Here is a 51,617-nt window from a genome sequence, read left to right on the forward strand (position 1 = left end):
ATCCGTAAGCTTCTAGCCCACAAGATTTGTATTCAGCCACTGCTTTATCTAGAGCTTCTTGCGAAAGATCGTTTACTACAATTTTTGCTCCTGCTTGTCCAAGACCTTTGGCCATTGCCATTCCAAGTCCATGAACTCCACCTGTAATTAGTGCTGTTTTACCTGTTAAATCAAAAAGGTTAATTGACATAATTTTATTTTTTTATTAATTATCTTAAATCTGTTATTTTTGCCACATCCATATCGTTGTAATCCAAGTTTTCTCCTGCCATACCCCAAATAAAAGTATAGTTTGAAGTTCCTGATCCTGAGTGAATTGACCAAGGTGGTGAGATTACTGCCTGATCATTGTTCATCCAAATATGACGTGTTTCTTGTGGTTCTCCCATAAAATGACAAACCGCTTGATTTTCTGGAATATCCATATAAAAATAGATTTCCATTCTACGATCGTGCACGTGTGCTGGCATCGTGTTCCAAACACTACCTGTTTTTAATTCGGTCATCCCCATTTGTAACTGACAAGTTGTTACAATACCTCCAATAATCATTTGGTTTACAGTACGGTGATTTGCAGTTTCTAAAGAACCCAATTCAATTTTATTAGCTTCTGCCTTGCTTACTTTTTTTGTTGGAAAGTTTTTATGTGCTGGTGCAGCATTTAAATAAAATTTTGCAGGATTTTTAGCATCGTTACTTTTAAAAATAACTTGTTTATTGCCACTTCCAATGTACAAAGCATCTTTTAAGCCTAGCTCGTAAACTTCGCCTTCTACTTCAACAGTTCCGTTTCCTCCAACATTGATAATTCCAATTTCTCTTCTTTCTAAAAAATATTCAGCTTTTAAAGGATCAATAGTTTCTAGCGTTAAAGGCTCTAATGGCACTGCCGACCCAGCAATATACCTGTCGTAATGTGAATAAGTAAGGTTAATTTTACCTACTTCCATTAAGTTGTCAATTAAAAATTCGTCTCTTAATTGCTGTGTGTCGTATAATTTTACAGCTTTTGGACTTGATGCGTAGCGTGATTCGTATGTTGTTGACATAATGTTGTTTTTTTAAATTTTCTAATTTTATGGTGGTTTAGCCTAAACTTAGCCACCATTTTTAGTTTTTATTTTGAGAATTTGATTTCGGCCATCAGCCTCAGGTATTCAGTCTTTCGACTTTATACCTAAGACTTTAGACTTCTCCTAATCCCCAATTCAAGGCCACGTAACTCAGCGAGACCTCTTAATCTTCCTATTCCAGAGTAACCTGGATTTGTTTTTTTACGTAAATCGTCTAACATTTTATGACCGTGATCTGGTCTCATTGGCATTCTTAAATCAGTTCTGCCAGATGCTTTTCTTTTTTCTTGTTCTAAAACCAATGCTTTCATAACGCTAAACATGTCAACGTTACCTTCTAAATGATTGGCTTCATGGAAATTACCCAACTCATCTCTTTGTGTGCTGCGTAAATGGATAAAGTGTATTCTACTTCCCAAACGCTCTACCATTCCTGGCAAATCGTTATCAGCTCTTACACCAAATGAACCTGTACAAAAAGTCAATCCGTTATTAGGACTGTCAACTGCATTGTACAAATCAACAATATCTTGCTCTGTACTTACAACTCTTGGCAAACCTAAGATTGGAAAAGGTGGATCATCAGGATGTATACACATTAAAATTCCAGCTTTTTCTGCTGCAGGAATAATTTGTGATAAAAATGAAAATAAATTAGCTTTTAGTTCTTTAGGACCTATATTATTATAAGTAGCTAAAATAGTATTAAACTCCTCTAAAGTATAACCTTCTTCAGCACCAGGAAGTCCAGCAATAATATTTTTAACTAACAAGTCTTTATCAGCTTGAGTCATTGTTTCAAACATTGCTTTAGCTGCAGCTAATTGCTTTTCAGTATAAGTCGCTTCAGCACCTGGTCTTTTTAATAATAATACTTCAAAAACAGTAAAAGCAGTAATATCAAAACGCAAAGCTGTAGAACCATCTTCAACTTCATAATCTAAATTAGTACGTGTCCAATCTAATACAGGCATAAAATTATAACACACCGTATCTATGCCACAAGCACCTAAATTTAAAAGTGTTTGTTTGTAATTTTCAATATATTTTTGAAAATCACCTGTTTTTGTTTTAATATTTTCATGAATAGGCACACTTTCAACTACAGACCAAGTAAGACCTACTTCTTCAATTGTATTTTTTCTTTTTTGAATTTCTTCAACTGACCAAACTTCTCCGTTTGGAATATGATGCAATGCAGAAACAACACCAGTTGCACCAGCTTGTTTTACATCTAAAAGAGAAACTGGGTCATTAGGACCATACCATCTCCACGTATTTTCAAGATTTAAATTCATATCTAAATTTATTATATTTTAAACACCACTAAAAGCACTAAAACCACCATCAATTGGCACAACTACACCTGTTACAAAAGAAGAAGCATCGTCACACAACCACAAAGTTGTACTAATTAAATCTTCAGGCTCACCAAATTTACCCATTGGCGTTTGAGCAATAATTGTATTTCCTCTTGGCGTTAAACTACCATCACTATTAGTTAATAAGGCACGATTTTGATCTGTAAGAAAAAATCCTGGCGCCAAAGCGTTTACCCTAATACCTACTTTTGAAAAATGAACTGCCAACCATTGTGTAAAATTTGACACAGCAGCTTTTGCACCACTGTATGCCGGAATTTTAGTTAAAGGTGTAAAAGCATTCATTGATGAAATATTTAAAATACTACACCCTTTTTTACCCACCATGTCTTGAGCAAACACTTGCGTAGGCAATAAAGTTCCTATAAAATTTAAATTAAATGTAAATTCAATTCCTTTAGGATCTAAGTCGAAAAAAGTTTTAAAACCTTCGGTTGTATTTTCTAAATCAGCTGTTTCTAAATAAGGATTAGAAGTAGTTCCCAAAGGATGATTTCCTCCTGCTCCGTTTACCAAAATATCACAAGGACCCAATTGCTCGTTCACTTCTTTTTTAGCAGCTTCTAATGAAGCTTTCTCCAAAACATTGGCAGCAACTCCTATAGCCACACCACCATCTGCATTAATTTCTTCAGCAACCTTGTTTGCTGCTTCAATTCTTAAATCTAAAACGGCAATTTTGTTACCTTGCTTAGCCAATGCTTTTGCTAAAGTGCTACATAAAACACCTCCTGCTCCTGTTAATACAATTACTTTACTCATTTTTTATATAATTTTCGCTTACAAATTTCTTTAAAAAATATAATTTATTTGTCCTGTTCTATCCTGCTTTCAGACTTCAAATCAGAACTTTTAAACATGTTTATTTATTTTCTCATTCTAAAATCAACTATAAACTTATAACAAAGAATCAACATCTTTACATACGTAAGTTCAAGTACATTAGATTTGAACAATTGATACCCTTGTTTTGTATTCTTAACATCCTACAACTTCAATTTAATAAAATTGCTTTTGCTTAAAAACAAACTTCAAACTCAATTTTATCACCACATTTCAACTTCACCTTCACTTAGATATTTCATAAAACTTTAAGAAATACATTTTCCGTGTACGCACACAAAAGTAACAATTATTTTTAAAAATAGCTTTTTTTTAAAATATTTTTTTAATATTTGTCTTGATTCTAAATAAATTATGATAACAATAAAAGAAATTGCTGAGATTGCTAATGTTTCTGTTGGAACTGTTGACAGGGTTATTCATGGTAGAGATGGGGTTTCAAAAAAGACCAAAGAAAGAGTTCAAAAAATTTTAACAGAAAAGAATTTTAAAATCAACAACATTGCAAGATCATTGGCAATGAAAAAAAAGTATAACTTATCTGTATTAATGCCAGATTTTGATGCCGATAATTTATTTTGGAAATCACCATTGTTAGGAGTTTCAAAAGCTGCAGAGGAAGTTTTAAGCTTCGGAATTGAAGTTAAGACATTTACTTTTAACCAATTAGACAAGAAGTCTTATTTAAATAGTTTTCAAAAATTAATTGATGGATCACCTGAAGCTGTGATTCTTACGCCTTTATTTTTGAATGAAACTAAAACAATAATTTCTCAATTAGACAAAAAAAAGATTCCTTATATTTTTTTAAATATCGAAATAAACGGTTTTAACAATATTTCATTTATAGGTCAAGACTCGTACAAAGGCGGTTATTTATCAGGGAAATTAATGCATTTATGCACACAAAAAAACACCAATTACTTAATTACAGATATTGAATCTAAATTATACAACAACAATGCAATAGAAGGCCGAATAAAAGGGTTTTACTCATATTTTAATAAAAATAAGATTCCGTTTAATGCTGTTTCATTAAGTTTTGAAGATTTAAACAATTTAGACCACGTTAAACAACAACTAAAACAACTATTGGATACCCATAAAAATATATCAGGAGTTTTAGTTCCTTCAAGTCGAATTTCAATAATTTCTAATTGTATTGATTCAAAAAAATTAAAAAAATTAAGTTTAATCGGTTTTGACACAACAGAACAAAATGTTGCTTGTTTAAAAAATGATAAAATTACCTTTTTAATCTCTCAAAAATCATTTAACCAAGGATTAAAATCGGTCAAAATAATGGCTGAATATTTAATTCAGAATAATTTACCACATCAAAAAATATATTCACCTCTTGAAATAATTACCAAAGAAAATTTAGAATTTAGCCAACAAGAAAAGTGGCATTATATTGATGAGATAAAATCATAATTTTAAAATTTAGCCAATATTTTAAAGTTGTAGAATCTTATTTTTGCACTATTAGCACCCTCTTTTTGGACTCTTTGCATTCTGTAACTTCTTATATTTACTATAATTATATTAGGTATAAATCACAAAACTTTTCAAATTAATTATGAACCAAATTCATACATTGAACTTTTAAACACTCAACTTAAAAATACACCTTCATTATATGACTTTCAGTTAAATAAAAGATTACAAAAGAATTAATTCGAAGATTTATCGTCTATTTTATAAAAATAAATTAATTTCACTTTTTAATATTTTTTTTATTTTGACGAAATATCAATAAACTAAATGCTGCATAACTTTAAATTATTTTTACTTTTAATTGTTGTTTGTTTAAAAGGTTTTTCACAAACTAATGAGTATCGGTTTAAAAATCTTTCAACATCAAACGGACTGTCACAAAGTTCTGTAATTACCATTCATCAAGACAAATTAGGTGTAATGTGGTTTGGAACCCGAGACGGGCTTAATAAGTATGATGGCAGCAATTTTAAAATTTATAAAAACAATCCAAAAGATACTTCAACCATAAGCAATAGCGACATTTTAGTTATTGAAGAGGATGCTTCAGGCAACCTTTGGATTGGAACTTATAATGGCTTAAACCTATACAACCATAAAACAAATACTTTTAAAAAATATTTCCACACAAACAACCCTAACTCATTAAGTAACAATACTATATGGAGTATTCAGGAAATTAAAGACGAAATATGGATTGCAACTTCAAACGGAATTAGTATTTACAATAAAAAATCAGACACATTTCAGTGGGTTTATCACGATCCAGAAAATCCTCAAAGCATTCCAAGTAATTTTGTTTTAAAAATTAAAGAAACCAGCAAAGGTGAAATTTGGGTTGGAACCTCAAAAGGCTTATGTAAGTTGATCAATAGAGCAAACAACAACTATAAATTTCAACATTATAAAGAAGCATCATCTAACAATAAAAATAGTGATTATTTATATGTTCAAAATATTTTAGAAGATGAAAATAACGATTTATGGATTGCAACAAAAACAAGTGGATTATACAAATACAATTATAAATCATCATCTTTAATATCCATTTTAAGCAAAGAAAAAAACAATAGTTTTGACAACGATTTTAGAACTATAAGTATTGACAAATTGGGTAATTTGTGGGCTGGAACTTATAGTGGCGTTTATGTGTTAAAAAATAAAATAGCAAAAACTACACCTTCTGAAAACTATATAGACAATAACAATTTAAGTAAAGTAAAATCTATTTACACCGATAAAAAAGGATCTGTTTGGATTGGTACTTATTACGGTGGTATAAATATTTGGGACGAAACAAATTCAAACTTCACCAATTTAAACCAAAACATTAGCAAAACTGGCTTAAGTTACAATGTAGTTGGTTCTATAGTATCAGACCATATTGAAAACATTTATTTTGGAACCGAAGGTGGTGGTATTACAGTACTCAACAAAAAAACAAATACTACCAATTTTTTAAATCTAAACAACCCTAAAAAACCACTTAGCAACATAAAAACGCTTTTATTGACCAATGAAGAAGATTTATGGATTGGTACTTTTGCGAACGGATTGGGGATTTACAATGTTAAAAGTCGTAAAATTTCAACAAACATTTTAAACCCTGAACTGGAAAAACTACTTGAAAACACAGGAGTTTACGCAATTAAAAAAGATAAAGACGAAACTATTTGGATTGGCACTTTTGGTCTTGGATTGATAAAGTACCACCCTAAAAACAAAACTTTTGAAATATTTCAAAATGAAAAAGACAACAAAAATTCGTTAACAAATAGTAGAGTTCGCTCTTTATTAATCGATTCAAAAAAACAAATTTGGGTTGGTACACAAAGTGGTTTAAATTTAATTTCAACCAACAAATCCAGTAATAAAAAAATTATAAAACACTACTTTTTTGATGAAGAAGCCCTTTCGGGCGATGACATTTCAACAATTTTTGAAGATAGCAAAGGCACCATTTGGATTGGCTTAAAAGCTAAAGGATTTTTTAAATTGAAGGGTGAAAATTTTGAAAAAATCACACTTAACAATGGAGATTTTGAAATTAACACCATTCACTCAGTTATTGAAGATAAAAACGGCAATTTGTGGTTAAGTTCTAACAGTGGTATTGTAAAATACAACCCGCTAAATAACAAAACAGCGATTTTTGGTGAAATTGACGGATTGATTAGCAATGAATTCAACGACAACTCAAGCCTAAAAATTAATGAAAATGAATTTTATTTTGGTGGCCCTTATGGCGTTTCTTATTTCAACCCCGAAAATATTATTGCTAACAACTATGCGCCGCAAGTTATTTTAACAAATCTTAAAATTAAAAATAACATTGTAGAACCTTCAACAGAAAAAAACAGCATTTTAACTAAAAGTATTTGGGATACCCAAAAAATTACATTGGACTATGACATGGCAAATTTCTCAATCACTTTTGCCATTCCAAATTTTATCAACTCAAGCAACAATCAATACCAATATCGTTTGGTAGGATTAGAAAATCAATGGATTAACACTTCAAACACCGAAGCTACTTTCACCATTCAAAACCCAGGAACCTATATTTTTGAAGTAAAAGGCGCCAATAATAATGGGGTTTGGAATACCACTGCCACCACTTTACAAATTAAAGTAAACCCAGCACCTTGGAGAAGTTGGTGGGCATTTTTACTCTATGCACTTATTATTGCAACAGCCTTATTTAGTTTAATTCAATTTTTAAAATCTAAAACTATTTTAAAACATGAGTTAGAGTTAGAGCATCTGGAAAATATAAGAAACGAAGAAATCAACCAAGCTAAATTACAGTTTTTTACCAATATTTCTCACGAGTTTAGAACACCTTTAACGCTAATACTTGGACCTTTACAACAATTGCTAAGCGATTATAAAGGCAGCAATAAAATGTTTAAAAAATTACTGGTTATAGAAAGTAATGCCAATCATTTATTGCAATTAATTAATAGATTGATGGATTTTAGAAAATTGGAAAACAACCAATTTAAACTACAATCTGCAGAAGGAAACATTGTCAAATTTTTAAAAGAAATTTATTTTTCATTTAGCGAATATGCAAAAGACGGCAATTACCAATATACATTTGAAGCCCTAGAAGACCCAATTTCTGTCTATTACGACCGTTCAAAATTAGAACGTGTATTTTATAATTTAATATCAAATGCTTTTAGATTTACACCAAAAGGCGGTAATATTGCTATTAAAGTTTGGAGTAATGAACAGTCTATTTTTATAACTGTTGAAGACAATGGTGTTGGAATTGCTGAAGAATATTTCGACAAAATTTTTGATCGCTTTTTTGAAATTGCCATTCATAACAATCCTAAAGAAGGCTATAATAAAGGTACAGGCATTGGTTTATCTATTGCAAAAAATATTGTAACACTTCATAAAGGAACCATTACTGTTAAAAATAACCAACCACAAGGAACCATTTTTGAAGTTGCTTTGCCCTTAGGTAGAGCGCACCTTTTAGACGAAGAAATATTAAAAGATTTCAAAACAAGTAACGACCTTACACAATACATAACACAATTAGAAACAGTACCTGTTGATTTTGAAGATGACGTTGAAGATTTGGTAACAAATGAAACCCTACCTACTATTTTAATAGTTGAAGACAACAAACCTTTGCGTTCATTTATTAAAAATTTATTAAAAAAGAAATACAATATTATTGAAGCTGAAAATGGAAAAGTTGGACTTCAAAAAGCATTAGACAATATTCCAGATTTAATTATTAGCGACATTATTATGCCCGAAATGGTTGGGACTGAAATGTGTTCAAAAATTAAAGAAAACTTAAAAACCAGCCACATACCTATTATATTGCTTACCTCCCGCTCTTCATTAATTTACAAATTTGAAGGTTTAGAAAGTGGTGCCGACGAATACATTAGCAAACCTTTTAATGTAAAGGAATTTACTTTAAAAATTAAAAATATGCTTGAAGGCATGCAGCGATTAAAAAATAAATTCAAAAGTGAAAACACCCTTTCACCAAGTGAAATTACAGTTTCATCGGTTGATGAGCAATTGCTTAAAAAAGCTTTTAAAATTGTTGAAGACAATATTTCTAACGAGCAATTTGACATTCCTTTCTTTTGTTCAGAATTAGGTGTAAGCAGAACGATGTTATTTACAAAAATAAAAGCCTGGACTAATTTTACACCAAACGATTTTATTCAAGAAATTAGATTGAAACGTGCTGCACAATTGTTAGAACAAAATAAAATTAATATCTCCCAAATTAGCTACAAAGTTGGGTTTAACAATCCGAAATATTTCAGCAAATGTTTTCAAAAAAAATATGGAGAAACACCTTCTCAATATCAAAACAAATTTTCCAACCATTTTTCAGAAGAATAACAACAATCCCCTAAAACAAAGGGGATTTTTTACTTGTACTGGATATTTGACTACCCTATTTTGAATTTTTATTTCAAATTACCTCTCTATATTTGTTGAAATGAAATCAAACAAAACTAAAATTAAGGTAACAGAAATCTCATTGATAATACTAATTATCGCTGTGAGTTTATTGATTATCTATTTTAGTTAAATTAACTTAAAACAATTTATATGATGCCAAACAAAATGAAATCAAACAGAGCTTATTTGCTACTGTTCCTATTACTTATAGGAACTTTTGGTTACGCTCAAGAAAGAAGTATTTCTGGAAAGGTAGTTTCAGGTGATGATTCACTTGGACTTCCTGGAGTAAATATTTCTATCAAAGGAACCTCCAACGGAGGATCAACAGACATGGATGGAAATTACACTGTCAATGTTAAAAACAAAAATGCCGTATTGGTATTTAGTTATTTGGGTTTTGTAACTAAAGAAGTTACTGTAGGAACCAGCAATACAATTAATGTAACTTTACAAACTGATGCAGATGAATTAGAAACTGTAGTAGTTGTTGGTTATGGTACCGTTAAAAAAAGTGATATTACAGGATCTGTTTCATCTGTAAAAAGTGACGACTTAAATGCGTTTCCTGTTTTAAATGCAGAACAAGCTTTACAAGGTCGTGCAGCAGGTGTTATGGTACAATCAAATAATGGTGGTGAACCAGGAGCTCCAATTAAAGTTAGAGTACGTGGTGGTACATCAATCAACGCTAGTAGTGATGCACTTATTGTAGTTGATGGATTTGTAGGCGCATCAATGCCTGCTCCAGAAGACATTGCTTCTATGGAAATTTTAAAAGATGCATCTTCAACAGCTATTTATGGTTCTAGAGCAGCTAACGGTGTAATTTTAGTTACCACTAAAAAAGGTAAAACAGGTAAATCTACTGTTGAGTTAAATACATCATACTCTTCTCAAACTGTAAACAATACACTTGATATGTTAAATGCAGATCAGTTTGCAGCTTATAGAAACTCTTTTGCTCCTGGCTATGTACAAGGAACTGCTAATACCGATTGGCAAGATGAGATTTACAGAAATGGTGGAATTTCAAATACACAATTGTCATTTTCTGGAGGTTCAGACAATATCAAATATTATGTGTCTGGTAATTTTTTCGACCAAAAAGGGGTTATTATAAATTCAGACCTTAACAGATTTACTATTTTAAGTAATATTGATGCTAACATTAGCGATAAAGTAAGTGTAGGTTTAAGTGTTGCTGGAGGATCATTTAATAAAAATGGTATTTTAACTCAAACACAATCTGGTGGTACAGGAACTGCCGATGTGGTTTCTTCAACATATCGTTTTGCGCCAGATTTAGGCATTTACAATCCTGATGGTAGTTTTGTTGTAAACTCAATAGGAGATGATATTGACAACCCTTATGCAACTGCTACACAAAACATAAATGAAACTAAAACTAACAATTACAGAGCCAATTTCTTTTTTAATTGGGAAATTATTAGTGGTTTAGATTTTAAAACTGCTTTTGGTTATAGCGCAGACAACAGACAAACTGGTAAATTTAAACCAACTACGTTAATAGCTGGTGCTGGAGTTGGTGGTGAGGCTACAATTTTAGATGTAAAATCAACATCTATTATAACTGAAAATTACTTGACTTATAAAAAAGATGAGTTATGGAAAGGTAATTTAACTGCTATGGCTGGTTACTCTTATCAAAAAAATACCAGAAATGAAGTTTTTGCAGGTGCAAGAGGATTTGTTACAAACTCAGTTTCTTACCGTAATTTAGGTGGTGGATCTGTTTACCTACAACCACAATCTTCATTAGAAGAAACAGAATTGGTTTCTGTTTTTGGTAGATTAAACTACACCATTAGTGACAAATACTTATTTACTTTTACAGGTAGATATGATGGTTCTTCAAACTTTAGTAAAAATCACAAATATGCATTTTTCCCTTCAGGAGCATTTGGATGGAATATGTCTAAAGAAGATTTCTTAGCTGATAGCGAAACTATTTCTAACTGGAAATGGAGAGTTAGTTACGGTGCTACTGGTAACCCATCAATTCCTCCTTATGGTACTTTGGCTCGTTTTTCTGAAATATACTCAGTAATTGGAGACAATATCACAAATGCTGTTGCTGTAACTCAATTGGCTAATGACAACTTAAAATGGGAAACTTCATACCAATTCAATTTAGGTCTTGACTTAGGATTTTTTAACAACAGACTAAGTGCTACTATGGATTACTATAATATCGACACAAAAGATTTATTGTTTCAACGTCCATTACCAGAATATATTGGATTGGCAAACCCTTTCCAAATGCAAAATATTGGAGAATTACAAAATAGAGGTTTTGAATTTAGCGTTAACGGAAGAATCTTTGCCAATGATAATTTCTCTTGGTCAAGTAGTTTAAACTATTCAACAAACAAAACTAAAATATTGGCTTTACCTAATAATGAGGATATTTTAATAGCATCTGCTCCAGGGCATTTCTTACAAAGTGAATCTCAAATATTAAGAGTTGGTGAATCTGTTGGATCATTCTACGGATATATTTATGAAGGTGTTATCCAAGATGGACAAACAGCTCCTACTGGAGGTGAAACATTACCTGGTGGTCAATTATTGGCAGACATCAATGGTCGTGATGCTGATGGTAACTTAACTGGTGAACCTGATGGAAAATTAAACTCTGACGATAAAACCATTATTGGTGATCCAACTCCAGATTTTATTCTTGGTTTTAACAACGATTTCAAATTCAAAAACTTTGATGCTAACTTATTTTTCCAAGCATCTGTTGGTAATGATATTTTAAATTACAGTTTACTTGAAATGGGTTCTGGTGATGCAAATACAACTACTGATATGTTAAACTATTGGACACCAACCAACACCAATACAGACATTCCTGCTCCAGCAATTAGAGCAAAACTAATCACATCTAGATACGTGTATGATGGTAGTTATTTACGTATGAAAAACATTTCAATAGGTTACAGCCTTCCTAAAGAAATATTGGACAAAACCTTTATTGAAAATATTAGAGTTTATGTAAGTGGTCAAAACTTAATTACTTGGACTAAATATCCTGGTGCTGATCCTGAGGCGAATTATAGAAATGACAATAATGAAAGAAGTAATACAAACCTTGGTTTAGATTACGGTAGTTATCCAAACGTAAAAACATTTACTATGGGTGTTAACTTTAAATTTTAATCTAAAGAATCTAAAACATGAAAAAAATTATAACATTGATTTGTATCGCATACCTAGCTATAGGATGCTCTGATCTTGAAGAAAATCCAGTTGGGTTATTAGCCCCTGAATCTTTCTTCCAAACAACTGATGACCTTCAAGCTGCTGTAAACGGAAGTTTTGCGTATATGGCTTCTGAAAAATATTGGGGTAGAAAATTATCATTGGCTCTTTTATTAAGAGGTGATATGGCCGATATTGGAGACCAAACTACTTCAGCATATAGAATAGACGTTAATAATTTCACTATGAATGATGACAATGCAATGGTAACAAATTTTTGGCCACAATCGTATGCCATTATTGGTGCTGCCAATCAGGCAATTGACGGTGCAGAATTATTAAGTGGAGACCAAGACAAAATAAATGCAGTTGCAGCACAAGCCTATTTTGCACGTGCCTTTGCTTACTATAATTTAGTACGTTTGTTTGGAGAAATTCCATACATTGATTTTGCAGTATCTGATATTTCAACTGTTGAAAGTATTTCTAAATCATCTGTTGATGCGGTATATGCTGGAATTGTTGCAGATTTAGAATTTGCTAAAAAATGGTTACCAGATACACAACCTACTCGTTCTTTACCTTCTAAAGCTACTGCTGCTGCTTACTTGGCATCTGTTTATTTAACTTTAGGTGAACATGCTAAATCTTATACTGAAGCAAAATATGTAATTACAAACAAAGGTAAATTTAATGTAGGTCTTGATCCAGATTATCAAAACTTATTCAATGCTGATAAAGTTGGTAGTTCTAATGAGCCATTATTTACAATAGACTTTATTGGTCAATCAAGAGATGGCGATTTAGGTCAAGATTACTTAGCTTCTGTTACAGGAATTAGAGGTAACATCACTTTTTCTTATGGTGAAGGATGGTCTGTTGCTGTTCCTAGTTTAAAAGTTTACAATGATTGGGATGGTAGAGATTACAGAAAAGCTGTAAGCTTAGATACTGTTGCTACTTTTAAAAATGTAGGTTTACAACCATATACAGTATTTAAAAATTACAACGGTAGAGCTGTAAACAGACCACATATTGCAAAATATTACCGTATGATTGGTATTGCAGGTAATAATGGTCGTGAATCAAGTTCTAACTATATTACAATGCGTTATGCTGAAGTATTATTAACTGCTGCTGAAGCTTTAAACGAAACCACTCCAGGTTCTAGTGAAGCTGCGGGTTATGTAAATGAAGTAAGAACTAGAGCTAGACTTGGTGGAGGAACACCATCAGCTTATCCAGCAAATTTAGCAAGTGGATTAAACCAAGCTGATTTAAGAAAAGCAATTCTTGAAGAAAGAAGAATAGAACTTGCTTTTGAATTTGGTAGATGGTTTGATATTAAAAGATTGGGAATTGGAAATGAAGCTTTTGGACCTAATGGTTTTGAACCTCAACCAAACTTTACAGCATCTAGAGACTATTTATTCCCTTTACCAGCAGATGAATTGGCAAGAAATACAAATCTTCAACCAAACAATCCTGGATATTAATAATCTTAAGTTAAATGAGTAAAATTAATTATTTTGTTTTAATCACAGGGTTTACATTGCTGTTCGCAGCATGTAAACCTGAGGTTAAACAACAAACACTTCAAACTGACAACACGGAATCTTTATTAGAAAACCGTTATCAACAGCTTTTAAATTACCCCATAGATTCTTTAGGATTTCCAAGAAGCATGTCTTTAAATCCAGATTCTATTCACAAAGCACCATCAAAAGATTGGACAAGTGGTTTTTTTCCAGGCAGCTTATGGCAACTTTACAAGTTAACAGGTAATGAAGCCTATAAAGAAAAAGCAGCTCAATGGACTGCTTTAATGGAAAACCAAAAATACAATGATAAAACTCATGACATGGGTTTTAAAATCTATTGCAGTTTTGGAGAAGGATTAAAAGTTGAAGACAACCAATTTTACAAAGATGTAATTGTACAAAGTGCTAAAACGCTTAGTACTCGTTTTAATAAAAAAGTGGGTTCTTTAAGATCTTGGGATTTTAATAGTGACATTTGGGAGTTTCCGGTAATCATAGACAATATGCTTAACTTGGAATTGCTTTTTGAAGCAACAAAGATTTCAGGAGATAGTACTTATCATAAAATTGCAGAAACACATGCAAGTACTACACTTAAAAATCATTTTAGACCAGATAATAGTATTTACCATGTGGTAGTTTATGACACCATAACAGGTGTTGCAAAGATGAAAGTAACGCATCAAGGTTTTAATGATGAATCTACTTGGGCGCGTGGTCAAGGTTGGGGTATTTACGGCTATACAATGGCATATCGTTATACCAAAAATCCAGCGTTTTTAAAACAAGCCGAAGCTACAGCTAAATTTTATATGGAACACAAAAATTTACCCGAAGATGGTATACCATACTGGGATTTTAATGATCCTGCAATTCCAAATGCACCGCGTGATGCATCAGCAGCAGCTGTTGTAACATCGGCTATGTACGAATTGTATGGCTTTACAAAAAACACCGTATATTTGGACTTTGCAAACAAAGTGTTGGCGAATTTAAATTCATCTAATTACATATTAAACGATAAGGTTAATGGCCCTTTCATTTTAAATCATAGTACAGGAAACTGGCCAAAAAATGATGAAATAGATGAACCAATCTCTTATGCCGATTACTATTTTTTAGAAGCCTTACTAAGAAAGAAAGCACTTTAAATTTCGTTAGATCTTAAAAATAAATAAATGAAAATTCCGACCTGTACTCACCTCAAATTCATTCAAAAAATAATTTTTGTAATTGTTTTAACAACTATTGTTTCTTGTTCAGCCAAAGGCAAACCTGAGCGTAGTAAAACCAACATAAATGATAGTTGGTTATATTTAGAAAACGATTCAGAAGCATTGCCAAATACACAAACCAAAGAATGGCAAAGTATTAATTTACCACATTCATGGAACAGTACTGATGTTACAGATTTAGAACCTGGTTATCGCAGAAATGGAAGTTGGTATGCCAAAAAATTGACTTTTAATAACGTTGTTCCTAATCAAAACTACTTTTTGTATTTTGAAGGAGCCAATATCAATACTCAGGTTTATGTAAATGGCAAAGAAGCTGGTGGTCATATTGGTGGTTATATTGGTTTTGAAATTGATATCACAAACTTTATTCATAAAGGCGAAAATGAAATTTTAGTTCGTGTTGATAATGGATACGACCCTGAAGTTATTCCTTCGCAAAAAAGTGATTTCTTTATTTATGGAGGTATTACGCGTGATGTTTGGTTGGTTACCAAACCAAATACACATATTGCCAAAATTCAAATTACAACACCAACAGTTTCTAATGAGAAAGCAACGTTAAATATTGAAGCTTCACTAAATAATATTGAAAATTCATCAAACTTAAGTTTAAAGGCAAGTTTACTAAATCCAAAAGGAGATGAAGTAGCAACCCAAAGTATTCCTGTTTCTGAAGCTACAACTACCATTTTATTTGATCAAATTTTAAATCCAGAATTATGGGATACTAAAACGCCAAACTTATATACGGTTAGTGTGTCTTTGGTTGAAAATAATACTGTAAAAGATCAGGTTGAAGACAAAGTAGGTTTTAGATGGTTTGAATTTGTAAAGAACGGCCCATTTTATTTAAACGGAAAACGTTTGTTATTACGCGGTACACACAGGCACGAAGAACACGCAGGTGTAGGTGCAGCAATGAGCAACAAACAACACCGTGCTGATATGGAATTGATAAAAGAAATGGGTGCTAATTTTGTTCGTTTGGCACATTACCCTCAAGACCCAGAAGTTTACAAGGCTTGTGATGAATTAGGATTATTGGTTTGGGACGAGTTACCTTGGTGTCGTGGTGGTGTTGGAAATGATATTTGGAAAACCAACGCTAAAAACATGTTAAGCGAAATTATTACACAAAATTACAACCATCCAAGTATTATTATTTGGTCTTTAGGTAATGAAATTTATTGGTTACCAGATTTTGAAGGTGGTGATGACACTACTAAAATAAATGATTTCTTAACCGAATTGAACGATCTTTCACACAAATTAGATCCAGCACGTAAAACAGCAATCAGAAAATATTATGAAGGATCACATATTGTAGATGTTTTTTCTCCTTCAATTTGGTCTGGATGGTATTCTGGAAGTTATAAAAGTTACCAAAAAGCAATTGATTTATACAAAAAAGAATACAACCACTTTTTACATGCTGAATATGGTGGCTCAAGTCACGTAGGGCGTCATTCTGAAAATCCTATCACAGGTGAAGGCTTAATTAAAGCCGATGGTTGGGAAGAAGCTATTGTACAAACTAAAGTTGCTAATATTGCACAAATTGGTGATTGGAGCGAAAATTATATTGTTGATTTGTTCGACTGGCATTTACGAATTTCAGAAACTGATACTACTTTTGTAGGAAATATTCAATGGGCATTTAAAGATTTTGGAACACCTTTAAGACCTGAAAATGACATTCCTTATATGAATCAAAAAGGGTTGGTTGACCGTAATGGAAATCCGAAAGATGCATTTTATGTTTTTAAAAGTTACTGGAGTGATGTGCCTTTTACATATATAGAATCTCATACTTGGACAGAACGCCAGGGACCAAAAGATTTGGCCAGAACCATCAGTGTTTATAGCAACTGTAACAAAGTAGCTTTTTACCACAACGATCAATTTTTAGGCGAAAAAGAGCGCGACATTAATAAGTTTCCTGCATCTGGTTTAACTTGGGATATCAACTTTACCGAAGGTGAAAACAAACTAGTAGCAGTTGGTATACCAACTACTGGTAACCAAGTTTCAGATACATTGACTGTAAATTATCGCTTTCAAAAAAACGGAACAGCTAAAGACTTAGTTATGTCTTATAAATTGTTAGAGAACGGTAATTACTTGGCAACTGCAAATGCTATTGATGAAAACGGATTACACTGTTTTGATTATGAAGACAGGGTTTATTTTCAATGCTTGAGTGGTGGAAAATTATTAGAAAGCCAAGGAACCCCTACCGGAAGTCAATCAATTGGTATGTCAAATGGAAAAGCTAGTATTGAAGTAATTCCTTTAGAAAAAAATAAAAACATTGAAGTGATGGTTATAAACCAAAGTTTTAAAGGAACTTATTTAACCATAACTCCATAATAGAATTTATATACATACTTGAATTAAAAAAGATGGCGAGGGAATTAATTTTTTTCCTCGCCATCCTTTTTTAGATTCAATAATAAAACTAGTAAAAACAGCTTAAATCTAGGGTTTTCAGTTGTTGTGCAACATTAGGAAAAACCAATAGAATATCGGATATTTGAATTATAAAAAGAGAAATATGGCAACAGTTGACAAAATAAGAACCGGATTAATTGACAAAATTCTTTCGATTAACAATAAAGATTTTTTAGAAGCTCTTGATAAACTAATTTCATCAAGTAAATCTGAATCAGAAATCGTAGAATTAACGAATGAGCAAAAATTAATGTTGGAAATGAGTGAAAATGATATAAAAACTGGAAAACTTATTTCTCAAGAAGCAATGAATAAAAGGAATCTTGAATGGCTAAACGAAATATAGTTTGGACAAAAACGGCTGACATTTTATTCGTGGGAATTTTAGAATATTGGGTTAAAAAGAATAAATCAAATACATTTTCAAAAAAACTTTTGAAATTAGTTACTGAAAGAACCTCACAGATTTCTGAAAAACCCTTTATTTATAAGTCAACTGATTTTAAAGATGTGAGAGTCGCTTCTTTGAAAAATTTTAGTATTTATTACAAAGTTACTGATGAACAAATATTAGTTACTGCCTTTTGGGATAATCGACAAAATCCGAAAAAACTTCTAAAAATACTGGATAATAAAAAATAACGTTACACAACACCTCATAATATTTAAACGTATTTTTAAACTCAATAACAAACTAACAAACATCTAACAATCGATTTGCTACGTCCGTAAAATCCCCGATTTTAAAGTCGCACAAATCTCATGAAAGCCCGTTACTACACATTAAAAAATCGTTAAAAAGATAACATAACTTTATTTTATTTATCTTTGATAATATGTTATTGATAAATCAAAATATAAAACGAGTTAAATCTTTATGTAAAAAACATAAAGTTGAAAAGTTATATCTATTTGGTTCTGCTACAAATGACACATTTTCTGAAAATAGTGATATTGATTTTCTTGTAAAATTTAATATATCTGACTTGAGCCTATACTTTGATAATTACATCTCTTTCAAAGAAAAATTAGAGAAACTTTTTAAAAGAGAGGTTGATTTAGTAGAGGAACAAACTTTAAAAAATCCTATTTTAATTAATTCAATAAATAAAAATAAAGAGTTAATTTATGGATGAAAGAATATTGAAATGGTTATATGATATCCATTTTGCATTAGAAGAAATTGAATCTTATTTTGAAAATACTGAAAAAGATTTTATTGAGTATCGAAAAAACACAATGCTTAAAAGAGCTATAGAAAGAGATTTAGAAATTATTGGAGAAGCTGTTAATAGAATTATAAAACGAGATTCTAACTTTGAAAAATTAATTTCTAATGCAAAAGCTATAATTGGATTGAGAAATCAAGTTATACATTCATACGATAATATCTCTGATGAAAATATTTGGTCAATTATTATAAATCATATTCCGAAACTTAAAAAGGAAGTTGAAAGTTTAATGTCTGAAAACAGATAAAACTGTAGCGACACCTGATAAAATTTAGACCTATTTTTAAACTCAATAACAAACATTCAACTAACAATTATCTCCAATTTCCTAACGCACAAATCTTATAAAATCCCGTTTAAATTACATTGAAATATCATAAAAGTATCAATTGTTAAATTTAAGCCCCAAAATTTTCAGTTACAATATTCTTTACTATTTTATTAAGTGATGTTAAACCTTTATAACTAGTATGCTCAAGTACAATAACAACCAAATCATCTTCCATATACTGTGTTATTCCTGTACAAAATCCATTCCATTTACCATAATGATAAATCGTGTTTTGATCTTTATTATCAATTCTAAAACCAAATCCATAAGGAACCTTTCGACCTTTAATTGTCTCACCTTCAGCATACATCAATTTTAATGATGCTTGTGTTAGCAATCTTCCGCTATTGAGTCCAAAAATCCATTTAAACAAATCTTCTGTGGTAGCATAAACATTTTTATCACCTACAACACCATCATTTACAGTTCTATTTATTTTTATGTGTCTCCATCCTCTTTGAACTCTAAATCCATCTAATTGATTTGCTTTGATACTATCTTTTTCAAAACTATACACAAAAGAATCTCTCATATCTAACGGATCAAAAATGTTCTTTTTTACAAAATCTGCAAAATTAGTTCCTGAAACTTTCTCAACAATTGATGCCAATACAAAATAATTGGTATTAGAATAATCAAATCTTCGCCCTGGTTCAAAATACCGTTGAACATTACTTGATTCTAACAAGTCCATCATTTCAGCATTGTTAGGGACTTTTTCTTGGTTCCATTTATGCTCTGCCACCCAAAAGTACTTTGGCAAACCTGCAGTATGATTTAATAAGTTTTTAATGGTAACATTTTTATATGGAAAATTTGGAAAATACTTATTTACAGTATCGTTAAGTTTAATTTGATTGCGCTCACACAACAGCATTATGGCTGCTGCTGTAAATTGCTTACTTACTGATGCCAATTGAAACAACGAAGTCTCATTTAAGGGTTCTTTTTTTGAGAAATCAGCGTAACCAATTTGGTTGCTGTACAATATTTTTCCATCTTTTGCTACCAATAACGACCCGTTAAAATCGCCTCTTTTGTTGATATTTTGAAGAAGTGAATCTAGTTTTCGACTCACTTTTTGCGTTTTTTCTTCAGAATAGCGTTCAATTAAATTAGGTGATTCTACAGGCTCTTTTTCAATTAAAACTTCTTTTTTCTTTTCAGTATTAAAAGAAATAATAATTACAATGCCCAAAACAGCAACAAATATTATGGCTACATATTTAAAATATTTTTTCAATTAAAACTAGGGGTTAAGATTAGGTCTGGCAAATTAGCAATCAATTTTAAATAATCCTAATCCCTTTATTTTTTTAACATAGAATTACATATTGTAATTTTGAAACCTAGCATTCAAAATAACATCCTTTGTCTAAATTACACAAAACCTTCAATTATTTTTGCAATAAATTACTTTTTGTGTCCCAAAAAATCTTCAACAAAAAAGAGGCTTTTAAAACAAAAGCCTCTTTTAAAGTTTAAATAATTTATTTCTGATAAGCTCCCGAAGAATAAGTTAGCTCATAACTATGGGTGTAAATCTCAAAAATTACCCCAAAAGGATCTTCAACATAAACCATTTTGTAAGGCTTTTCATTTGGATAATACTCTCTTATAGGCATACGTTGTTTACCGCCGTAAGCAACAATTTTATCAACCAATTCTTCAATATCAGGATCTTGCACACAAAAGTGAAATAGTCCTGTTTTAAATGGTGAAAATGCTGGTTTCTCATCGCTCATATTTGGAAAAGAAAACAATTCAATACCTACTCCATCTGAAGTAGCCATATGCGCTATTTCAAAAGTTTCCCATTTTTCACCAAAAACGTCTATACACATTTGACCTATGGCAGTTTCTCTTTCTTTTTTTACTTCTGAAGGCTGCATAATTACATACCAACCCATTACTTCTTCATAAAATTTTACGGCTTTTTCAATATTGGGAACGGTAATTCCAATATGAGAAAAGGACCTTGGATACACTTTTTCTTTCATAATTTTCTGAATTTTATATAGTTAATAAATATACTTAATTTTTTATTATAAATTATTAAATGCAGTATCTAACCAATTCATTCTTTTGATGTACCAATTTTTTAAATGAGCAACTTCTTCTTCATAAGTATTATAAACTACAGGATTTGGCCAAATATAATTTCCTAAAACATCCCATTTGTCATCGTTTTCTTTTTGAGCCAGATTGAGATAATTTGCATAAAAATCTATTTTATCCAATATTAAATTTTGATTTCTTTTAAAATATAAAAAACGATTCTTTACTCTTGACACAAACATTGGATCTTGAAAAAGTCTGTGATACCAAGGATTGTCTTTTACCCAAAATCCTTCAGGAAATTCACTATCAGCATAGTCTACATTTCCAAATGCCAAGTCAAAATCCCAAAGAGGTCCCATTTTTATTTTTCCGCCAGGAATAACATTTAAAAAAATACTTGACCAAAATTTTGAGTCTACGTTTTTTGTAATTTCACTAATTAAATACCAATCGATAAAACTATCTAAATCAATATACTTTAAATAACCATCTATAGGATCTTTAAAATTACTGCCTTTTAAAGCGGCTTCAAACTCATTTATTAAATTTTTGGCATAGTTGAATTCATAACTTTCATAAGCTACTTCTGGCTCTTTTATATTGATTAAAAACTCATTTGTATAGAAAAAAACATCATCTGCTTCCATCCGTTCCAATTGATCAATTTCTAACAAATACCCGGTATCGCCTAAATTAACTCTATTGCTACTTTCTTCTACTTTTTGGGTAATATGATACGTTCCGTTGTATTTATTATTTACAAATACTTCAGCAAAAACACTTTGAGGTGTCCAATCTAGCTTACTCAAATAACCCATTTCAAAAGCAATACGATTTCTCATTAAAGTTTTATCTGAATGCTCAGCCAAGAAAATCCATTTTTTATCTTTTGGCATTCCTAAAAACGCTGTTTTGCTATCAAACTTCATTTGATAAGCTTTTTTAGGATGAGTATACCAGGTAGAATTACCTCTACCCCTTATTTCCATTTCAGAATTTTCTAAATTATAAAAATTTTGACCTCCATAAACAGACGCTAAACCTAACCTATAATCTTCTTTAGAATCGATTGGAACTCCATTTGTATTTAAATAAACAATAGGTAAACCTGTAAAATAAGTAAGATCTACTTTGTATTCCTTTTCTTGCCCGTTTGAAGTTTTTACAGTGTAATAAACAATTTTGCTAAAATCGTTATCCGTTAAACCACTAACTTGTGTATCATTATTCAATAAAACAACAGATCCATTATGACTGAATGTTGCTATTAAATTTTCAACAGCAGCTCCATAAGGAAGCCTTCCAGAAATATTATTATCTTCAATTTCTAAATAAACATCAAAACTTAAGCTTGGATTTTCAGCTTTTAAAAATGAAAAACTTGTAATGTCAGTCCCTTCAATTATTGGTTCTACAACAACGGTATCTTCACTACAATTTATTAGTAAAAAAGCGATTAATATCAAGCTGAGTTTTTTCATAATAATTACTTTGTGTAAAATTTAATTATTGCTTTATCAATTCTCTAACAGCAGTTCCTTTTTCAGAATAAATATGAAGCAAATAAATTCCGCTAGGTAGATCCTTCATATTAATTGAATTAAAATTGGTTTTTACTTCCATCATTTTGCTTCCTAACATTGAAAATATTTCAATTTTCTGAATTTCTTTCAATTGTGAACTAACATGTAAAATATCAGTAACAGGGTTTGGATACATTTTTATTGAATTGTTTAATATTTCATCATCAACTCCTAAAGTTGAAGGAGAGGTTTGCATTCCTCCAATAGACGATTCAAGAGTAGGATTAACAATTAAACCTGTAACTCTTAACCCATACTGAATGTGAGCATCTGTTAAAGCATTGTTAGCTGCTGGAAAAGTAACTACGTAAGAGCCCGGACCTGTAATTTCTTGTGTATACGGGCTATTGTAAGAATAGTCTTCATTAAAAACAAGTATAAAAGCTTCAACCTTGTACCCTACCGGAAAATCAAAACTATCTACATTAACATAAAAATTAACGGTTACATTGGTTGTACCATCAGTAAACCAAGATTTGTCAATATAATCACCCGTTGTCTTGTCTTTTTGAATAAAAGTATTTCCTGCAAAAACTTTATTAGCTTTACCATCAGGTGTTACCCAGTAAGGATCTGAAGATTTCCAAGTATTAAAGTTAGGCTTCACAGTTATGGTATTTCCCGAAAAAATAGTTTTAAGATCAGAAAGACCCCAAAAAGAACCAAACTCCCAAGAAGTTCCATTAGTTTGAAAAACATTTGCGTAACCAAGCCAATTTGGAGTAGTACCATCTGTTGTAACATTTTTTACTGTTTGACCTTGTACAAAAGCTATTGTTATTAAAAAAAATGAGATTGTTAAACTAAGTTTTTTCATAATGATTACTTTGTATAAAATTTAATTATTGCTTTATCAATTTTCTAACAGCAGTTCCTTTTTCAGAATAAATATGAAGCAAATAAATTCCGCTAGGTAAATCCCTCATATTAATTGAATTAAAATTGGTTTTTACTTCCATCATTTTGCTTCCTAACATTGAAAATATTTCAATTTTCTGAATTTCTTTCAATTGTGAACTAACATGTAAAATATCAGTAACAGGGTTTGGATACATTTTTATTGAATTGTTTAATATTTCATCATCAACTCCTAAAGTTGAAGGAGAGGTTTGCATTCCTCCAATAGACGATTCAAGAGTAGGATTAACAATTAAACCTGTAACTCTTAACCCATACTGAATGTGAGCATCTGTTAAAGCATTGTTAGCTGCTGGAAAAGTAACTACGTAAGAGCCCGGACCTGTAATTTCTTGTGTATACGGGCTATTGTAAGAATAGTCTTCATTAAAAACAAGTATAAAAGCTTCAACCTTGTACCCTACCGGAAAATCAAAACTATCTACATTAACATAAAAATTAACGGTTACATTGGTTGTACCATCAGTAAACCAAGATTTGTCAATATAATCACCCGTTGTCTTGTCTTTTTGAATAAAAGTATTTCCTGCAAAAACTTTATTAGCTTTACCATCAGGTGTTACCCAGTAAGGATCTGAAGATTTCCAAGTATTAAAGTTAGGCTTCACAGTTATGGTATTTCCCGAAAAAATAGTTTTAAGATCAGAAAGACCCCAAAAAGAACCAAACTCCCAAGAAGTTCCATTAGTTTGAAAAACATTTGCGTAACCAAGCCAATTTGGAGTAGTACCATCTGTTGTAACATTTTTTACTGTTTGACCTTGTACAAAAGCTATTGTTATTAAAAAAAATGAGATTGTTAAACTAAGTTTTTTCATAATGATTACTTTGTATAAAATTTAATTATTGCTTTATCAATTTTCTAACAGCAGTTCCTTTTTCAGAATAAATATGAAGCAAATAAATTCCGCTAGGTAAATCCCTCATATTAATTGAATTAAAATTGGTTTTTACTTCCATCATTTTGCTTCCTAACATTGAAAATATTTCAATTTTCTGAATTTCTTTTAATTGAGAACTAACATGTAAAATATCAGTAACAGGATTTGGATACATTTTAATTGAATTGTTTAATATTTCATCATCAACTCCCAATGAAGAACAATTATCGCCAACCTTATAAGAAAAATATTTGGTTACTGCCAAGCCTCCTGCAAATGCAAATTTACAACCATAACTAATGGTTGCCCCAAGTGTTTGTTTTGTTAGTGTAGCCGTAAAAATTTTACCCGAAGTATTGGTCATAGGTGTTTCACCAAAAGGAGTTTCCTTCCATAAATAAGCGTTAACACCATCTTTATTATCCAGTAATTCAAACGTAATTTTAACATCTGTTCCTATAGTTTCAAAACTATAATTATAACCAATATCAAATGAGCCTTGCTGCGCATTAGAAGCTGTACCTGCACATGCTGTATTGGTATTAGCACCAGTAGTTGCCATAAGTACTATTGGATTATTTGCGGCTGTATTTCCTGCCAAATCTTTTGCAATAACACTAAAAGAATATTGTGTATTAGGCGTTAATGCAGTAACAACTAATGATTTTTGAACACCCGATACAGCAGATACTGTTTTTTTACTTGAACCGTATGAAACTTCATAAATTACTGCTCCCGAATTATCTGTTGAATTTAACAATAGCTCAACTGAAGAAGCTGAAATTGCACCAACTGAAGCTGTAAAATTTGTTGGAGGTGCTACATCGGCTCCACTACTACAATCAGATCCAACTACGTATTTTATATATTTTGTAACCGAAAGTCCACCTGCATAAGCAAATTTACAAGCATAACTTATGGTAGATCCAACGGTTTTACCAGACACTGTTTTTGAAAAAATTGTACCAGAAACATGGTCCATTTGAGATTCTGAAAAAGGATTTTCTTCAAACAAATAAGCAACAACTCCTGTTTTATTAGTATCTAACAATTCAAAAGTAATGGTAACATCTGTTCCTACAGTTTCAAAAGTACTTTTGTAACCTATCGAGAACGAACCTTCCGACGCTAAAGCTGATGTTGCTGTACAAGATTTAACTGCATTTACTGTTACATTCACTTTTTGTGAAGTTGTTGTTGCAGCACCATTATCTGTTGCTTTAGCTGTAATTTCATGAACCCCAATACCAGCTCCTGTCCATTGAAAACTATAAGGCGCTGTTGTGTCTTCACCAATTTTTGTTGCACCATCAAAAAACTCAACCAAACTAATTGTTCCGTCCAAATCACTTGCTGATGCAGAAATTGTGATAGCTGCGCCTTCCTTAAAAGAAGCGTTGTTATTAGGCGAAGTTATTGCAACTGCTGGATTTGAATTTCCTGTTGCAGAAACAATAACCAATACTGTGCTTGTTGAAGAATGAGCTCCATCACTTACTGTTAATTTACATTTATAAATACCATCTTCTAAATTTGAAATAGTTGGAGAAACTACCGTATTATTAGAAAAAACAATGGTTGAAGGCCCGTAAACTTGTTCCCAATTATAGGATAAAACAGCTGTATCTGCATCTGAACTTAATGAACCATCTAAAACAGCTGTTGTAGTAGGAAGTACTACAACTACGTTTTCACCAGCATTGGCTAAAGGCGGATTGTAGGCTAAAGCACTTGCGTAAGCAAATGTTATTTTCCCTAAATTAAATTCTCCATTGTCAAATGCAAGTCTTAATACGTGTTTCCCTTTGTTTAATTCAATATTATTTACAGTTTTAGAACCCCAAGTAGTCCAGTTTGAAGTACTTGTAGCATTTAATGTAATATCAGAACTAATTTTATTTCCATCAACTTCAATATGAAATGGTCCTCCTCCACTTGAATTTCCTGAAGCGTATCTAAAGGTAACATCATAATTACCAGCAGTTTGAACATCAACCGTATGTTCAACCCATTCACCTGCTGAAATCCAACCAATAATTGCACCTTCGTTGGCATTAGAAGTAGCATCTACATATTCTTCTGTTCTAAAATCTCCTTCGTTGCTTGTTGAAACATCTACATACGAAATTCCTTGACCAATACCACCTTCAAACTTATCATAATGTCCTGCTTCAATAATTCCAGGAATAGCAATTGCAGTACCAGAATAAGGCACTTGTTCACCTACTTGAATTTCAGTTATATTGCTAACATTAAAACTTGTTCCTACATATATTTTTGCATACATACCGTGTATTCCCAAGGCTAAATTTGAAGCTTTCATTTCAAAAGGCGCCGTTGTATCTTCACCTAAAAGATTAGTTCCGTCATAAAATTGAACCTTTGTTACACCACTTCCTTGGGTTGCTACAGTAAGATTTACACTTCCATTTGCAAAAGCCTGATTAAAATCGGCTGAAATAACACCAGTTACAGCTACGTCTTTACTTGTTTTCATTTGACGTGCTGGTACATTTAAAGTATATCCATCTGAAAATGTAACTGTTATAGCACTGTTTGAGTAATTGTGAGCCACGTAAGTTGTTTCTCCATTTTTTTCAAATGCAGCAGCAATAGGATAATTAGCAGTTACGGTAGCTTTTACTTTACCCATTGCATTCATTGCATGAATCCAATGGTATGTTTGCGCATCTGAAACTCCAAATTTCAATATACGGTTTGGATAAGAATTGTACAACTCAATGGCTTTTTCTGAATCTAAAAGCGAAAGATATTTCCAAAAAGTATCGTGCCATAAATTTGGATTTGTACTTGTTGTGCTTAAAATATCAGTGTTTGCTTCTAATTCATTCCATATTTTTTGAACATAAGCTGTATTGTGACCTAAATACAAAGAACCGCCATGTATTGGATATAACTCTATACCATAAGATGCCGTAATATCACCCGTCCAAAAAGTACCATTATCAAATGAATTTCCCCAAACACGTGAAACCAAGCTATATTGTTGTGTTGGCGGAAAATTGCGTTCATTCATATCAAACCAATATTCTTCAACAGCGGTTTGTTCAGTAGTATATAAGTAAATTCCTAAATCACGAATTTCATTATTTCCTGTAATGGTTCCCCAGTGAATTAATGAAGAGTTAAATTGCATACTTTCTGAAGTTGATTCTTGGTCATTTCCTTGCGGAAAAGAAGCAAAACCATTTGCCCAGCAATGACCTGCATACGGACTAAAATTTCTTAAGAAAGGAAACTTGGTGTCATTTCTATCAGAAGAAGCCGCATCGCGCACCAATAAGTTGATCATATCTCCCCATTGATTTGCCCAACCTGGCTCAAATTGCTCCATAAAAGCAGCAGCATGTATAAAATATCCCCAATGAAAGTGATGGTCATTTATATTAGAATCTTGTCCGTGACCTGCAGGATAACCAAGCATTGCAGACCAATCTTTATTATAATAAAACAAAAAAGCTTTTTCACCCGATTGGTATGTTAACCAATTTTCCAAGCGTTCTTTAATGGTTGCAATCATTTTATCACGCGCTTCAACATCACCTGTTTGATCTGCAATACGTGCCGTTTGAATTAAACGATTCATAACTTGACCTTCGTTGTATGAATCTGTCCAAGTAGCCAATCCATCATTTTCAAGTTGCGTAATTTTTGAAGCCAATTCTGAAGGATTAAACCCAGCGCTGTAATTTGCCAAATAAGGCATTGTTGGTAAAATTCCTTTATACGTGTTTTCAACAGTAAATGTATTGCCTGCTAATGTTTTAATTTCACCTCTTACAGCGTTGTAACTATACCCGTTTGGAGTTGCAGAACTACTTGCTAAATTACTCCATTGGTGTGGTAGCAATCCCAACAACATATTTGTTTCTGTACCTTCTTTTACATTGGTAGTAACAGAAAATGTTGTTGTTATTTTTGAATTATTTTCATTATAACTCCAAGCTGTAGTTGTATTTGTTGGAAAAACATAGGCGTACTTTTTATATTCATTTGCAACAGTTGAAACATTGGTTGTGGTTAACGGAAGCATTGCCATAGACCAATAATCTTTACCATTTAATGTTGAAGAATAAACCGTTCCGTTTTGTGTCCAAGAACTTCCTGCTGGCGCATAAAAAACAAAATCGGCACTTGCACTTGCATTTTCAATAATTAACAATTCTCCAGAAATTGTTGCAGTACCACTATTTACTTTAATTTCTAAAACATCATCAATTTCTTTCTGAAAATAAATAAAAGGCATCCCAATACCTGAAGTAGCTTGTAATGTATGAGCTCCATCATTCCAATTCATAGTTACTGTCCAGTCTGAATAATCTGAAACAGTCGCTTTTGAAGCATTAAGCCCCGAAAGCCCAACTTGAATTGGTGCAGAATCTCCTATTACACCAAAAGGAATATAAGTAACAATCAAGCCCTGATTGATTGTTTTTAAAGTCATTGGATAATTAAAAAGGTTGTCGGCATGGTTTTCTTTTACCAATTTAGACCACCAATCATTGGTTGGTACAGGTTTTCCAACAGCAGCTCCACTTAATTGTGGTGTTCCAGAAGGATACCCATTTCTTCCTGCCGAGTCAGCTCCAGGATAGGTATTTGTATAACTACCACTACCAACTTGTGTAGTTTGGGCTATGCTACTTACTGAATAAATAAATATTGTTATAATTGTTAAAAATTTCGAAATACGATTGTAATATTTTTCCATAAAAAAAATCAAGTTTTTAAAATAATTTGAAAATTAGTTAGTGATCTTTAAATTCTAGAGGTAATCTAGAACATAAAGTAGTCAAAATTACACATATCAAACCTATATGACTGAAAATCAACAGACAAAAAAACTATACAGATTAAAAAAAATGTGCTGAATTTTAAAAAAACACCTATACAATAACTATACATTGCATGTTATTGTGTTTAAAAATGTGTTTTTTTAGAAATTAAATGGATTCAGAAAAAATAGACTTCATAACCTTTTTAGGTTTTCTATCAACAGTAAACAACCCCCAATGTTTTTCGGGTTCAAGTGGCTCGTCAGATCCTTTCCAAGGTTCATCAAAAGCTTCAAAAACAAAAGTTAAAATTTCGGCTTCTTTGCTCCAGTTCACCAAGTCGTTGTAATAAATTTCTTGATATTCTTCACTTACATTGTTTGGATTGATGCCGCGTCCGTTAGAATGAGTTGCCCAACCCGCTTCTGTAATTACTACAAGTTTATTTGGGTATTTATTGGCTACAGCAAAATAATTTTCTTTGGTAAACGCCAATGCTTCATGAATATTTTTGTATTCCCAAACTGGGTAAGTATGTATGGAGATAAAGTCAACCTCATCAACCAAACCTTTTAACTTATCTAGCCACGGAACATAATTTTCGCAAAAAGTAACTGGTTGTTTGGCACCTTCTTTTAGCATTTTTACATAATTAATTACGCTTTTAACCGGTACATAATGATCTGTCCAATCTACCGTTGCTTCATTACCTGCAGATAGTGAAAAAATAATATCAGGGTACTGATTTGCCAACCGAATAAGTTTTTGAATTTGCTTTAAATTTCTTTCTTTGTTTTCATTTAATTGCGCTTCAGGATAAGAACCTCCCCAAGGACAACCAAAATTATTCATTTCGGCAGCAATGTATGCGCCTAACATTACTTTGAAATTCAATTTTTCATTTTGAATCACATCCAAAACAATCTCAGAATGTAGATCGCAATCGTATAATCGAAGGTATTTCCAATGGTTATGAAGCATTAATAAATCTTCTTTTATTTCTTCATAAGTTGGAAAAACCCCTGTTTCTGGGCTTTGCCCCTCTCTAAATCCAGAATAACAAATAGCTTTACCTGCTTCAATATTTAATTCTTTTGTAAAATTCATTTAGCTTTGGTAATCTAATTAATATTTAAGATTCTCATCTTTATCCCAAATCCCCCAATAAGCTCCCACATCACCTTCTGCACCAGTTTTCCAAGATTCATCAAACGAAGAAAAATAAAAAACATCAATATCTTCTGCTTCAGACCATTGTTGTGTATTGATAAAATATTTCATAGCGTTTTCAAAAGAAGGCTCAGCACCATAAAAAACCTGACCTTTATTTGTCCAGCCTGTTTCAGAAATAATTACTTTTTTACCGTTGGCTGCACGCAAAGCTCTTTGGTACATATCTTTCATATATAACAATGAATATTCTAACCTACAACCTTCCCAGTAAGGGTAACAATTTGCAAGTACTACGTCACAAGCTTCTGTGATTTTTGGACGGTGTTCAAACTCGTAATAAGCATCAACATATCCTACCGGAATTTCTGGAATAGCTTCCTTCACTTCGTGTATAAAAGCCAACAATTCATCTTCTGTTAAATCGCCTCGGTACATAACTTCATTTCCTACAGCAGCAATATCAACATAACCTTCTTTTGCTATTTTTATAAGATTGGCAACTTCCTTTTTATTGATTTCATCATTGTCACCTAACCAAGCACCTACTAAGGTTTTTATACCATATTCGTGGGCTATTTTTGGAATCAATTCATTTCCATCAGTACAAGAAAAAGAGCGAATCCATTTGGTATATGGTTTGATAATTTCCATTCTTCTTCTAATTTGTTCTTCGGTAATAATATCACCAGGTTTCTGACCTTCTTCATACGGACTAAAGCACAATCCGTGCATTCCATTTTTTAAAGCTTTTGAAAAATACGCTTGTAATTCTTCTTTCGTTTTATTTTCGTGATTGATTCCTGCTAAGGATAATATTTTTTCGTTTCTAACTGACATAATTTAATATTTTAAAACCCAACATTTTTTGTAATTACTGTTTATCAGAAACACTTTTGTAAATTTCCTTTACTATCTGATACGTTTCTTTCTTATTTCTATTGATATCTACAATGCCCCAATATTCTTCATTTGGCGTTCCATCATAAGGAACTCCACTACTATTTGGCGCCCAACCGCCTGTATCTTGTGTATCTAAACTTCCTGCTTTCCACCATTCATCTGAAAAAGCAAACAAAGTAACTCCTGCACAAATATCAGAAGCTTTAAAAACGGCTTCTAAAATATTTTTATTCGCATCTGCTTGTACTTTTTCATTAATTCCTAGTTCGTAACCATCTTTTGAAATGGTCATATAACTGTCTGCTCCAGCTTCAGATAAATACATTGGTTTTGAACTAACTGCGCTCCATTCTGAAAAAATTGTTGAAGGATTATCCCATCTATAAACATTCATTCCCCAAACATCAATATCAGGACTTAAAGAAAGTGCCAATGCATTTGGCAATTCGCCATGAGCTGTTGTAACTGGATGCGAAGCATCATTTTTATGAATTAATTGAGCGGCATTATTCATAGCGTTGTACCAATTTTTGATATCGCCCTCAAACCATTCTGGGTGGTAGTTATACTCGTTACCCAATTCCCACATTAAAATGGCATTATGATTTTTATATTTGTTTACATAATTGATAAACGTACCTGATAATATATCAAAATTTCCATTTTGATTGTAGCCAAAACCAATAATAACTTTTAAACCTGCCGCGTGCATTTGATCTAAAACAGCTTCATCATCAATTGGCGTATACACACGTATGGTATTTATGCCTGCTTCAACCATTAAAGCTAAATCATCAGTCAAATTATCAAAACTTCTTTGATCGCTTCCTTTTGGAACAGGATGGTAACAAATTCCTTTAATTACATACGGAATTTCATTCACCAATAATTGTCGACCAGAAATAGTAATACCTTCTGATTTTACTACTGTTTTACACGCATAAAACAGTGCAACCATCAGTATTAAAATGCTAACAGCGGCTTTTTTTTTAAATTTTTGCATTGTCCAAATGTTTATTTAGTTTATCAACTATTTATGGCGTATAAGTAAGCCCTTTACACTTTTCAACCAATTCTTTCACTTGTTCGTGCGTAATTTCGCCATGTGTGATGTATGGATATTTAATCATTGGATGTTCAACCATAAAACCTTGATATTCTCTAATTTCAGCTTCATCGCCTTCGGTTACAATGCCTCTAATCCAATTTGGCATGTATTCCAATAAAATTTCACGTGTTTGTTTGTTGTTCCAATATTCTAAGAAAAAGGTGTATTCATCAAACATTAAAGGTACTTGTTGTGTAGATTGCAAATTGATAGTTTCAGACAATTTAATGTCTCTTGAAGAAGCTGCTGCAGCAATTACATACTCGCCACTTTCAGCGATCCACATATTTCTTTTAGCATCGAAATAAGAAAAATCGCGGCTATCCAATTTAAACGAAACCTCTTTTGATTCACCTGGAGCCAACTCAATTTTTACGAATTTCTTCAATTCTTTTTCAGGACGTTGTAACGTACTTTTTGTGTCTGAAACATACAATTGAACAATTTCTTTTCCTGTAACTTTTCCTGTGTTTTTAATGGTAACACTTACTGTTAAACCTTCTTTATCTGTGGTATTTTTTGAAGACACTTTTAAATCACTATATTCAAAAGAAGTATAAGACAAGCCATAACCAAAAGGAAATAACGGTTCAATTTTTCTACCATCGTAATAACGATAACCAACAAAAATACGTTCTCCATACAACACATCTCCTTGTTCTCCTGGGAAATTAAAAAATGCCGGAGTATCTTCTAAACGCGTTGGAAATGTTTCCGCTAATTTTCCTGAAGGATTTACTTTTCCGAACAATACATCTGCAATTCCACCAGCACCTGCCTGACCGCCTAACCAAGTTTCTAAAACACCTGAAACTTTGTTTAACCAAGGCATTGTAACCGCGCTTCCGTTGGTAAGTACTACCACGGTATTTTTTTGAACAGCACTAATTTCTTCAATTAATTTATTATGAGATGGCGGCATGTGAATATGCGTTCTATCAATTCCTTCCGATTCGTATTGTAGTGGTAAACCTGAAAAAACCAAAACAACATCTGCTTCCGAAGCCACTTTTTTAGCTTCTGAAATTAATGAAGTATCGTTATCGTCTTCTAAATTGTAACCTTGCGCATAGGTTATTTTAATTCCTTTGCCATATTCGTTTTTTATAATCTCTAAAGCACTATCTAATTTGGTTGGTTTCACTTGCGAACTTCCGTTTCCTTGGTAACGTGGCGCAGCAGCAAACTCACCAATAATAGCTACTTTTTTATATTTTTCTTTTGAAATTGGCAATACATCATTTTCATTTTTCAATAAAGTTGCAGCTTCAGAAGCCACTTTTCTGGCAAAAGCATGGTCTTTTTCTACATTCAATTCTACGCCTTCTTTTTGAAGTGATTTCGCCTTAAAAACAACAGTTAAAATTTCTTTTACCAATGCATCAACAACAGCAATATCCAATTCGCCATTTTTAATAGCTTCAACTGCTATGGCATTATTAACAGGACTTACTTTTGGCATTTCTAAATGCATTCCTGCTTTCATTGCAGCAACACGGTCAACAATCGCAAACCAATCTGAAACTACAATTCCTTTAAAACCCCAATCTTTTTTTAAGATATCGGTTAATAAAAATTCACTTTGCGTTCCGTATTCACCTTGAACTCTGTTGTAACAAGCCATTACTGTCCACGGTTGTGCTTTTTTTACTGTAATTTCAAAAGGTGTTAAATACAATTCGTGTAAGGTACGTGTATCAACATTAGAGTTGTTGAACATACGCATAGTTTCTACATTATTTGCTGTAAAATGTTTTAATGAAGTACCAACCCCCTGACTTTGAACTCCGTTGATATAAGCAGCGCCCATTTCACCAGATAAAATAGGATCTTCAGAAAAATATTCAAAATTTCTTCCTCCCAACACAGAACGTTTGATATTAACACCCGGACCTAAAAGTACACTTACACCTTGCGCCTGAGCTTCATCGCCCAAAGTTTGACCTACTTTATAAACTAAATCTACATCCCAAGTTGCAGCAAGTGCTGATGCAGTAGGAAAACAAGTTGCAGGTAACTGATCACCATAACCTGGTTTATTGGTTGCAGGTGCACGACGCAAACCATGAGGACCGTCTGAAACCCAAATCCAAGGAATATCTAGTCTTTCAATTGGCATGGTACTCCAATCATCACGACCAGAACACAATGCCACTTTTTCTTCAATAGTTAATTCAGCAATCAACTTTGTTATTTTATTTTGAATGTCAATTTCCTGTTGTGTTTGCGCTTTTAAATTCATAGTAATTAAAACTAAGAATGAAAATAATACTGTTTTTTTCATGGGTTATTCTTTAAGTATTTATTCGAAAAAAAATAAATAATATTATAATTTCACTGGTATTTACTAAAGGCTGACTAAAAAATCGAATTCAAATTACTTTCGATTATTTGATGCTTCTAAGGCACGTTCTGCCCGTTTTACCACCAAGGCTTCTTTTATTTCATGAGCTCTTTCTTCGGTAATATTATAGCGCCAAACCAAAACAATGGCAATTAAGGCTGCAACTATTGGAATAATGATATCTGCCAAACGTAGATTGGTAATTGTTTCAACAGACTGAACTTTAACACTTTCGTCAAAACCAACCATTTGTAAAACAACACCACTTGTAAGCATTGCCAAAGCGGTTCCTAATTTAACCATCCACCAGTAAACTGCACCAAACATACCTTCACGACGTTCTCCATTGTTTAATTCATCTAAATCACAAACATCAGCAGTCATAGACATCATTAAAGTAAATAAACCTCCAATTCCGAAAGAAAGAAATGGAATAGGCATAAAGATTAGCCAAGGATTTGAAGGGTCAAACCCCCACCATTTTAAGATATAGCCAACAATTGAAAGTAGTGTAGCGATTACGAAAGCTTTTCGTTTACCAATTTTAACAGAAATTTTGGTGACAACAGGAATTACTAAAAACATAGTAGCCAATGCACTTACAGTTCCAAACCAAGCAGGCCAAGAACCAGCGGCAACGGTATCACCTTGAAATAAGTAATAAACTATTATAAAAAATGAAAACTGTGCAATTGTTTGAAATCCGTTAAAAATAAAGAAGGTAGCTCCACACAATTTCATAAATTGCTTATTTTGAACAGTTAGCATAATACCTTTAATAAATTCTTTGGTATTTACAGCCAACTCACTCATTGAAAGATCTTTCAATTTACTTTTATCAACCTCCATTTCTTTGTTAAATAATGCAGGTAAAATTCCTAAAACCATACACAAAGCACCTACCCAAATTGCCATTACTTTAGCTCCTTCTGGTGCACTTTCAAACAAAGACTGGTCGTAAATAATAACCCAAAACCAAGGTGCAATTACCCAAGCCATTTGCCCCATAAATTGTGACACTGCCATTAAGCGAGTACGCTCATTATAATCGGGTGTCATTTCATAACCCAAACCAATTAATGGCGTTGCAAAAATGGTATAACCTATATAAAAGAAAATTGACACAACCAAAAAATAGAAGAAATTATACATTTCAGAATCTTCAGGATTTAGTTGCCACATAATCATGTATGCTATTCCAGAAATAACACTACCTATAAGTATGTACGGTTTTCTTCGTCCCCATTTAGATTTAGTATTGTCTGATATAAAGCCCATTATTGGATCGGTAAGTGCATCTAAAAATCTAGGCAATGCACCTAATACACCTGCTAAAATAGGATTCATTCCTAAAGACATAACCAATACAACCATAAAAACTCCTAAAGCTGCAGGAAATAATTGATTGGCCAAATGCCCTGATCCGAATGCTAATTTTTGCCCAAACGGAACAATGTCCTGAGCTGCGGTTTTATGATGTTTCATTTTGTTTTGTTTTAAGTTTGGTTTGTGTTATTAAGTATTTAAATACTCAAATTATTTATTGTTATTTGTCTGATTTAATTGCTGAAGGAGGGGCTAATACTTCTTGCATAAGTACATTTTTATCTCCCTGATAAGTTTTGGTAATTTGTAGACCATCACGTGTTAATCCATCAAAAACACCTGCATCTACCAAATCCCAGACAGCATATTTTGCTTCTGATTTTAAATTAATCAATCCGAAGTGATTTTCTGAACCTATTGGATTAGCGGCATCTTTCCAATGTTCATCAAAGGCTTCAAAATAGAATAATGATATTTTTTCTTTATTTGTCCATTCACGCATTAATTTGTAATAAGTCCCTGCTTTGTATTCATCAGCAGCTCTTGAACTTTCTTCACCATAATGGCCGTCTGAAATTGTTGTCCATCCAGATTCACCAATATGAATTGTTTTTGTTGAATCTATACTTTTTACATACGTAGAAACTTCTTGATATTGTTTTTTTGCAAATTCAAGTGCACGTAACATTGCTGCATCTACTTTTTCAGCTTCAGAAAAATCTTTTTCATTGTCTGGAACAACCCAAAATTGCGGATTGTAATAAGTATTGTGCATTGGATAGGTATGCATAGAAACATAGTCTACTGACTTAATTAATTGTTCTAAATCTTTTGTGCGGTAACTTGGATCTCCACCACCCCAAGAAGCAAAATCATCAGAACATGTTATCCATAAATCGGCAGGTAATTTTCCTTCTTTTTTTAATTCTTGCAAATGATTTACCCATTTTAAAATAACTCCAGGTTGCACATAATAACTTGCAGCCCAACGCACCATAGCTTCGTTTCCAACAGCAATAATTTTTACAATATCAGGATATTGGTTTGCCAAAGAAACTGATGTTTCTATTTCTACAGCATTGCGCTCGCTTTCAGCATTGTGATCTGGCTCTAATTCTGTCCACGCATTTTTACAGTCAATCCACGCACCTAACATCACATACATTTCAAAAGACGGATCTTCTTTTTTTAGCTCACTAATTGCTAACAATAAATTTGAGGCTTGATCTAAATGAACATTGTAAGTTCTAAGTAATTTGACATTCATTGCTGCCAAAATTTTCATATCCTCTTTAAGTTGCGCAATTGTTGGCTGAATATCGCGTGTTATTTCACGATATCCTCCATATGAAATTGCCAAGTATTCAGGATTTCCTAAAATAGCTGCTGCTGTTTTTTCGTTTTTTTTTGAAGGCGTTTCAGAACAACTAAACATCATAATTGAAAATAGTAAAAGAGCGGTTATTGTTAATTTATGTTTCATTTTATAATGCTTTGATTAATACTTAAGTCCGTATCCAAATTTGTACAATGGTATAATTGATTGATCCCAAAAATTAGGACCATACATACCTTTAAAATCTTCGACAGATTTAGGCCAAGAATGCGGTAATTTTCCTGTAAAATTATAATCGCCAAACAATACCTCAGCAATTCCATTTCCTTCAGAACCAGGCAACCAAGCAGCAACAAAAGCATTAGATTGTTCTATTTGATTGGTAACCACTAAAGGTCTTCCTGAAATCAATACAACAATTACTTTAGGTCCTTTATCAGCATATTTATGGATGTATTTTTGATGTGCTTCAGTTAAGGTTAACTGATATTTTCCAGTATCATCGGTTATATCTCCAAAAAATTCAGCATATGGTGTTTCACCAACAACCACAATAATTGCATCTGCATCTGAATGATTTTCGGTGCCAAATTCATCATAAATCACTTCGCCTTTTGCAATTGATTTGATACCATCTAAAATGGTAGTTGCACCATTGTAATTTTCATTATTTCCTTGCCAAGCGATTGTCCAACCTCCCGATTGTAATCCCGAATTATTGGCGTGTTCACCAACAACAACAATTTTTTTAGCCGATTTATCAATTGGCAAAGCATTGTTTTTATTTTTAAGTAAAACCAACGATTCTCTTACTGCCTGTTTTGCTTTTTCTCTATGGGCAGGACTTCCAATTTGAGCAATTAAACCAGCATCTGGAAAAGGATGCTCAAACAAACCCAATCTGAATTTTTGACGTAAAATTCTTCGCACAGCATCATCAACTCTATCCATAGAAACATAGCCGCTATCAATGCCGTTTTTTAGTCCATTTTGAAAAATATCTAAATCGCCATCTACCGCCATCACCATATCTATACCCGCATTTACAATGTCGTTTTCACCAAAACGAGAATAGCCTTTCCAGTCGGTAAGCACAATTCCATCAAAACCAAGACTGTCTTTTAAAACATTGGTAATCATTTTTTTATGAGCGTGCATTGCTTTACCAGACAAAGTATTGAATGATACCATTACAGCCCCAACACCTTCATTAACAGCATCAATATACGGTGGTAATAATCGCTTATTAACCTCTTGCATTGTTATTGAGGTCTCACCACCTTCAACCCCAAAATCTGTAGATCCATCTCCAATATAGTGTTTGACAGTTGCCATTACTGTATTGCTTTTTGATAAATCACCTTGATGCCCTCTAACCGATGCTTTAGCCAATTTTTGAGTTAATTCGGTACTTTCAGAAAATGCTTCATATACTCTTCCCCATTTTTCGTTATAAGGTATGGCAATACAAGGCGAAAACACCCAGTTAAAACCTGTGGCTTGTGCTTCAACAGCGGTAATAGCTGCAGCTTCTTCAACCAATTTAGCATTGCCGGTTGCCCCCATTCCAATATTGTGTGTAAAAATAGTAGCTCCGTTAAACGTGTTTTGACCGTGAACAGCATCTACACCAAATAACAATGGAATACCCAATCTGGTTGATAAAGCTTGTTTTTGAAGTGAAACAAATTTGGCTTGCCAACCAACAGCATCTTCTCCAGGTGATGGCCCTTCGGTATGAATTACAGAACCTATAAACTTGGTCGCTATTTCATTGTTATTGATACTATCAAAATGCCTTACCTGTGTCATTTGCCCTATCTTTTCATCAAGGGTCATTAATGCCAATAACGAGTCAACTTTTAAATCAATAATAGTTTCTTTATCAACTATTGTTGTTTCATTTTTAGCACAACCAAAAATTAGTAAAGCTATAATTACTATTGAAAAAAGTTTTTTCATTTAAATCTCTTATTTTTTTAAGTACACGATTATTTGATTGATTTCTCCTGTTCTTTGAAAAACCATTTTACTAGTTTCTAAATCAAGTCGAAGACTCTCAAACTCAAGCATTGGTTTTTCATTAAAAACCACTTTTATTCCCTGTTTATCAGACAATTTATAAATGATTGGAATTTGACAATAGGTAAAACAAAGTGTGTCTTTTTCCAATTCAATTTGATGTACCTCTTTGTTTAAATTGATATATTCAAAAGTATTTGACGCATTTAAAAACTCATTTCGTCTTAACAATCTTGGATTGAATACCAATTTTCCAGCTTCAACAAAAACACCCAATTCGCCAAAACGACTTAAAACATCTTCTTTTACTTGGCCAGTCATCCCTGGTTGTTGCGCACCTTTTCCTCCTGGTGTGTGCGAATATGGATCAGTTGGAAATGCACCATACAAATCTGGTGATTTATGCGCTCCAATTCCTTCATTTATTTCGTAATAATGTTCTAATAATTTACCAATTGTTTCTTCACTTTCTTTATTTTTTACAGCGATTAAACAGTTTTCCTGAACGCTTAATAACAATTTAGAAACCATATGCCAGTAAATAGAACCCAATCCTTCATAACCAAAGAAAGTACCTGATCTTCCTGTAAACGATTTGTGGTCAAAAATCTGTTCAAAGATATCTAATACCAGTTTTTCATCTTTTTCAATCAGTGTTTCATAAGTATCTTCTGGTAATTGAGAAAGTGCTGCTTTAAGACTATTTGCATTGTTGAAATTACCGTTAAAATGATAGTTTCCTAAAACATCTTTTTCAATAATCTGGGTATTTCCATCTTTTAAAAGCTGTTGTAACAACATTGATTTTTCAACATTTTTAGCCGCTATGTTATTTTTTTGGCTGAATCTTGGTAATTCCTTATTTGGATATAAAATATAACTGTACTGATCGTGTCTAAACAAGGCACTATTTTTTAAAGCGTCTAACAACTCTAAAGAATCTACACCTGAAATATAACCAGAACTTAAAACCGCCACTTGACCTTCTAACATTTCTGGCAAGTATGAAATGGCTATTTCGTTGTTATTTTTAACAGTCATTAAATTATACGCGTGGTACAATTTATCGGCTCTTTTATTGGCTTCAATAGAATGATCTATAAATTGAAGTGCTATTTTTGAAAAGTTTACCAAATCTAATTTTGAAATGGTTGCTTTGTTACTTGAAAATCCGTTTTCATAAATAGAATTTCTAAATACACTACCTGCATTTCCAAATCCATCTAACATCGTTTTTCTATCCTTATCTGAAATTTTTCCAGCCAATAAACTTTTATTTTCATTGAAGGTTGAAACAACTTCATTAAAAAATAAAGCCAATTCTTCTGAAATTTCAACAGTATCTAAATTAGAATTTGAAACCATTCCTTCGAAGAAATTTAAGAAACGACGCAAATAATATAATGTTACCATAGAAACACCATTACCAACTAAAGCGTTGTTGGCATCGTTCCACTCAGGTCTTTGGGTACTCATCCAAATTCCACCTTCGGGAATAAAGTTTGAAATTTTTGCCAAAACAGTTGCCAATAATTTTTCAATAAAATTTACTTTATAAATAAAATAATTTTCATCTCTTAACAAAGCACCATCGGCTCCTAATTCATTCTTTTTTCTGTTGATTTCTTTATCCAGTTCAACATCAAAATCAATGGTTTCTTTTGGGTTTGCTAAAATGGCATCGTAACTTTTTATTTTATACGGCACATTTGCATACACAAATAAATCCTGATTGAAATAACTTTCTAGTTTTGACGGATAATGCTTTTCAATAAATTCTAAGAATTTTAACAAATAAATTATTTGATGATCGCCCCAATAACCAATATAAGACCAAGGGTTATCTGGCTCAATAGTTTCCCAATCAAAACCACCTTTTGTAACGCGATAAGGATTGTAACCATCAAAAGTTGTGGCATTTAAAAACTTGTGAATCATGCTCTCCATAAACTCTGGATACGAATGCGCCAAAGCTTCCCAGTTTTGGAAAATATCTCTCCAGTTACCTTCGTAATCTAAAATTTTAGATCCATCAACTTCGCTTCTTGTATTGATAGAAAACTTGTTCCAAGGGCGACTTGGATCTCCGTGTCTTCTACTAAATTTTAACGGCATATACTCAAAACAAAGACGTTTAAAGTTTTTATCCACATCACTTTCAGCCAATTCTTTCAAATACTTTAGTGTAAATATTACTGGAAGTTGCGCTAGTAAATCTTCTTTTTTCTTGAATACCTTTTTATTGGCATTTGCAATGTATTTTATAAAATCTCCTTTTTCAATTTGATAATTATGATCAAAAATACCACCACGCATAATGTTAAAAAGCGTGTTTGCAAAATGACGAGTATTGCGCAATTTATCGGCTGTTAACTGTAGCCCGTCTGAAGCACCATTTAATTCGATTAACTGATTTGTACCTAAGTCAATGTCGGCCGCAATTTTTGAAGCTAATTGCTTCTCATTTTTAATAATTTCTTTAATTTGATTTACAGCAACTATAGACTTGTTTACATCGGCTACAATAGTCCAGTTTTTTTCACTTTCAGCATTTAAAATGGTATCAAAACAAACAAAATAAGCACCTTTTTCAGCTTTTATATCAACTTCCGGATGAATTTTATTTCCTTTTCTAAAATTATTTAACTGCAATGAAGACAACAAATATATTGGATTTTCAATACCTAAAGACCAAACAACATTTGACTTAAGAGCTTCACTAGGCTCGGCTTTGTCTACAATAATGGCACTTAAAGCAAAAATTCCCAATCCAGCATCGGTTTCTAATTCGCATTTTTTATAAGCATCAACTAAATTACTACTAGCATTTTGCAAATCGGATGAAAGACCATAAGGCAAAATATTTTGAATTCCGTCTAAAATTGAAAGTTCAATTTTTTTGTTAGTAATGTTGGTTAAAGTAGCTGATTTTACAAACCCAAACTGGTCGCTTGAGCTCCATTTATATTTAAAAGTAATTCCTAAATCGTGGTTAATTTCTTCAAAAACAACTTTGTTTCCATAGCTATTTTTGTACAAATTATTGCTTGTTTTATAAACACCTTCATACCTTTTTGAAAACGGTTCCCATAAATAGGTTTTACCTTCAACATGAACCTTAACAATGGTTTTACTTCCCGTAATTTCAGCCGATTCAGTAATTTTATCATCTGTATAATATGGAAAAAGCGCATTGTTACTGTTTTTTCTTCCTGCAGTTAATCCACCATTACTAGCTATAAACATCCAGTGGTTAGAATTACTAACAATACTCATAAAAAACGGTCTCATTTCATCAACATTGGAAATTTTGTAATAATTTTCATTGTTTATTATCACCAATTCCCCAGTTACTTCATTTACATCAAAAGAAGCTTCCTTATTTCCTATATACATTTTTTGTTGCTTGTTCATTTTGTAGTATTTATTTTTGATCTAAAACCTTGTAAAAGATTTCTATTTTATATAACAATATTTAAGTGCATTGGAAGCTATTTTATATTGAAAAATAGTTAACCTAAAGTTTTCATAAAATAGTTTCCAGCTATATTTTAATTTAAATTAAATGGAATATTTGCTGTTGCAGCGTGGTTATGGCCATCATCTACATATCCAAATAATCTATAAGCTCCTTTTTCGGCAGAAATTTTAAATTTCAACATTCCGTCTTTATTACTTACAACTGTAAAATCAACCGATTTTGGTCTGTTTTCAAAATCTCCACCATCTTTTAAATCGGTACTTTCAGGTAAAATTTCCCAGTTATAATTTAACGCATCATTTTCAAAATCGTTTATTTTTATAACCGCTAAATTTTCTTCACCTGCCTTTAAAACCACATTTTCATAAGCCGTTTTGTTATTGATTGTAAACGATTCAATTTGTGGCGTTCTATTTTCAGGCCAAGTTCCATTCCATAAATAATGCATAACATCTACAGATTCGGTTTCTTTACCATCTTCTAAAATTACACCGTACCAAGTAGGTGTACGTTCTTGTTTTTGACCCCATAAAAACACATACGAACCAACACATTTTAATGAATCGGCAAGTATCCCTTTTTGATATCTTTCTAAATAATTGGCTGCTTTTAGCGTACTATTTTCTTCAATTGGAGCACCCCATTCGGTTTTTGGAACTTCCCAATGCCCAGTTGCACCCCATTCTGTAACCATATAAGGACCTTCCCAACCAAATGCTTTAATTTGCTGAGGCAACTCAATTATTTTGCCATACATCTGTACAGAAAGTAAATCTAAATCGGTACAACGTTCTTTAATTAAATCAATTTCTTGTTGAGAAATTCCAGCCAAAGTTGTAGTTGTTAAATGATTTGTATCAACCTGGTGAATCATTTTTGAAATATCATTTACAGCATCCCAAACTTTAGGATTTGTTGCGCGTAAATTCAGTTCGTTTCCTATTGCCCAAATAAACATTGCCGGATGGTCTTTTAAAGCCAACACTTCTTGTTTAATACGCATTAATTGCTCTTTAACTGCGGTAGAATCGTTGTAATCAAAGCCATGTCTTTCTCTTGCAACCTCAATACCCATAGTAACCAACAAACCGTTTTCTAATGCCGCATCTAATACTTCTTTCCCAGATTGCTGACCGTTTTCTGTTCTCCAAGTTCTAAAAGAATTTCCGCCATTTTTGGCTACTGAAGCAATACTTCCAAACTCTAAACCAGCACCTTTAATGTAAAAAGGCTTATTGTTTACATACAATTGAAATTGCCCATCGTGGTTTTTCAATTCAACTTTAACAGGCTTGTTATTATCAACCATTGTACCTTCTTCTTTTTTTGTTTTTGTATTGCAAGCAACCAATAAGGTTGCACATATTGCAATAAAAACTATCGATTTAAATTTACGCATCATCATCATTTAATTTTTTACCAAGTCAAATTCAATTTGTTCTAAAGACTTCCCTTTGGTTTCAGGCAATATTTTAAGTAAAATAAAGAAACCTAATAAGGCAATTACACCAAAAATTAAGAAACTCATTGCGTTTCCTAAGTTTGACAATTCCCAAGGAAATACTTGTTGTACAACCCAACTTATAAATGAATTGACAAAACCAATAACGCCAATTGCCAATCCTCTGTATTTATTTGGAAATAATTCGGATAACATTACCCACATTACAGGTCCTAATGAAAATGCAAAACAGGCAATAAAACCTAAAATACCAATCAATACCAAAGTTGCGTTGATATTGGTTGCAGCTTCTAAAATAGAACCTTCATTTTTTGCATAAACTTGATTGCCCAAAGCCGATTTCATATCTTTTTTAAAATCAATATCATTGTCGTAAACCTTATCAGCAACGGCAAATAATTGACTGGCTTCAATATTTTCAAATTGTGCAATTTCTTCTGAAGTTAATTGATAAGTCGCTTGGTTGAATCCGTAAGCACAAACTAACAAACTTATAGCAATACCCGAAATACCAACCAACAACAACGGTCTTCTTCCCATTTTATCGATTAAAAATATGGCAATAATGGTAAAAAATACGGTTGTTAAACTTAGCAATATTCCCGATGCAAAAGAGGCATCAGTACCAATTCCGGTTTGTTTAAAAATTGAAGTGGCATAAAAATAAACAGCATTGATACCTGTAATTTGTTGCAAAACGCCCAATACCAAACCTACAATTAAAATAAAACGCAACGAAGGTTTTAAAAGTTCCATTACAGAAACCTTTTCTTTTGATTTTTGCTGATTTACATTGTTTTCAATCGCTTCAATTTCAACATTAGCTTGTTGTTCTCCATAAAGCTTTTTTAGTATAACTTTAGCTTCCTGAAGTTTTCCTTTTGAACACAACCAACGTGGACTTTTAGGAACAAAAAACATAAATAAAAAGTACAATATTGCTGGAACAAATTCAACACCAAGCATCCATCTCCATACATTTTCATCGGTTAAAAAAGAATCTCCAGAAGTATTTAATTTATTAAAATAGTAGTTACTTAAAAACGCTGCAAAAAAACCAAGTACAATATTTAGTTGTTGAATTGAAACCAGTTTTCCTCTATTTTCTGCGGAAGAAATTTCAGCAATATATGTTGGTGCTAAAATAAGTGCTGCTCCAAATGCCAAACCACCAATCATTCTGGCAATGTATAACATTTCATAAGAAGAAGCATATGCTGAAGCCAAGGCTGAAACTGCATATAAAAATGCGACTACAATTAATATTTTTTTACGACCAATTACATCACTCAATCGTCCAGAAATTAACATGGCGATCATAGCTGCAAATGAAGGAGAACTAACTACCCAACCCGTTTGAGTATCGTTTAAATTAAACTCTGGACCAGCGTAAGACATAACTCCAGAAATGATACCAGCATCAAATCCAAATAAAAACCCTCCTAAGGAAACTACAAATGCTATAAATATTACTTTTTTCGACATAATTTAAGGCTATTATCTACTACTTAATTTAAAATAATGGTTTGTATTGATCGTGCTGGCATATTTAATTTTGCTGTTTTGGCATCAACCGTTAGCATATAATCTATAGCTACATCACTATCATTTAAAGCCACTACAACAATACTTCCATCTTCATTTAAAAATGAAGTAGCACTTAACTGATTTGCTGTTGTACCTGTTGAAAGCCTTCTAGCTCCTGGTCTAATAAATTTTGAAAAATGCCCAATATAATAGTATGAATTGGTAAAAGTTAACTTGCCTGTTTTTGTATTTCCGTGCACAGGAGCAAAACATAAATTACCCACATGATTAGGACCTCCAGTTTCATCCAATAAAATATTCCAATCTGTCCAAGCAACCGTTCCATAGTTAAAATCGTTGATCATTGCTTTTCCATAACGCTCTGCCAATACAGGATCTTCAATACGACTTGCATCATATTTTTCATTACAACCTTCAGTAAAAATTAATTTTTTATCAGGGAATGCCTGATTTACCATTTCAACATTTTTATACATTGGCGTACCATCTTTCCAATCTTCATACCAATGAAAACCAGTTCCCCAAACGTATTTACTAGCTTCTGGGTCACTTAAAATTACACTTGCACGTTCAAATAACAAATCTCTGTTATGATCCCAAACAATGATATTTTTATCGCCTAAACCTTCTTTTTCAAGAGTTGGGCCTAAGTTATTTTTTAAAAAGTCACGCTCTTGTTCAGCAGTATAAACACAAGATTCCCAAGTTTGTTTTGCCATTGGTTCATTTTGAATAGACAAACCCCAAATAGGAATTCCTTCTTTTTCATATGCTTTTATAAACTTTGCGTAATAATTTGCCCAAGGTTGGTAAAACTCAGGTTTTAAACTACCACCTTGTAACATATTGTTGGTAGTTTTCATAAATGCTGGTGGGCTCCAAGGACTGGCGAACATAGTTAAACTACCACCTGCGGCAGCAATTGCCAATTTTGTAAAAGGAATTCTATATTGTCTATCGTGATCTATATTGAAGGTTTTTAAATCTGTATCTCCTTCTTCAATATACGTATAACTGGCACTAGAAAAATCACAACTATGAATGATTGTTCTGGCTAAAGAATAGCCAATTCCGTTTTCTACACTGTAATAAGCTTCCATAAAAAGTTTTTGCTGATCTTCATTTAACTTATAAAAAGTTTCAGCAGCAGCATCGGTTAAAGCAGCTCCAATACCTACAAAAGTTTGGTGTAATTTAGACGTATTTACAAAAATGGATGCTTCAGTTTCTAAAGGTTGTTTAAAATCTGAAAACACAATATTTGCATTTGTTAGTTGTAATTTTACATCGCTATTTGTGGCTGTTGTATAAACTGCACTTTTTGCTATTTTCACAGTGCTGGTGTCTTTGCTAATATCTATATTAGAATTGGTTTTAATTTCTTCCTGTTTTTTTTCACAACTGCTAAATAGTAAAGCACTTACTAAAAAAAAGAAAATTGGTTTAAAAATTTTGTGATACATGGTAATTATGATTAAATGAAACTAAAATGATTGTAATTCTTTCAAAAGTAAATTACCCTTTTAAAAAGTCATTGTACTATTTTGTCATTATGCAATAGTTTTACCTCAATTATGCTTATTGTTATTAAAAATACAGCCATTTTTAAAAGCTAAAAATGGCCGTATTTAACCTTAAACATAAACTAACTATTCACTATTGGTAAACTCTCACATATTCAATTTCCATTGCATCTTCAGTAAAATTAGGATCAATTGTTCCACCTAAAGTACCTCCCATGGCAACGTTTAAAATCATAAAGAAATCTTTATCTGCAAATGGTAAATCTGCGTTATTAGCCATTTCAACAACTTTTTTATCATCAACAAAAACGGTTAACATATCTTTAGTCCATTCTAGAGAATATTTATGAAACTCTGTTGTAGCATTTGCTACGTCTAAAGTTTCGCCATAACTCGCATTATTTCCACCTGCAGTATCAAACCAATGGAATGTTCCTAAAGTATTGGATTTATCACCACCAAGTTGTTCCATAATATCAATTTCTCCACATCTTGGCCAGTTAACATCATCAATATTAGTACCTAACATCCAAAGTGCAGGCCAAGTACCTTGTGATGCTGGTAATTTAGCGCTGATATCAACTCTTCCATAAGTAAAATCGTAAAGACCTTGTGTTTTTAATCTTGCAGAAGTGTAAGAATCTCCATCTTTTTTTGCTGTAATTTTAAGAACACCATTAGCTACAACAACGTTTTCAGGGTTATTTGTATACGTTTGTTTTTCTCCATTACCCCAGCCACCTGCGCCAAGATCGTAAGTCCATTTTGCAGCATCAGGAGCACCAGCAGTTTCAAATTCATCAGACCAAACAAGCTCCGTAAATTCAGATCCACCTTGTACTGGTTTTGTAGAAGTAAACAATTGATACCAAGCAGCACCAACACCTGTAGCAGGGTCTTCTACAATTCTAACACGCATGTAATTTTCATCTATTGAAATAATATCATAAGTACTAGAACCTACCATCCATCCCATAAAACCACCATCAGAAATTTCAAAAGCTGTTTTTCTATAAGGTACATTATTATAAGAACCCTCAAGTGCAGCCTTGGTTCCAGAAGGGAACAAAGCAACATTTTTAACACCAAACATATTAGGTGCTACAGTTTCATCATGACAAGTATCTCCATCAACACCTATAAAACCAGCGTAAGTACCTGGTACGAAAGCAGGTCCAACAGTTTGTTCAAAAGTAATACCATCTGCAGTTTTTGTAAATACAAATTCATTGGTATACATACAACCTTTTTCTTCATCCCAAGGCTGAATAGCATTCCACCAAGATTCATAAGCAAATTCACCATTTCCGTAATCATCATTTGCGGTACCCATACCTACATGTAAAGGTAAATTAGCTGCCCAGTACCAAGTTTTACCTGCACCTTCAACACCACCACTTAATAAATCTTCTGCTTCTACATCAGAAAAAGAGCTATACACCATTACATCCATAGAAGTAGTTGATGTAACACCTGCCGTACCTATAGCACTAATTACAACCGTAAAAGTATTAACACCTACTTTTGTATATCTATGTTTAATTTTACCCGAAGGTGCAACAACCGTAGAACCGTCGCCAAAATTATAGCTATAACTTATCACATTAGTAGCGTTAGATTCAAAGGATACAAATCCAGAACCATCACCATACATTAACTCAGGGTTACTTAGATCTTGCCCTTCAATTTCAGCTTCCACTTGTATATTTGAAGGAGCAATTATATCTCCAAACTCTTTGCTTTCTTCTTCACAACTCACAAAAAATGTAAGTGCAAGAAAAAGGCCCAATATATATTTTATATTTTTCATTTTTTATAGTTTTTAATTTTTAATAAATAGAGATACATTATCAATATTTACAGCACCTGCTGCAGCTCCTAAATCAAAGAAAACTCTTGCATCACTTGCACCTGCATTTGCAGTTAAAGTAATTGTATACGTTTGCTTAGTTGTAGTTATACTAACCTCTTGAGTTACATTTGTCCATGGGTCTGCACTAAGGCCTATTCCTGGTAGAATTGGTCTATCTGTATCTGACCAAGCATCAAAAGACAATGTATAAGTTGCACCGTTAATAATTTCTAATTTTTGACTCATGTTAACTTCCCAAGGATTACCAGCATTTGCAACATTTACAGAATAATAAGTGTTACCACCAGTTGTTACCACAGGAACAGGATCTGTACCAACACCTATAGTCCAAGGTTCAGCACCGCTCTCAAAATCGCCATTAATTACAAAACCGCCATCAAATTGTTCATCACTCATTTTATAGAAATACATATTATCTAAAAATACAGTGCCAACTGGTAAAGCTGAAATTACCATTTGATTAATATCAGAAAAAGGTACACCTTCAAAATCAGATAAAGGAATATCAAAACTCATCCATTTTCCTTCTTCAGTTATAGCTCTTTCAACTTCAAATTCGATATTATCACTTCCATTATTCCAACCAGTTCCATTGAAATCAACAAACTTAACTTTAAACGTTTCAACATTGGTACTCCAAACATCAAAGTGGAAAAATTCCATTCCAGAAGCATTCATTGGCTCTACTTCAGTTATAATACCCGCATAGCTTAATTCTCTATAAACCAACGTTTTATTATCCTGAATTGTAATTTCTTCCTGTAATGCAACTACAGACCAATCTGTAACAAACATATCAACAGTAGTTTGAGTATACTTATCACTAAACATTGAAATCACATCAGCAGCATTTCTTGCTGGAGGTGTTGGAGCTTTTACAAGCGGTTGTAAAATTTCAGTAACTTCAAACTCTTCAGTATATTCAGTTGTTTCAATAGCAGCACTTTTAGCTACAACTCTAATAGAGTAAGTACCAGCTTCTTGGTATACATATGAAGCAGTTTCACCTATATTAGCAGGTACTGGTTCATCATTTCCTTCTTCACCAAAATACACTTCAAACGATGTTGCATAATCTGCTGTTACAGTTACATTTACTTTTTTTGATACAGTTGGATCATTTAAAATTTCAGCAACCAAATTTTCAGGTGCTTTAAACGAAACTACCAATGGCAAAGTTGATTCAGTTTTTAAACCTGTAATTCCTGTAGCTACAATTTTAACATTATAATTGCCTTCAGCATACACATGTTTTAAACTTTTTCCTTGAGCAACTTTCACAAATTCTGTGGTTGCATCTCCTGGGTACACATCGTAAGAAACTGCTCCTTCACTATTTGGAGCAATAGTTACGGTACCTGTATTGTCTTGAGTAACGCTAAATAATGCCGTTACATTTTTAGGAGCTACAGCAGTATCAACAAAATCAAGACTACCAAACTCATCTTGAGTACAACTTATAACAGCTGTAATAAACAAGACTACACTTAATATATATTTGTATGTTTTCATAATTATCATTTAATTTTAATATCCTTGATTTTGATCCCAATTACCATTTGAAAATTGAATTTCTTCTAACGGAATAGGGAATAACTCATTTTTATTAGCTGTAAACCCGTCAATAGCTTGAGCAGCTCTTCCAGTTCTAACTAAATCAAAGAAACGAAGTCCTTCACCTGCAAATTCTACTCTTCTTTCTGCTAAAATTGCATTGTAAAGATTGTCACCTGTAAAAGTGATTCTATGATCTTCATCTCCAAAAGCTCTATCTCTTACTTCATTTAAATATTGAGCTGCTTTTCCATCCTCACCAATTTTACTATAAGCTTCAGCAGCCATTAACAATACATCAGCATATCTAATTGCTCTGTAATTGTTAGGATTTGTAAGTTTTAAATCTGGAGCAGCGTTTTCGCTTCTTTCTCTAGGAATGTATTTTCTGTTAAAATAACCGGTATGCTCATTTTGTTTTGTATAAGTTACTTCAGGATGTATAGCAACCCAAGCATCCATA

General features: G+C 32.4%; 34 protein-coding genes. 10 read left to right on the plus strand and 24 right to left on the minus strand.

The annotated features are described in order from the left end of the window. The 4 genes from EC396_RS17615 to EC396_RS17630 all read right to left on the minus strand — a co-directional run. Positions 1 to 190, minus strand: a 190-nt coding sequence (locus tag EC396_RS17615; protein ID WP_129368174.1) for an SDR family NAD(P)-dependent oxidoreductase, incomplete at its 3' end; no start/stop codon positions are given. A 19-nt stretch (positions 191 to 209) separates the two neighbouring features. After that, complete coding sequence (kduI, locus tag EC396_RS17620; RefSeq protein ID WP_129368175.1) at positions 210 to 1,049, minus strand: 5-dehydro-4-deoxy-D-glucuronate isomerase; 840 nt, start codon at positions 1,047 to 1,049, stop codon at positions 210 to 212. A gap of 128 nt (positions 1,050 to 1,177) precedes the next feature. After that, a complete protein-coding gene (uxuA, locus tag EC396_RS17625) occupies positions 1,178 to 2,371 on the minus strand; it encodes a mannonate dehydratase (RefSeq protein ID WP_129368176.1) in 1,194 nt (397 codons plus the stop codon). A gap of 18 nt (positions 2,372 to 2,389) precedes the next feature. Continuing rightward, the gene (locus EC396_RS17630; protein WP_129368177.1) at positions 2,390 to 3,217 is read right to left on the minus strand and encodes an SDR family oxidoreductase; all 828 of its coding nucleotides are present in this window, start codon (positions 3,215 to 3,217) and stop codon (positions 2,390 to 2,392) included. Between the two features lie 435 nt (positions 3,218 to 3,652). On the opposite strand from EC396_RS17630, the gene EC396_RS17635 reads away from it, so the two are divergent. The 10 genes from EC396_RS17635 (at position 3,653) to EC396_RS17680 (ending at position 19,181) form a co-directional block, all read left to right on the plus strand. Then, positions 3,653 to 4,732 carry a LacI family DNA-binding transcriptional regulator gene (locus EC396_RS17635; protein ID WP_129368178.1) on the plus strand — a complete coding sequence of 360 codons (1,080 nt, stop codon included), beginning with the start codon at positions 3,653 to 3,655 and terminating at the stop codon, positions 4,730 to 4,732. 330 nt (positions 4,733 to 5,062) lie between these two features. Beyond that, complete coding sequence (locus tag EC396_RS17640) at positions 5,063 to 9,181, plus strand: two-component regulator propeller domain-containing protein (protein WP_129368179.1); 4,119 nt, start codon at positions 5,063 to 5,065, stop codon at positions 9,179 to 9,181. 213 nt (positions 9,182 to 9,394) lie between these two features. Then, positions 9,395 to 12,430 (plus strand): TonB-dependent receptor, encoded by a 3,036-nt coding sequence (locus tag EC396_RS17645; protein ID WP_129368180.1) that lies wholly within the window; start codon positions 9,395 to 9,397, stop codon positions 12,428 to 12,430. A 17-nt stretch (positions 12,431 to 12,447) separates the two neighbouring features. Then, entirely contained in the window at positions 12,448 to 13,968 is a 1,521-nt protein-coding gene (locus tag EC396_RS17650) for a RagB/SusD family nutrient uptake outer membrane protein (protein ID WP_129368181.1), read from the plus strand. A 14-nt stretch (positions 13,969 to 13,982) separates the two neighbouring features. Beyond that, a complete protein-coding gene (locus EC396_RS17655; RefSeq protein WP_129368182.1) occupies positions 13,983 to 15,164 on the plus strand; it encodes a glycoside hydrolase family 88 protein in 1,182 nt (393 codons plus the stop codon). Between the two features lie 27 nt (positions 15,165 to 15,191). Then, positions 15,192 to 17,621, plus strand: a complete 2,430-nt coding sequence (locus EC396_RS17660; protein ID WP_129368183.1) for a glycoside hydrolase family 2 protein — start codon at positions 15,192 to 15,194, stop codon at positions 17,619 to 17,621. Between the two features lie 184 nt (positions 17,622 to 17,805). Beyond that, complete coding sequence (locus tag EC396_RS17665) at positions 17,806 to 18,048, plus strand: hypothetical protein (protein WP_129368184.1); 243 nt, start codon at positions 17,806 to 17,808, stop codon at positions 18,046 to 18,048. Then, entirely contained in the window at positions 18,030 to 18,344 is a 315-nt protein-coding gene (locus tag EC396_RS17670; protein ID WP_129368185.1) for a type II toxin-antitoxin system RelE/ParE family toxin, read from the plus strand. The genes EC396_RS17665 and EC396_RS17670 overlap by 19 nt, the downstream gene beginning before the upstream one ends. Before the next feature lie 194 nt (positions 18,345 to 18,538). After that, a complete protein-coding gene (locus EC396_RS17675; RefSeq protein WP_129368186.1) occupies positions 18,539 to 18,838 on the plus strand; it encodes a nucleotidyltransferase family protein in 300 nt (99 codons plus the stop codon). Beyond that, positions 18,831 to 19,181, plus strand: a complete 351-nt coding sequence (locus EC396_RS17680) for a DUF86 domain-containing protein (RefSeq protein WP_129368187.1) — start codon at positions 18,831 to 18,833, stop codon at positions 19,179 to 19,181. The genes EC396_RS17675 and EC396_RS17680 overlap by 8 nt, the downstream gene beginning before the upstream one ends. 151 nt (positions 19,182 to 19,332) lie before the next feature. Here EC396_RS17680 and EC396_RS17685 read toward each other — a convergent pair whose 3' ends face one another. From EC396_RS17685 to EC396_RS17780, 20 genes are all read right to left on the minus strand, one after another. Beyond that, the gene (locus EC396_RS17685; RefSeq protein WP_129368188.1) at positions 19,333 to 20,508 is read right to left on the minus strand and encodes a serine hydrolase; all 1,176 of its coding nucleotides are present in this window, start codon (positions 20,506 to 20,508) and stop codon (positions 19,333 to 19,335) included. Between the two features lie 247 nt (positions 20,509 to 20,755). Next, complete coding sequence (locus EC396_RS17690; RefSeq protein ID WP_129368189.1) at positions 20,756 to 21,265, minus strand: lactoylglutathione lyase family protein; 510 nt, start codon at positions 21,263 to 21,265, stop codon at positions 20,756 to 20,758. A 45-nt stretch (positions 21,266 to 21,310) separates the two neighbouring features. After that, positions 21,311 to 22,807, minus strand: coding sequence for a CotH kinase family protein (locus EC396_RS17695; RefSeq protein ID WP_129368190.1), 1,497 nt, complete (start codon positions 22,805 to 22,807; stop codon positions 21,311 to 21,313). A gap of 25 nt (positions 22,808 to 22,832) precedes the next feature. Next, a complete protein-coding gene (locus EC396_RS17700) occupies positions 22,833 to 23,726 on the minus strand; it encodes a T9SS type A sorting domain-containing protein (protein WP_129368191.1) in 894 nt (297 codons plus the stop codon). A gap of 25 nt (positions 23,727 to 23,751) precedes the next feature. Continuing rightward, entirely contained in the window at positions 23,752 to 24,645 is an 894-nt protein-coding gene (locus tag EC396_RS17705; RefSeq protein WP_129368192.1) for a T9SS type A sorting domain-containing protein, read from the minus strand. A 25-nt stretch (positions 24,646 to 24,670) separates the two neighbouring features. Further along, entirely contained in the window at positions 24,671 to 29,440 is a 4,770-nt protein-coding gene (locus EC396_RS17710) for a glycosyl hydrolase (RefSeq protein ID WP_129368193.1), read from the minus strand. Positions 29,441 to 29,672: 232 nt separating this feature from the next. Beyond that, positions 29,673 to 30,611 carry a hypothetical protein gene (locus EC396_RS17715; RefSeq protein ID WP_205757989.1) on the minus strand — a complete coding sequence of 313 codons (939 nt, stop codon included), beginning with the start codon at positions 30,609 to 30,611 and terminating at the stop codon, positions 29,673 to 29,675. A gap of 18 nt (positions 30,612 to 30,629) precedes the next feature. Then, on the minus strand, positions 30,630 to 31,514 hold the full coding sequence (locus tag EC396_RS17720; RefSeq protein ID WP_129368194.1) for a glycosyl hydrolase family 17 protein: 885 nt from the start codon (positions 31,512 to 31,514) through the stop codon (positions 30,630 to 30,632). Between the two features lie 34 nt (positions 31,515 to 31,548). Beyond that, positions 31,549 to 32,580, minus strand: a complete 1,032-nt coding sequence (locus tag EC396_RS17725; RefSeq protein ID WP_205757990.1) for a glycoside hydrolase family 2 TIM barrel-domain containing protein — start codon at positions 32,578 to 32,580, stop codon at positions 31,549 to 31,551. A 31-nt stretch (positions 32,581 to 32,611) separates the two neighbouring features. Further along, entirely contained in the window at positions 32,612 to 34,969 is a 2,358-nt protein-coding gene (locus tag EC396_RS17730) for a glycoside hydrolase family 3 C-terminal domain-containing protein (protein ID WP_129368195.1), read from the minus strand. 93 nt (positions 34,970 to 35,062) lie between these two features. Continuing rightward, on the minus strand, positions 35,063 to 36,514 hold the full coding sequence (locus EC396_RS17735; RefSeq protein WP_129368196.1) for an MFS transporter: 1,452 nt from the start codon (positions 36,512 to 36,514) through the stop codon (positions 35,063 to 35,065). 61 nt (positions 36,515 to 36,575) lie between these two features. After that, positions 36,576 to 37,838 (minus strand): glycosyl hydrolase family 17, encoded by a 1,263-nt coding sequence (locus EC396_RS17740; protein ID WP_129368197.1) that lies wholly within the window; start codon positions 37,836 to 37,838, stop codon positions 36,576 to 36,578. A 15-nt stretch (positions 37,839 to 37,853) separates the two neighbouring features. Then, positions 37,854 to 39,653: a glycoside hydrolase family 3 N-terminal domain-containing protein gene (locus tag EC396_RS17745; protein WP_129368198.1), complete on the minus strand. Its 1,800-nt coding sequence runs from the start codon at positions 39,651 to 39,653 to the stop codon at positions 37,854 to 37,856. Positions 39,654 to 39,662: 9 nt separating this feature from the next. Then, positions 39,663 to 43,127 (minus strand): hypothetical protein, encoded by a 3,465-nt coding sequence (locus tag EC396_RS17750; protein WP_129368199.1) that lies wholly within the window; start codon positions 43,125 to 43,127, stop codon positions 39,663 to 39,665. A 137-nt stretch (positions 43,128 to 43,264) separates the two neighbouring features. After that, a complete protein-coding gene (locus tag EC396_RS17755; protein ID WP_240665782.1) occupies positions 43,265 to 44,596 on the minus strand; it encodes a glycoside hydrolase family 2 TIM barrel-domain containing protein in 1,332 nt (443 codons plus the stop codon). 6 nt (positions 44,597 to 44,602) lie between these two features. Continuing rightward, on the minus strand, positions 44,603 to 46,141 hold the full coding sequence (locus tag EC396_RS17760) for a sugar porter family MFS transporter (protein ID WP_129368200.1): 1,539 nt from the start codon (positions 46,139 to 46,141) through the stop codon (positions 44,603 to 44,605). A 23-nt stretch (positions 46,142 to 46,164) separates the two neighbouring features. After that, the gene (locus EC396_RS17765) at positions 46,165 to 47,667 is read right to left on the minus strand and encodes a glycoside hydrolase family 30 beta sandwich domain-containing protein (RefSeq protein ID WP_129368201.1); all 1,503 of its coding nucleotides are present in this window, start codon (positions 47,665 to 47,667) and stop codon (positions 46,165 to 46,167) included. Between the two features lie 193 nt (positions 47,668 to 47,860). After that, positions 47,861 to 49,537 carry a family 16 glycosylhydrolase gene (locus EC396_RS17770; RefSeq protein WP_129368202.1) on the minus strand — a complete coding sequence of 559 codons (1,677 nt, stop codon included), beginning with the start codon at positions 49,535 to 49,537 and terminating at the stop codon, positions 47,861 to 47,863. 12 nt (positions 49,538 to 49,549) lie between these two features. Then, positions 49,550 to 51,112 carry a carbohydrate binding domain-containing protein gene (locus EC396_RS17775; RefSeq protein WP_164975346.1) on the minus strand — a complete coding sequence of 521 codons (1,563 nt, stop codon included), beginning with the start codon at positions 51,110 to 51,112 and terminating at the stop codon, positions 49,550 to 49,552. 15 nt (positions 51,113 to 51,127) lie between these two features. Further along, on the minus strand, positions 51,128 to 51,617 hold a 490-nt coding region (locus EC396_RS17780; protein ID WP_164975347.1), incomplete at its 5' end, for a RagB/SusD family nutrient uptake outer membrane protein.

The organism is Lutibacter sp. HS1-25 (genome assembly GCF_004121075.1).
Taxonomy (GTDB): Bacteria; Bacteroidota; Bacteroidia; order Flavobacteriales; family Flavobacteriaceae; genus Lutibacter.

Excerpts from the sequence above, each read along its gene's own strand:
- EC396_RS17765 (WP_129368201.1), bottom strand. The coding sequence starts at position 47,667 with ATGTATCACAAAATTTTTAAACCAATTTTCTTTTTTTTAGTAAGTGCT.
- EC396_RS17770 (WP_129368202.1), bottom strand. The coding sequence starts at position 49,537 with ATGAAAAATATAAAATATATATTGGGCCTTTTTCTTGCACTTACATTT.
- EC396_RS17695 (WP_129368190.1), bottom strand. The coding sequence starts at position 22,807 with ATGAAAAAACTCAGCTTGATATTAATCGCTTTTTTACTAATAAATTGT.
- EC396_RS17720 (WP_129368194.1), bottom strand. The coding sequence starts at position 31,514 with ATGTCAGTTAGAAACGAAAAAATATTATCCTTAGCAGGAATCAATCAC.
- EC396_RS17700 (WP_129368191.1), bottom strand. The coding sequence starts at position 23,726 with ATGAAAAAACTTAGTTTAACAATCTCATTTTTTTTAATAACAATAGCT.
- EC396_RS17740 (WP_129368197.1), bottom strand. The coding sequence starts at position 37,838 with ATGAAACATAAATTAACAATAACCGCTCTTTTACTATTTTCAATTATG.
- EC396_RS17730 (WP_129368195.1), bottom strand. The coding sequence starts at position 34,969 with ATGAAAAAAACAGTATTATTTTCATTCTTAGTTTTAATTACTATGAAT.
- EC396_RS17655 (WP_129368182.1), top strand. The coding sequence starts at position 13,983 with ATGAGTAAAATTAATTATTTTGTTTTAATCACAGGGTTTACATTGCTG.
- EC396_RS17760 (WP_129368200.1), bottom strand. The coding sequence starts at position 46,141 with ATGTCGAAAAAAGTAATATTTATAGCATTTGTAGTTTCCTTAGGAGGG.
- EC396_RS17670 (WP_129368185.1), top strand. The coding sequence starts at position 18,030 with ATGGCTAAACGAAATATAGTTTGGACAAAAACGGCTGACATTTTATTC.
- EC396_RS17650 (WP_129368181.1), top strand. The coding sequence starts at position 12,448 with ATGAAAAAAATTATAACATTGATTTGTATCGCATACCTAGCTATAGGA.
- EC396_RS17665 (WP_129368184.1), top strand. The coding sequence starts at position 17,806 with ATGGCAACAGTTGACAAAATAAGAACCGGATTAATTGACAAAATTCTT.
- EC396_RS17710 (WP_129368193.1), bottom strand. The coding sequence starts at position 29,440 with ATGGAAAAATATTACAATCGTATTTCGAAATTTTTAACAATTATAACA.
- EC396_RS17645 (WP_129368180.1), top strand. The coding sequence starts at position 9,395 with ATGATGCCAAACAAAATGAAATCAAACAGAGCTTATTTGCTACTGTTC.
- EC396_RS17715 (WP_205757989.1), bottom strand. The coding sequence starts at position 30,611 with ATGAATTTTACAAAAGAATTAAATATTGAAGCAGGTAAAGCTATTTGT.
- EC396_RS17775 (WP_164975346.1), bottom strand. The coding sequence starts at position 51,112 with ATGAAAACATACAAATATATATTAAGTGTAGTCTTGTTTATTACAGCT.
- EC396_RS17660 (WP_129368183.1), top strand. The coding sequence starts at position 15,192 with ATGAAAATTCCGACCTGTACTCACCTCAAATTCATTCAAAAAATAATT.
- EC396_RS17755 (WP_240665782.1), bottom strand. The coding sequence starts at position 44,596 with ATGATGCGTAAATTTAAATCGATAGTTTTTATTGCAATATGTGCAACC.
- EC396_RS17750 (WP_129368199.1), bottom strand. The coding sequence starts at position 43,127 with ATGAACAAGCAACAAAAAATGTATATAGGAAATAAGGAAGCTTCTTTT.
- EC396_RS17745 (WP_129368198.1), bottom strand. The coding sequence starts at position 39,653 with ATGAAAAAACTTTTTTCAATAGTAATTATAGCTTTACTAATTTTTGGT.
- EC396_RS17640 (WP_129368179.1), top strand. The coding sequence starts at position 5,063 with ATGCTGCATAACTTTAAATTATTTTTACTTTTAATTGTTGTTTGTTTA.
- EC396_RS17635 (WP_129368178.1), top strand. The coding sequence starts at position 3,653 with ATGATAACAATAAAAGAAATTGCTGAGATTGCTAATGTTTCTGTTGGA.
- uxuA (WP_129368176.1), bottom strand. The coding sequence starts at position 2,371 with ATGAATTTAAATCTTGAAAATACGTGGAGATGGTATGGTCCTAATGAC.
- EC396_RS17725 (WP_205757990.1), bottom strand. The coding sequence starts at position 32,580 with ATGCAAAAATTTAAAAAAAAAGCCGCTGTTAGCATTTTAATACTGATG.
- EC396_RS17630 (WP_129368177.1), bottom strand. The coding sequence starts at position 3,217 with ATGAGTAAAGTAATTGTATTAACAGGAGCAGGAGGTGTTTTATGTAGC.
- EC396_RS17690 (WP_129368189.1), bottom strand. The coding sequence starts at position 21,265 with ATGAAAGAAAAAGTGTATCCAAGGTCCTTTTCTCATATTGGAATTACC.
- EC396_RS17705 (WP_129368192.1), bottom strand. The coding sequence starts at position 24,645 with ATGAAAAAACTTAGTTTAACAATCTCATTTTTTTTAATAACAATAGCT.
- EC396_RS17680 (WP_129368187.1), top strand. The coding sequence starts at position 18,831 with ATGGATGAAAGAATATTGAAATGGTTATATGATATCCATTTTGCATTA.
- kduI (WP_129368175.1), bottom strand. The coding sequence starts at position 1,049 with ATGTCAACAACATACGAATCACGCTACGCATCAAGTCCAAAAGCTGTA.
- EC396_RS17735 (WP_129368196.1), bottom strand. The coding sequence starts at position 36,514 with ATGAAACATCATAAAACCGCAGCTCAGGACATTGTTCCGTTTGGGCAA.
- EC396_RS17675 (WP_129368186.1), top strand. The coding sequence starts at position 18,539 with ATGTTATTGATAAATCAAAATATAAAACGAGTTAAATCTTTATGTAAA.